Source organism: Streptomyces sp. NPDC008092 (assembly GCF_042957285.1).
Taxonomy (GTDB): domain Bacteria; phylum Actinomycetota; class Actinomycetes; order Streptomycetales; family Streptomycetaceae; genus Streptomyces.
In genome coordinates this window covers 140971-198641 of record NZ_JBIBHY010000010.1, presented here as the reverse complement: position 1 = coordinate 198641, position 57671 = coordinate 140971, and the positions used below count along the sequence as shown (strand labels likewise).

Here is a 57671-nt window from a genome sequence, read left to right as displayed (position 1 = left end):
CGTGTACACCGGAGTGCAGGTCGTCAGGGTGATGTAGTGGCCCGGCTTGGTCTTGCCGGACTCCTTCGGGATCTGGGAGAGGACCTTGACGTTGTACTTCGAGGTCTCGGGGAGAATGTCGTAGACCTTGTAGACGTACCAGTTGTCACGGGTCTCGAAGACGACCGGATCGCCGACCTTCACCTTGTCGATGTTGTGGAACTTCGCACCGTGGCCGTCGCGGTGGGCGGCGAGGGTGAAGTTGCCGGTCTTGCCGGTGGTGGGGAGCACGGCCTTGGCCGGGTCGGTGTAGTAGCCGGCCACGCCGTTGTTCAGGACGTCCGTCGACGTGCCCTTCTCGACCAGCACCTCACCGTTCCTCATCGACGGCACGTGCAGGAACCCGATGCCGTTCTTCGTGTTCAGCGCACCGGGACCGGTGTCCTGCTGGGCCCAGGTCTCCCGGACCTTGTCGCCCGCCCGGTCGGCCTTGCGGTCCGCTATCACGTTCGTCCACCACAGCGAGTAGACGACGAACAGGCCGAGCACCAGGCCCGCCGTGATGAGGAGTTCACCGAAGACGCTGACCGCCATGGCGATCCGGCCGATCGGCCGCCGCCCCGGCACGGACGCCGCGTCCGGCGCGTCGGTCTTGTCTTCGGTGTCGTCGGCGGTCGCTGCCACTGTTCCTCTGCCCCTACTCGACGAGCGCGTCTGGCTTGCCCTTGCTGCGCGGGCGTTCCTCGACCATCTTGCCCCACACGATCAACCGGTACTTGCTGGTGAACTCCGGTGTGCAGGTGGTGAGAGTGATGTACCGGCCCGGCTTGGTGAAACCCGAACCCTTCGGCACCGGATCCAGCACGCTCACGTTGCTCGGCGCCGTCACCGGCAGCATCGACGTCACCTTGTACACGAAGTACTCGTCCTGCGTCTCGACGACCACCGCGTCACCGGCCACCAGCCTGTTGATGTACCGGAACGGCTCACCGTGCGTGTTGCGGTGCGCGGCCAGACCGAAGTTGCCGGTCTTGTCCTGCGGCATCGCCGTCTTCAGCGCGCCCTCGCCGTAGTGCCCGACCATCCCCTTGTCGAGGACCTTCTTGTTGCTGACGCCCTCGGCGATCGGCGCCACCACGTCCAGCTTGGGGATGTGCAGGATGGCGAACCCCTGACCGGGCGCGAAGACACCGGGAGCACGCTTGCCGCTCGCCCAGTCCTTCTGGAGGCTGCTCGCCTCACTGCCGGCCTGGGCGTGCGCACGGACGTTCGTCCACCACAGCTGGTACGTGACGAACAGCAGCATCAGCACACCGGTGGTGATGAACACCTCGCCTATCGCCCGGCTCGCCATGACGGCCGGGCTGGGCTTGCGCAACCGCTGCTGCCGACGGGCCTCGACCCGGGAGAGCGGCCGGCCGACCCCGGTGCCCGGCACGGCGTTCTCCTGCGGACCCGACTCCGGTACACCGCCGTGCCGCCCGCCACGCCGCTTGGCGGCCTTTCTGCGGGCCGCTCGGCCACCCCCTGGGGTTCCAGTGCCGGAAGGGGCCGCTGTGCCCGCAGAAGCCGATATGGGCGGCGGATCGGGGATCCGCAGCGCGACGGTCTCCTCGTCGATCGGCGGCAGAGGCGGAAGGAACGCCGTCTCCCCGAGCGCACCGGACCCCTCGTACGGCTGATCCCCGTACGAGGCACCGGTCTCGCGCTCGGGGCGCAGCGCGGTCACGCCGTGGCCCTGCCCACCACCGGGGCGAGCCCCGCCGACCTCGCCACGGCCCCCTGGTCACCGCACTCCACCAGCCAGTTGGCCAGCATCCGGTGCCCGTGCTCGGTCAGCACCGACTCGGGGTGGAACTGCACACCCTCCACCGGGAGTTCACGGTGCCTGAGCCCCATGATGATCCCGTCGTGGGTGCGGGCGGTCACCTCCAGCTCGGCCGGCACCGTCGCCGGCTCGGCCGCCAGCGAGTGGTAGCGGGTCGCGGTGAAGGGCGAGGGCAGCCCCGCGAAGACCCCCTTGCCGCCATGCTCGACCAGCGAGGTCTTGCCGTGCAGCAGCTCGGGCGCGCGGTCCACCACACCGCCGTACGCCACCTGCATCGACTGCATGCCGAGACAGACACCGAACACCGGGACACCGGTCGCGGCGCAGTGCCGGACCATGTCCACGCACACCCCCGCCTCCTCCGGCGTCCCGGGACCGGGCGAGAGCAGGACGCCGTCGAAGCCGTCCTGGACGTGCGCCGTCGACACCTCGTCGTTGCGCAGCACCTCGCACTCGGCGCCCAGCTGGTACAGGTACTGGACCAGGTTGAAGACGAAGCTGTCGTAGTTGTCGACGACGAGAATCCGCGCGCTCACTGGTTGTCCACCGTCACATCGTTGAAGGGCAGCAGCGGTTCGGCCCAGGGAAAGACGTACTGGAAGAGGACGTAGACCACGACCAGGACCAGCAGGAGTGAGATCAGCGCCCTCACCCACGCGTTGCCCGGCAGATGCCGCCAGATCCAGCCGTACATGCCGTCCCTTCCGTTCCACCACGGCACCAGAATCCCGCCGTACTGCACCAGACTAACGGCGCAGCGCCTTAGGTCTGCCTGACTCCACAGGCTGTGTGGAGTCCAAGTGCGCCCAGACGATCAGCCGATGACTGTGCCCCCATTCCGGATCGCACGTGGTCAGCGTGAGATAGCGCCCCGGACGCGTATACCCCGACTTACGTGGCACAGCGTCGATCACTTCAACGTCCGTCGGAACTGTTTTGTATGGGCCTTTGTCGATCCGATACGTGAACCAGGTCGTCCCGTCCGTCAGGACGATCGCATCGCCCTCGCGCAGCTTCGGGAAGTCCAGGAACGGATCACCGTAGGTGCGCCGGTGACCGGCGACCGCGAAGTTGCCCACCTGGCCGAGCCGCGCGGTCCGGGCGTAGTGCGCGAGGCCCTTCTGCAGGACATCGGTGCCCGTGCCCTCCAGGACCGGCTTGTTCCACGTGAAACCGAACCGGGGGATGTACATGATCGCGAAGGGCTTGCCGTAGTGGTACGCGGCGGGTTTCGCGGGCGCTGCGGTCGCCTTCGCCGTGGGACGCACCGCGGCCTTCGCCGACCACTGCCGCTGTAACTGGTCGATCTGGTCGTGCATCACACTGTCGGCCTTCACACCGGTCCAGAACATCACGTACGCGACGAAGAGCACGATGAGCGTGCCGACGGTGATGCAGAGCTCGCTGACGGTCCTGACGATCACGCGCACCGGCGGCTCCAGAAAGTGACGAGCTGCTTACTCCACGGGCTTCGCGTAGTGCAGATCCACTGTGCCCGAGTAGCCCGGCAGAGTCACCGTCCCGTCCTCGGTCACTTTCCACCCGAGGCCGTACACGTTCACGTACACCATGTAGTTCTGGATGGCCTCGGAGTCCGCGAGCGCCTTCTGCATCTTCCCCGGGTCCCCGATCGCCTGGATCTTGTACGGCGGCGAGTAGACCCGGCCCTGGAGGATCAGGGTGTTGCCGACACAGCGCACCGCGCTGGTGGAGATCAGCCGCTGGTCCATGACCTTGATGCCCTGGGCGCCGCCCTGCCACAGCGCGTTCACCACGGCCTGCAGGTCCTGCTGGTGGATGACCAGGTAGTCGGGCTGCGGCTCGGGATAGCCCGGGAGCTTGGCGGTGGCGTTCGGCGGGGCGTCGTTGAGCGTGACGGTGATCGCCTTGCCGGTCAGCTTCTGGGTGCCCGCGTCCTTCTCCAGGCCCGCGAGCTGGTCGTCCTGGGCCTTGGTGGAGCCGTCGTCACGCTTGGCGAGCTTCTCGTTCTGGTCGCGCGAGCTCGCGTTGGACTCGTCCAGCTCCTTGTTCTTGCGGCTGTGCTCCTGGATCAGGTCCGAGAGCTTGAGCAGGTTGTCGTCCGAGCGGATGTCGGTGCCCTTGGCCGTGTTGAAGCTGGTGAAGAAGAGCAGACCGGCCAGAGCGAAGACACCCACGGTGAGAATCCGGACGGGCCGGAGGCGCGGCCGGCGGCCGGCGGGGAAACCGCCCGCACCATCCGGGTCGGAACCCGTTGATCCGGTCGCGTTGGAGTCGGCAGAATTGCTCAACGTACCCTTATCTCCTTCAGCGCCACGGAAGCACTACGCTAACGGACGCCCGGGGGAGCGCTCAGTCTGCCCTTACTGTCCCCTTGTACGCTGCCCCGAGCCCGACCCAGTTACCTGCGCGGCCACGCAGCGCATCGACAGGAGAGACCCTCGTGCCGAAGTCACGTATCCGCAAGAAGGCCGACTACACGCCGCCCCCGGCGAAGCAGGCGACCGCCATCAAGCTCAACAGTCGCGCCTGGGTCGCGCCGGTGATGCTGGCCATGTTCCTCATCGGACTGGCCTGGATCGTCGTCTTCTACGTGACCGACGGTTCGCTGCCGATCGACAGCCTCGACAACTGGAACATCGTCGTGGGCTTCGGCTTCATCGCGGCCGGCTTCGGCGTCTCCACGCAGTGGAAGTAACCCGGCCGACAGCTCTACCCAGGGCTGTTCGCTGAGTTATCCACAGGCCTGACCTGCTGTCCACACCCCCCTGGGGAAAAGACGACGATCTGTGGATAACCCGTCGAGTGTTGACGCCGGTACGACTACCACAACACTCGCCGCAAAACCGCTCGCCCCCTCCCTGACCTGCAACAACGCAGGTGAGTCGGAGGGGGCGCAGTTGTGCGCGCACGTTGTGCACAAGATCGGCCACCGACTGTGGACAACGGTTCGGTATCGGTACGGTGCGCCGCCGTGATCGGCCGCGGGCGTGGGCTCAGGTGAGCTGTGCGGTCCGCACGACCGTGATGACCAGGGCCGCGACCAGCACCAGCGCACACGTGCCGTACTGGATCAGGTTCCGCCGCTCGCGCGGGGCGTGCACCATCGCGTAGCCGGTGACGACACCGGCGACCAGGCCGCCGATGTGGGCCTGCCAGGCGATGCCGCCGCTGAACGTGAAGATGAGGTTGATCACCAGCAGGGCGATGATCGGCCGCATGTCGTAGTTGAGCCGGCGGATGAGCACCGCGGTCGCGCCGAAGAGGCCGAAGATCGCGCCGGAGGCGCCGAGCGACGGGCTGGCGGGATCGGCGAGCAGGTAGGTGAGCGCGCTGCCGGCCAGGCCGGAGACGAAGTACAGCGTCAGGTAGCGGGCGCGGCCGAGTGCGGCTTCCAGGGGGCCGCCGATCCACCACAGGCTCAGCATGTTGAACACGATGTGCATGTAGTTCGAGGGGTCGTGCAGGAACATCGCGGTCAGCAGCCGGTAGTACTGGCCCTGTGCGACGCCTTCGACCCCGCCGTTCTGCGTGACCCAGGCCTGGCCGAACAGTTCGAAACGGCTGGTGAAGTCGTCCCCGGCGGACAGCTGGGCCAGGAAGACGGCGATGTTGACGCCGATCAGGATCTTGGTGAGCAGTCGCGGGTCGGCGGTGACCGTGCCGCCGGCGAGGGTGCGGGGCTGGGAGGCGGCCGCGGGCGGGCCGCTCTGGCCGGCGGTGGTGCCGCGGACGCAGTCGGGGCACTGGAAGCCCACGGAGGCGCTGACCATGCACTCGGGGCAGATGGGGCGCTCGCAGCGGGTGCAGCGCACGCCGGTCTCCCGGTCCGGGTGCCGGTAGCACTTGGGCAGGCTGTGGGCGTCGCGCGCGCTGCCTGTCGCCTGGTCCTCCATGGGGTCCCCTCGCTCGTCGTGGGCAGTGTTCCGCCCCGCCCATCCTTACGGACGAGCGGGGCGTTTGGTTCCCTTCGGGTGCTTCCCTTTCGGGCGCGGTCAGCCGGTGCGCTTCGTGACGACGACCGTTTCGATGACGACGTCGTTGACCGGCCGTTTGTTGGGTCCGCTGACGGGGACGACCGCGATGCTGTCCACGACCTTCTGGCCGGCCGGGTCGACGACCTCGCCGAAGATGGTGTGCTTGCGGTTGAGGTGGGGAGCGGGGTTGACCGTGATGAAGAACTGGGAGCCGTTGGTGCGGGGGCCGGCGTTGGCCATGGCGAGCAGGTAGGGGCGGTCGAAGCGCAGGTCGGGGTGGAACTCGTCCTCGAACTTGTAGCCGGGGCCGCCGATGCCGGTGCCGAGGGGGTCGCCGCCCTGGATCATGAAGCCGCTGATCACCCGGTGGAAGACGGTGCCGTCGTAGAGCGGGTCGGTGGTGACGGCGCCGGTGGCGGGGTGGGTCCACTCACGCTCACCCTGCGCCAGTTCGACGAAGTTCCTGACCGTCTTGGGCGCGTGGTTCGGGAAGAGCCGGACCTCGATGTCGCCGAGGCTGGTCTTCAGGGTGGCGTAGAGGTGCTCGGCCACGGTCCGCCTTCCGTTTGTGCTCGGATTCAGTGCCCACGATCCTCGCACGGTACGGCGGGTCCGGTGCCCGGCCGGAGCCGCCGGGCCTGGATCCTCACGAATCACTTGCGGAACCCCTTCTGTCATGCGGGGGCGCGCGGCGCCGATCCGTGGCATTGTCGTCGACAAGCCCCTCTTAGCTCTGGTTGCACCCGTATGCCCGTCCTCGCGCGCCGCCCGGCCTGCGGGCAGGCATGATCCGTAAAAGGGTGGAAAGTCGAAATACCGTACGCCACCGAGGAGGAGGAAACCCGTGACCCGCAAAGACAGCGTGCGCGCCGCGACCAGTTCGGCGAAGGACAGCGTGCGGCACGCCGCGGAAGCGGTGGCGCCCTACGCCGACACGGCCAAGGAGCGTGCCGCGTACTACGCACAGGAGGCACGCGTACGGCTCGCGCCCGTGGTGTCGCAGGCCGCTGAGCAGGCCCGCGTCCAGTACGACGCCCGTCTCGTGCCGCGCCTGGAGCAGGCCCGTACCCATGTGCCGCCGAAGATGGACCAGGCCGCGCACGACGCCGCCGATCTGACGCGCAAGGCGGCCCGGCAGGCCGCCGACTACTCGCGTCCGAGGATCGAGCAGGCGGTGGCGGCGGCCGGTCCGGTCCGTGAGGAGGCGACCGCACGGGGTGCCGCGGCGCTGGCCGCGCTGCGCGGCAATGTGTCGGCCGAGGAGATCGAGAGGCTGGCCCGCCGGAACCAGCGGCGCTCGTCGTGCGGCCGTGCGTTCAAGGCGTTCGCGGTGTTCGGCGTGCTGGCCGGTGCGGCCTTCGCCGCCTGGAAGTGGTGGGACAAGCAGGCCAACCCCGACTGGCTGGTCGAGCCTCCGGCCGCCACGGAGGTCCCGGATGCGGGCCGCCTGGGCTCGGTGGACGGCAGTTCTCCCCTTGACCCGGAGGTCCAGGCGAAGGAGGCGGAGGAGCACGGTTCCCGGTCCCGGGACGACAGGAACCGCTGAGTCCGGCAGGTCGCCGGTCTGCCGTGTGCCGTCCCACGGTGCCGTTTCACGTGAAACCAAATGCTTGACCGCGAGGGCGGACAAAGAACCCCTCTGACCGTGTTTACACAGGTCAGAGGGGTTTGTTGTGGAGCCTAGGGGAGTCGAACCCCTGACATCCGCCATGCAAAGACGGCGCTCTACCAACTGAGCTAAGGCCCCGTACGGGAAGCAGCCGGCCAAGCGGAAGGTCCGCAGGGTCGGTGCCGCAGACCAGAGTACCGGGTCACCCCCCGTACCTCGCAAAAAGATTGGGGGTCCCCGCAGATGACCACTCTCCGTAAGATGCTCGACGGGGTTCGCTGTAGCGAACCGTGGTTTTTTTGGGGAAGCGATGGGGAGACGCAATGGACGCCGCACAGCAGGAAGCCACCGCCAGAGCGCGGGAGCTGCAGCGGAACTGGTACGGAGAGCCGCTGGGGGCGCTCTTCCGTAAGCTCATCGACGACCTGGGGCTCAACCAGGCACGTCTCGCGGCGGTCCTCGGACTGTCCGCGCCCATGCTGTCGCAGCTGATGAGCGGGCAGCGGGCGAAGATCGGTAACCCGGCCGTGGTCCAGCGGGTGCAGCTGCTCCAGGACCTCTCGGCTCAGGTCGCGGACGGCAGCGTGAGCGCGGCCGAGGCCACCGAGCGCATGGACGAGATCAAGAAGTCCCAGGGGGGCTCGGTGCTCAGCAACACCACGCAGACGACCAGCGGTTCGGGGGCGCCGACGGTCAAGCGGGTGGTCCGTGAGATCCAGTCGCTGCTGCGGTCGGTGGCCGCCGCCGGCGACATCATCGACGCGGCCGACACGCTTGCTCCGACCCACCCGGAGCTGGCGGAGTTCCTCCGGGTCTACGGTGCCGGCCGTACTTCGGACGCGGTCACGCACTACCAGTCGCACCAGAGCTGAGCCACGGCCCGGCGCGCCGGAGGGGGTCCGGTGAACCGGGCGGGGCCAGGCCCTGGCAGAGGGGGTCACGCGAGAGGGGTCGTATCGCTCATCCGGGGGAAGCAAGGGGGGTAACAGGCAAGGGGGGTGGCAGGGGATCCCGAGGGGGAGGGGTACGGGCAGTCATGGGTGAGGTCTTCGCGGGCCGGTACGAACTGGCCGACCCGATCGGTCATGGCGGAGTGGGCGCCGTCTGGCGCGCCTGGGACCACCGGCGCAGGCGCTATGTGGCGGCCAAGGTGCTCCAGCAGAGCGACGCCCACGCGCTCCTGCGCTTCGTGCGGGAGCAGGCGCTGCGCATCGATCATCCCCATGTCCTGGCGCCGGCCAGCTGGGCCGCCGACGACGACAAGGTCCTTTTCACGATGGACCTGGTCGCCGGCGGCTCGCTGGTGCACCTCGTCGGGGACTACGGTCCCCTGCCCCCGCTGTTCGTCTGCACCCTCCTCGACCAGCTCCTCGCCGGCCTTGCCGCGGTGCACGGCGAGGGTGTGGTCCACCGGGACATCAAGCCCGCGAACATCCTGCTGGAGGCGACCGGCACGGCCCGTCCCCGGCTGCGCCTGTCCGACTTCGGCATCGCCATGCGGTTCGGCGAGGCCCGGCTGACCGAGACCAACCTCGTGGTCGGTACGCCGGGTTACATCGCTCCCGAGCAACTCCTGGGCGCCGAGCCCGACTTCACGGCCGACCTGTTCGCCGTCGGCCTGGTCGCCCTGTACCTCCTGGAGGGTGCCAAGCCTGACGCCAAGGCGCTCGTCCAGTATTTCGCCGAACACGGCACTCCGGGAGCGCCCAAGGGCATTCCGGACCCGCTCTGGCAGGTCGTCGGCAGTCTCCTCCAGCCGGACCCACGTGCCCGTTTCCGCACGGCCACGGGAGCCCGCAGGGCCCTCGCCGAGGCCCGGGAACTCCTTCCGGAGACGGACGCGGACGACGAGTCGATCGAGATCTTCGACCAACTGGGCCCGCTTCCGGCGGGGTTCGGGCCGACAGGTCCGGTGCGGGTGGCTTCGGGGGTCGACACGACGCGTGGCGTGCCGGGGACTTCGACAGGGTCCGGTGGGACGGGGACAGGGCCGGGGACGGCAGGGGGTGCGGTGGTACCGAGTTCGGCGGTACCGAGTTCGGCGGTACCGGGTCCGGACACGGCGACCGCGACGGGAGCGCGGGTGTCCGGAGCGGCCCCTGGCCTGCGCCCGCTTGGAGGATCGCCCGCTGGGGAATCGCCCGCTGCGGCAGGCACGGGTGCGGGCCCGGATGCCGGGTCGGGTACGGGCTCGGGGGCGGGTACGGGCTCGGGGGCGGGCCCGGCTGTGGCGGCACCCGGGGCCGGGGCGGGGACGGGGGCCCGGGCGGCGGCGAGGAGCGCCGAAGGGGCGCTCCCGGCAGTCGGTGCCGACAGCGGCGCGACCCCCTCGGCTCCCGTCTCCATGTCCGACACCGGCAGCTTCCGGCTTCCCCCGCCCGAGGCACCGGTCCCCCCGGCCCCCGCCGCCGTGCGGCCCGGGCCGGCATCGTCCTACCCGCCGTACGTCCAGCCGCAGGCCGCCCCGGTCGCGCAGCCCCACACGCCCTGGCCGCCCGCGCAGCCGCTCCCCCCGGTCCAGCCGCCGCACGCGGACACCCCCACCCCCACTGCCACCCCCACCGCCACGTACACCGCGCGGGACCGGCAGACTCCGCCGCCGTCGGTCCGTACCCACGGCAGGCGTCGGCGGCGGGCGCCTCGGCCCGGTCCGCCCGCCCGGGCTGCCGTGCCCATCTTCCTGCTCGCGCTGGCCTGTTACGCCGTCGGTTTCTGGGCGCTGGCCCGGCTCTGAGAGCGCCGCGCGGTCAGGGTCCACACGCCGAGGACGAGCAGCAGGGCGGTGCCCGTGCCGATGCCGCCGGCCGCGAGGGCCCGCATCGCCGTGTCGTCGTCGCCGGGCGGGGTCAGGAGGCCGCCCCGGTCCCAGGACACGCCGAAGATGCCCTTCGGGACCGGTGAACCGGCGTATGAGGGGCCGGAGTTCGGGGTGCCGTCGACCCGGACCCGGAGCGTGACGCCGTACGGCCCCTTCCCGAAGGTGTCCGCGGTCTGCCCGCTGAGGTGGACGACGAGGTAGTAGGCGCCGGCGAAGCGGACGGCGTTCTGGGTGCCGGAGGCGGCGTACCGGTTGGCGTAGGCGACGGGTGGCAGGGGATCGAGGGAGGACGACTTCTGGGTGCCGTCGTAGCCGAGGGAGACGTCGTCGACGTGGCCGCGGACGGGGTTGTAGAGGGAGAGGTTGAGCGCGGCGCTGACATAGCCGTGGGCGTCGCCGCTGCTGCTGCCGAGGTCGACGGTGGCGTGGAGCTGCCGGCCCCAGTCGACCGGGACGGCGTAGTAGAGGGTCTGGCCGGGCGTGATGTCGGTCTGCCAGACGCCCTGGTCCAGGGTGCGGGCCGTGGTGAAGCCGGCGCCCGCGGTGCGGCGGCGGGGGTCCGAGGTGAGCGGCTCGGGTGACGCGGAGTTCCAGGCCTCGGGGGCGGTGGTGGCGCCGGTCCTGGCCAGGGCGGGTTCGGTGACCGGGGCGATCTCCAGGTCCCAGCTGCCCGGGGTGGTGGTCCGTGAGCCGGACACGACCCGCTCGACGACCACGTAGTAGGTGCCGGCGTCCTGGCACAGCGCCTTGCCCGCGTCCCGCCGTCCCACCGCCGTGACCGGCCGGGGGCTGAGCCCGGCGCCGAAGCGGGCGCTGTCGTAGTCGCAGGCGGTGCCGTTGGCGTCCTCGATCGAGACCTCGATGCCGTCGCTGGCCGAGACGGTGGCGGCGGCGGGCGGAACGGCGGTGACGGGGACGTAGGCCGTGGCGGCGGCGGTGAGTTCCAGGCGGAAGTAGCGCTCGCCCTTGTCGGGGAGGGTGCTGCGGTAGGTCGTGCCTGGCTCCAGCGGTACGGCGTCCGTGGTGCTCGCCGCCGCGGTGACGGTACGGGCGCCGGGGGCGAAGGCGTAGCCGGTGCTGCCGTCGGCAGAGGCGGCAGAGGCGGCAGCAGCGGCGGAGGCCGGCAGCAGTGCCGTCAGTGCGAGGGCGGCCGTCACGCAGATGCCCCGCCATGCCGCCGTACGCCACCGCCGTGTCACGCGCGCCCCCAGTCGTCGTCCGCCGACCGGCGAAGTCACGGCCCGGCCGGGCCCCATACTGCCCCGCGCGCCTCCGCGCCACCCGGCGATCGGCACGACCGTCCGAAACGCTCCGGACGAAACGCCCCGAACGCAACGCCGGGCCTGGAACACGCCGACCGCGACACCACCCGCATCGCGCCCGCCGCCACCCCGGCAACGCAAAACCCCGACCGCTCCGGCGGCCGGGGTCTCAGTGTCGTCTGTTGTCGGTACTCACGAACCCGTGGGCACGGAGTCAGTCGCCTCCGTCCACAGATCCTGCTCGGCGCGATCCGCCTGGATCTGGCGGTACACGAGGAGCCCGCCGATGGCGGCCAGTGCGACCAGGAGAAGCTTCTTCACCGCGCGACCTCGTCTCTTCCTTGACGTAGGGGACCTCTGGCGCCCGACTATACACACCGACCGATATCGATCGGTGACCTGGCGTCCGACCCCCAACTCCGGTCCGCCGCAAGGCGTTGCATGAGGTCGGACCGCTCCGATCGGAGGGTGATCACACCCCCACGGACGGTTACTTTGCTCCTTCTCGACGCCCTTCATGGGCCTTTCTTCAGATTTTTCCCACGCCATGCACCCATCCGTGTGGTGTTCATCGGAACATCGACGCGCCACAGGCCGGCGTCCCCCACTTCGCGATCCCCATACACATCATGAGGAAAGTACGCAAATCGCCCAACCCGAAAGTGAGGGGCCATGGCCCGGAACTCCAAGGTCATGAAGCTGTGGACCGCCATCGTCACCGCCTTCCTCGCGCTGTGCACGGCGCTCGGATTCGTCTCCGCCACCACCGCCGCCGCGGTACCGCAGACCGAGACCCCGCGCAACAGCACCGGCGACGACGTCAGCACGGACCGGGTGACGATCCCGGCACAGACCCACTGGCTCTGGTCCCAGGCAAGGTCCCTCCCGCCCACGATGAAGCAGCGGATCCGGGCCGAGGCCCACGGCAAGACCCCCAGCTGCCGGACCCGCCCCCTGGACACCACCGAGTCGGAGACCACGGCCGAACCCCCCGCGGCACCGCTCGACTGCTGACCCCCCAGGTACAGACGGCTCGGACGCAACGGCGCAAGGGCGACTTGCGTACGTACCAGCGCCAACTGCGACACAGACCCGCGACCGGGACCGATCCGGCCGCGGGCCTCCGCATGTCCGGAAACCACCTCGTCCACGGATGGAACGGCTCGACTCCTCAGCTCCTCTTGAGGAGTCGTAGGCTGATCATGTGCCCAAGGCATACGAGGAGATCGCCGACGACCTCCGCCGCTCCATCAGGACCGGCGAGCGCGAGCCCGGCGCCCGGCTGCCCTCCGAGGCGGAGCTGGCCCGGCACTACGGGCGGAGCGTCCCGACGATCCAGAACGCGCTGCGGCTGCTGAGCGCGGAGGGCCTGATCGACAAGCGGCACGGCAGCGGCACCTTCGTGCGCCGCCCGCGCACCCGCGCGGTCCGCGACAACGAACGGCACCAGTGGGAGAAGGACCGCGCCCTGATGCCGGAGGCCACCCGGGCCGAGACCGGCGCGACCGAGCGCGAGACCGGCCTGGTCCTCGACGACCTGGTCTTCTTCGCCCGCTACCGCGAGCTGACCGCGCCCGGCGACCTCGCCGGCGCGTTCGGGGTGCCGGAGGGCACCGTGCTCCTGGAGCGCACCTACCGGACCAGGCATGCCGCCGAGACCGCCCCCTTCAGCCTGGTGACCTCCTACCTCGTCCGCGACCTGATCGCCGCCAATCCGGATCTCCTGGACGAGGCCAACGAACCCTGGCCGGGCGGCACCCAGAACCAGCTGCACACCGTCGGCATCGAGGTCGACCGCGTCGAGGAGCGCTTCACCGCCCGGCCGCCGACGCCGGAGGAGGCCCGGGAGCTGGACCTGCCGGCCGGTACCTCGGTGATCCTGCTGCGCAAGACGTCGTACGACATCCGTGACCGCATCGTGGACATCACCGCCGTCACGCTCCCCGGCGACCGCACCGAGCTGCTCTTCACCACACATCTGGAAAGGTGGTGAGCGCTGCCGTGACCCGGCGCATCACCGTCGTCACCGCGGTCCACGCGCCGTCGGCCCGTTTCCTGCCCGAGGCCTACCGGTCGCTGTGCGAGCAGCGGCTGCCGGACGGGTGGGAGTGGGAGTGGCTGGTCCAGCAGGACGGGCACGGCGACGAGGTGGGCTCCTACGTCCCCGACGACGCGCGGGTGTCGTTCCGGCAGGGCCGCGCCGGCGGTCCCGGGGTCGCGCGCACCATGGCGCTGGCCCGGGCCCAGGGGCCGTACGTCAAGGTCCTCGACGCCGACGACCAGCTGCTGCCGGGTGCGCTGGGCCGTGACCTGGCCGCGCTGGCGGCCCGCCCGGACCTCGGCTGGGCCACCTCACGGGCCCTGGACCTGCTGCCGGACGGTTCCACGGCCGGTTTCCCCGGTGATCCGGAGGAGGGCCCGATCGAGCGCGGGACGGTGCTCGGCCACTGGTCGGCGAACGGCTTCCGCGCCCAGGTCCACCCGGCCACCCTCTTCGTCCGCCGCGAGCTGCTGCTGGCCCTCGGCGGCTGGATGGCGCTGCCCGCCTCGGAGGACACCGGGCTGCTGCTCGCCCTCGACGCCGTCAGCCGGGGCTGGTTCACGGCGCAGGCCGGGCTGCTCTACCGCAAGTGGGAGGGCCAGGTCACCGGCCGCCCCGCACACACCGACCCGGTGGAGCGGGAGGCCCGCATGGCGGTCGTGGCGGCACGGGCGCGGGCCCTGGCGGAGTTCGGCTGGCGGTACGGGTGACCTGTCCGGCGGGACCCGGGACCCGGCCGGCGCGGCCCGGGACCTACCCGGCGGGGCCCAGCGTCGCCGCGTCCACGCGCGAGAACACCAGGTCGCTCTCCTCGGTCACCGGGCGGTCCCAGCGGACCGGGACCACCGGTTCGCCGTACAGGGCCCGGGGGTAGCTGTCGGCCGCGTAGCTGTTGGCGAGCCGGTAGACGTGGTAGCCGGCGTCGGTCATGGTGCGCAGCAGGTCGTCCGCCGAGTCGCCCAGCTGGGCCATCCGGTCGGGGGTGACCTCGACGGTGATCTCGGCGTCCGGGCGGAGCCTGTCCAGCAGCGGGGCGAGCCCGCGCACCACCGCGCCCTCGGCGCCCTCCACGTCGATCTTGACGACCCGCGCGGTCTCGATCTCCTCGGGCCGGAGCAGTTCGGGCAGCGGTACGGCCTCGATGTCGAAGCTGGACTCGGCCGGGCCGTCCCACGGGACGATGCTGTTGGCGCCCATGTTGCGGGAGCTGGCGAGCACGAAGGTCAGGGTGCGGTGGGCGTCGGAGACGGCGGCGTTGACCGCGCGGATGTTCCGGCAGCCGTTGAGCGCGCTCTGCTGTTCGAGGCGGCGGTGGAAGGCGGGGGAGGCCTCGACGGCCACGACCCGGCCCTGCTCCCCGACCAGCCGGGAGGCGAGGACGCTGAAGACGCCGATGTTGGCCCCGACGTCGACGAAGCAGTCCCCCGGTGCCAGCCGGCCGCGCAGCCAGCGCGTCATGTGCGGTTCCCACACCCCGAAGAGGTAGAGGTAACGCTGGATGAGGTCCTGGGTGTCGACCGCGAACCGGGCGCCGGAGAGCGTCTCGACGACGCGCTGCCGGGGGTGGTCGCGCAGGTAGGGGTTGAGCGCGCGGGCCGCGAGGGCCTTGCCCCAGGGGCCCGGGAAGTCGCGGACGTAGCGGCGGCCGAGGGTGGCCAGGAGTTCGGTGGGGCTGGTGAGGCTGGTGGTGCGGCTGGTGGTGCGGCTGGTGCTCATCCGCTAGTCGGTGACCCTTCGGCCGTCGATCCGGATCGCCTGCGACGGGCAGCGTTCGGCGATGTCCCGGATCAGTTCGTCGTCGTCCCCGGGCTCCCCGTACTCCTCGCGTACGGGCAGGACGAAACCGTACCCGTCCTCGAAGCCGAACACAGCGGGTGCCCGGAAGGCACACTCACCCGACCCGTAGCAGACGTCGGCATCGACGGAGACCTTCATGGAAGGTCCCCTGCCCAGCAGGGCACCCGCCGAACCGGCCGCGCACCGGCTATGTGAACGGCAGCTCCAGCATCCGGATCGCGTTGCCGCGCAGCAGCTTGTAGGCGACCTCGGGGTCCAGTCCGCCGACGTGTTCCTGGGCCACCCGCTTGGTCTCCGGCCAGGTCGAGTCGACGTGCGGGTAGTCCGTCTCGAACGTCGCGTTGTCCACGCCGATCGTCTCGATCGCCTCGATGCCGTGCCGGTCCCGGAAGAAGCAGCAGAAGATCTGCCGGTAGTAGTACGTCGAAGGCGGTTCGGGGATCAGGTCCTTCACCCCGCCCCACGCCCGGTGCTCCTCCCAGACGTCGTCGGCGCGCTCCAGGGCGTACGGGATCCAGCCCATCTGGCCCTCGCTGTACGCGAGTTTCAGCCGGGGGAACTTCACCAGGACCCCGGAGAAGAGGAAGTCCATCATCGAGGCCATGGCGTTGTTGAAGCTGAGCGAGGCCTGGACGGCGGGCGGTGCGTCGGGTGAGGCGGCCGGCATCTGCGAGCTGCTGCCGATGTGCATGTTGACGACCGTCCCGGTCTCCTCGCAGGCCGCGAAGAACGGGTCCCAGTAGCCGGAGTGGATGGACGGCAGGCCCAGATAGGTCGGGATCTCGCTGAAGGTGACCGCCCGGACGCCCCGCTCGGCGTTGCGCCGGATCTCGGCGACGGCCAGGTCGACGTCCCACAGCGGGATCAGGCAGAGCGGGATCAGACGGCCGCCGCTGTCCCCGCACCACTCCTCGACCATCCAGTCGTTGTAGGCGCGGACGCAGGCCAGCGCGACCTCCTTGTCGTCGGCCTCGGCGAAGGTCTGCCCGCAGAAGCGGGGGAAGGTGGGGAAGCAGAGGGAGGCCTCGACATGGTTCATGTCCATGTCCTCCAGGCGGGCCTTGGGGTCCCAGCAGCCACGCCGCATCTGCTCCCGGGTGATGCCGTCGAGCGTCATCTCGTCCCGGGAGAAGCCGACGGCCGCGATGATGCGCTTGTACGGGAAGAGCAGGCCCTCGTACTCCCACCAGTCGGTGGTCTGGCCCGCGGGGTCGGTGGTGAAGCGGTACTTGCCGCCGACGTAGGCGAGCTCGCCGATGCCTGCGGTGAAGGGCTTGGGCCCCTTGTCGCGGTACTTGCCCGGAAGCCACCGCTCGAAGAGGTGGGCGGGCTCGATCACGTGGTCGTCCACGCTGATCACCCTGGGCAGATCCTGGGTGCCGGTCGCGTTCTCTGCCATGCCTACCCCCTGCTGCCTGCGGAGTTCCGAAATTATCTGACGGTCCATCAGATTACCCGTCGGCATTCAGGCTAGGCCCCGCGGCCCGCACCAGCAAGGCCCACCGCGCCCCCGCAGCCCCCGCTCCCGGAACCTCCCGGAGTTCGTCCCGCCCTCCCCCTTGCGAGGCACGCCGCCTTCCGCTGAACTGACGAACCGTCAGATAGATGCCGTGGGGATCCGGGGAGGGTGCGGGATGCGATCAGCCTTGCTGAACGGTGCCGAATGGTTCGCGGTGCTCCGCATCGGGCTCGGTCTGTGGTGGCTGGAGAGCTGGCGGCACAAGGACAAGAAGCAGTGGTTCGGCGGCGGAGGCATCCGGTGGGCGGCCGGTGTCGCGGAAAAGCACCGCTGGCCGGTGGTCCGGCGGGGCTTCGACACCATCGTCGCCCCGCGCCCCCGGCTGATGGCCTACGTCGTGGCCTACGCGGAACTCGCCCTGGGCCTCGGACTGGTCACCGGCTTCCTCACACCGATCGCGCTGGTGGCCGGGTTCCTGCTCAACCTGATCTACCTGGTCCTCATGATCCACGACTGGGCGGAACAGGGGCAGAACCTGATGATGGCCCTGATCTCCGTGGTCGGCCTCTTCGCCATCAGCTGGCAGAGCTGGTCGGTGGACTCGGCGCTGGGGCTGTTCGGCTGACGGAAACGGCCTGCGCGAGACGGCCTTCGGGGCGCCCCTTAGGGGCTGAGCCCTTTCGTTCGGGGCTGGGCCCTCTCTTTCGGGGCTGGGCCCTCTCTTTCAGGGCTGGGCCCTTTCCTTCGGGGCCGGCCCCTTTGAGGAGCGCCCGCGATGAGGCGCCCCAAAGGGGCGCGGGGAACTGCGCGCCCAGCCCCCACGCACCCGCACCAGTGCCCCTCCGGCCCCAGCCCATCACGGCACTCCCAGCGAGGAGCTACGGATGACGACCGACCCCGCGAAGTCCCCACCCGATCCCCCTCCCTATCCCCTCTCCGGTCCCCCTCCCTATCCCCTCTCCGGTCCCCCTCCCCACCCCCTCTCCGGCTCCCCCTCCTCCGACTCCCCTTCGGCGGACACCCTGAGAAAGCTGCACGCGGCACGCGCCCGCAGCGCGTACGACCGTGCGGTGGCCGCCTGCCGCCACGCGGGAATCGCCCCCGACGCCGCGCAGACCGTCCCCACGAGTCCGGTGGGCCGGGCCGCGAACGCGCTGCGGCTGTCGGCCCAGTCGCTCACCACGCTGGCCGATACCGCGCCCAACCCGGCGGCGGACGCCCGCTGCGCCCGCAACGCCGCCGCCACCGCGGCACTGGCCGCGCAGGTGGCCGCCTCCCAGGACGACCGCACCGAGACGGTTGCGGCCCTGCGCACGGCTCTCACCGCATCCCGGGCGGCGGCGACGGCGGCCGGCGGAACGGCCGCCGGACAGGACACTGCTCTGACCGCGGAGGCCGACGCCACGGAGGAGCGCGCGGTCGAGGCGGCACGTAAGGCGGGCTGGATGTGATCCCGTGCCGTTCGGCACCGGTCCCTCCCCACGTGGGGACCGGTGCCGAACGGCGCGGGAGGTGAAGGACCGCCGCCTGGGCCGGGGTCGGCTCAGTGGGCGGGAGCAGCTCGCGTCGTACGGCCACTCCGGCGGACGGCCGCCGGCCGAAGGTGACCGAGAACGTGCGGTGCCGTGAGCTGTCACTGCGGATGCTGAGCTGGTCGGCCGGTCGGGGCGACCCCCGATCACCGCGTTGCTGCGGTGAAATCCTGCCAGCCGAGGGGCCCGTATGAGGAGGGCAGGACGTCCGGTCCAGGGCTTCGCCGCAGGTCAGCCGTATAAAGTGGGTTTTCCGGTCCGGATGGCCAGCAGCGGGGGAAGTAAGGGGTGGAGAGCCTTGGGTCCCGACGCAGGGGCACGCACAGCCTTCGCGGAACGACTCGCGTTGCTGTACAGGGAGGCCGGTAATCCTCCGCTCAAGCGCGTCGCCGAGGCGGTCGACCGGCTGCATCGCGTCGACGAGCGGGGCCGGCCGGTGCGGGTCTCCGCCCAGCGGATCAGCGACTGGCGGCGGGCGAAGAACGTGCCCGCACAGTTCGTCGCGCTCTCCGCCGTCCTGCAGGTCCTGATCCCGCAGGCCCGGCGCGCCCAGCCGACGCCGGTGTCCGCCGGACTCTACGACATGGTCCAGTGGCAGAAGCTCTGGGAGCGGGCCGTGGCCGATCCGGTCGGCGAACTGCCCGTACCGGAGGCCGAGGAGACGGAACAGCCGCCGCCGGTCGACAGCGTCTGCCCGTACCGGGGTCTGGCCTCCTACCGCCGTGAGGACGCCCGCTGGTTCTTCGGGCGGGAGCGCAGCACCGACGCACTGGTCGCCCAGCTCCGTTCCGCGCAGTCGGGCGGCGGCCTGGTGATGCTGGTCGGCGCCTCGGGCGCGGGGAAGTCCTCGCTACTGAACGCCGGCCTGGTCACCGCGCTCCAGAGCGGCGCCCTGTCCGACGACGAGGACCGCGACCGCCCGCGCCGCATACTTCAACTCATCCCGGGCGCGGACCCCGTGAAGGAGCTGATCCGCCGCATACCCGAGCTCGCCGAGCCGGCGGACCTGGACGATCCGGACGCCGCACGAAAGGCGTTCACAGCCTGGTCCCTCCGGTCGACAGCGACCGGGCGGACCACGACCGGACAGCAGGCGGCCGGACGGACCACGACCCAGCAGACGTCGACCGGATCGACCGTCGATGTTTCACGTGAAACACGACCACCCTCGCGACCCCTTCCGGCCCTTCCGGCCCATCCGGTCCATCCGGCCCATCCGGCCCGTCCGGTCCTGATCGTCGACCAGTTCGAGGAGACCTTCACCCTCTGCACCGACGAGGCGGACCGGCGCTCCTTCGTCCAGCTCCTGCACGCGGCCAGCACCCCCGCCACCACCGGCGAACCGGCCCCCGCCCTGGTCGTCCTCGGTATCCGTGCCGACTTCTACGAGCAGTGCCTCGGCTACCCGGAACTGGCCGACGCGCTCCAGCACCGGCACATGGTGCTCGGCCCGCTCACCACCGCCGAACTGCGCGAGGCCGTGAGCGCACCCGCCAAGGCCGTGGGCCTGGAGCTGGAACCCGGTCTCGCCGAGCTGATCGTCCGCGAGGTGAGCGCGGACGGCCCGCGCGGCGCCCATGACGCCGGCGTCCTCCCCCTCCTCTCCCACGCCCTGCTCGCCACCTGGCAGCGCCGCAAGGCGGGCCGGCTGACGCTGGCCGGTTACCGGGCGGCCGGCGGTATCCAGGGTGCCGTCGCGGCGACCGCGGAACGCGCCTGGTCGAGCCTCGACCCGGCCGCCCGCACCGCCGCCCGGCTGCTCCTGCTCCGGCTGGTGCGGCTCGGCGAGGACACCCAGGCGACCCGCAGACGCGGTACCCGACGCCAGCTGGCCGCGGAATCCACCGACCCGAACAAGACGGAGGAGTCACTCGAAGCCCTGGTCCGGGCCCGGCTGGTGACCCTCGACGCGGACACCGTGGAGATCACCCACGAGGCGTTGCTGCACGCCTGGCCCCGGCTGCGCGAGTGGCTCGACGAGGACCGCAACGGCAATCTGCTGCGCCAGCGCCTGGAGGAGGACGGCCGGGCCTGGGAGGAGTCGTCCCAGGACTCCGCGCTGCTCTACCGGGGCTCACGCCTGGAGCAGGCCCACACCTGGGCGAAGTCGGCCGGAGACACCTTCCTGACCCGCAGCGCGGTGGAGTTCCTGGCGGCCTCGGTACGGCTGCGCCGGCGCACGGTGTGGATCAGCCGGGCCGCCGTGTCGGCGCTGGTCGTACTCGCGGTACTGGCGGCCGGCTCCGCGGTGGTCGCCCGGCAGCAGCGGGACGACGCGGTGTTCGAGCAGGTGGTGGCGGAGGCCGACCGGTTCCAGTACTCGGACCCGTCCCTCTCCGCCCAGCTCGACCTGGTGGCCCACGACCTGCGCCAGGACGACGAGGGCGCCAACAACCGCCTGATCTCCATCGTCAACGCCCCGCTGGCCACCCCGCTGCTCGGCCACACCGGCGCCGTCTACCTCACCACCTTCAGCCCCGACGGCAAGGTCCTGGCCACCGCCGCCTACGACCGCACGGTCCGGCTGTGGGACGTCAGCGACCCGACCCGGCCGAAGGCCCTGGGCAAGCCGCTGCTCGGCCACACCAGCTGGGTCTCCAGCGCGGTCTTCAGCCCGGACGGCAGGACCCTGGCCAGCGCCGGCGACGACGGCACCGTACGCCTGTGGAACGTCTCCGACCCGCGCCACCCCACCTCCCTGGGCGCGCCGCTGGCCGGCCACGACGGCACCGTCTACCTGGTCGCCTTCAGCCCGGACGGCAGGACCCTGGCCGCCGCCGACGAGGACCACACCGTCCGCCTGTGGGACGTGCACGACCCGCGCCGCCCCACCTCGCTGGGCACTCTCACCGGCCACACCGAGGCCGTGCGCTCGATCGCGTTCAGCCCCGACGGCCGCACCCTCGCGGCCGGCAGCGACGACAACTCGATCCTCCTGTACGACGTCTCCGACCCCCGCCGCCCCGAGCGGGTCGGCGCTCCGCTCACCGGACACACCGCGACCGTGCACTCGGTGGCCTTCAGCCCGGACGGCCGCACTCTCGCCAGCGGCAGCAAGGACGACACCGTACGGCTGTGGGACGTCTCGGACCGGACGCACGCCCAGGCCCTCGGCGCACCGCTCACCGGCCACACCGGCCCCGTCTGGTCGGTGGCCTTCAGCCCCGACGGCTCCATGCTCGCCGCGGGCAGCGCGGACTCCACGGCCAGCCTGTGGAACGTCGGCAACCCGGCCTTCCCGTCCCAGGTGGGCGAGCCGCTCGCGGGCAGCAGCGGCGAGATGTACGCCGTCGGCTGGAGCCCGAACGGACACACCCTGGCCACCGGCAGCGGTGACGGCAAGGTGCGGCTGTGGTCGATCCCGGGCTCGGACATGATCGGCGCGGCGGGGGCGTTCAGCCCGGACGGCCGGGTCCTGGCCACCGGCGGCGGCGACAGCCGCATGCGGCTGTGGAACATCACGGATCCGGCCCGGCCCACCGCACTCGGCAAGCCGTTCACGACGGGGTCGCGGGACCTGCGCTCGATGGTGTTCACCCGGGACGGCCGCACCCTGATCATCCTGACCAGCGAGGACAACCTCAGCTGGGTGCAGCTGTGGAACGTCTCCGACCCCGCGCGCCCCGCCCAGTACGGTGCGCCGGTCCGGCTGAACACCCGGTACGCGGGCTCCGAGGCGCTCACGCTGAGCCCCGACGGGCGGACCGTGGCCGCCGACTACGACGACCGCACCGTCCAGCTCCTGGACATCAGCGACCCGGGCCACCCCAAGCGCCTCGGGGAGCCCCTCAGGGGCCACACCGGCTACGTCAACGCGCTCGTCTTCAGCCCGGACGGCAGGACCCTGGCGAGCGGCAGCGCGGACGGCACCGTACGCCTCTGGAACGTCTCCGACCGGACCCGTGCCAGGCCGCTCGGCAGCCCCCTGAGGGGCCACCTGGGCCCCGTGAACACCCTCGCCTACAGCCCCGACGGCCACACGCTGGCGAGCGGCAGCGACGACGACACGGTCCGCCTCTGGAACGTCTCCGACCCGGCCCACGCGACCGGGCTGGGCGCGGCCCTCACCGGGCACACCGAGGCGGTCGTCTCCCTGACCTTCAGCCGTGACGGCAGGACCCTGGCCAGTGGCGGCAACGACAACACGGTCCGCCTGTGGAACGTGTCGTCCCCGTCCTCGGCCCACCCCATCGGCCAGTCCATGAGCCCCAACGCCAAGACGGGCAACTTCCTCTCCTTCAGCCCTCGGAGCAACATGCTGGGCGTCTCCAGCGGCGCCGACACGGTCCGGCTGTGGAGCCTCGACGTCGACCGGGCGGTCAGCCGCATCTGCTCGGTCACCCGCAACGTCCTGACGCCCGCCAAGTGGCGCGAATACCTCCCCCGCCTCGCCTACGACCCGCCGTGCGACGCCTGATCCACCCCACCCATGACCGCCTTTGAGTGATCCCGATCACAACTGCTCACGACGGCTGAGAAGTTGACTCCCACCGCACAGGCCACCTTGTTAGGCTGGCCACAACCCGGTCGCTGGTGCATCCCCCGTCGCCAGCGATCGGGCCTTTTCATGCCCGCTCCCGGCCGAGCGGCAGCACGACCGGCCCAGGGCTCCGACCCACCCGTACCGGTGAGTTGCCGATGTCAGAGCCGCGGCTCCCGGTCTCCGTCGCCGGCGTGACGGACCCTGGCGAACACTCCACCCCTGATCTGAAGCACCGCACCGAACACGATGAGCCCCAGGGCAACGGCGGAAACGACCAACACCACTCCGGACGAGAGGCCGAGCAGTCTGGCTCCGCCGTCCAGGACGAAGCCGCCCCCCATCGCCGTCCGACCCCAGCCGGACCTCCGCGACTGCGCGTGCGGTGCGACTCCCCGGCCGATCAGGGCCAACACACCCACGACTACGACAAAGCAGCCGGCTCCCAAAGTGACCCACGCAGACATGGCACCCCTCCGCGGGAAGGCTACTCCCGCGGCCCGGCGGCCCGGTCGTGCCTCGTCAGCTCCTGGGGGCTGCGACGCCGGCGTCCGGGCGTCCCTTCACCAGGTGGAACAAGGTGCCCGCGAAGAAGCCTGCGACGACCAGAAGAAGGATCGCGAGGACTCGCACCACCAGGTTGGCGGCAGTCGCGGCCTCGACCATCACGTTGATCGCTGCAACGACGCCGGCCACCACGAACAACCACCGCGGCACGCGTGTCCGCCCTCTGCCCGTCGCAGAAGTCGACGCCCCGCCGACCCGATCCACCCTCGCCATCGCGCCCCCCTGCGCTCCCGTCGACGCCAAAAGACCCCCAGCCGGATCGGCTGGGGGTCTTCGTGCTGGTGGGGCTAACAGGATTTGAACCTGTGGCCTCATCCTTATCAGGGATGCGCTCTAACCAACTGAGCTATAGCCCCGCCGCGCTCTGCGGTGTATGTCCCGCGCGCTGACTCCTGAAGATTAGCGCACGACCGGGGCAGTCCCAAAATCGGTTGTCGGGGGACCGTCAGGGGAGGTTTGAAGCCGGGTTACTCGTCCTCGGCCAAGGTCAGCTCGATGCCGCCGACGAAGCCCGCGGAGAGGTTGTAGATGAACGCGCCGAGGGTCGCCAGCGCCGTCGCGAGGACGACGTCGATGACCGCGATGATCGCCGTGAACGTCAGGACGTGCGGAAGGGAGAGGAACGCCTGGAGATCGAAGCCGTTCGACTCGTTCGAACCGGTCGCCTCCGAGATCGTGCCGCCGACCGTCGAGAACACGCCCATCGCGTCCAGGACCATCCACAGCACCGCCGCCGCCACGATCGAGCAGATGCCCAGCGCGATGGAGAGCAGGAAACTGACCTTCATGACCGACCAGGGGTCGGCCTTGGCGACCCGCAGCCGGGCCTTGCGGGTGCGCGGCGCGGTGCGCGCCCCCGCGGCGCCCGTACGCGGCCGTCGTACGCCCCCCGCGGGCGCCTGCGCGGCCTGCGCCGCCGGGTAGGCCTGCGGCGGGTGGTAGGGCCCGGCGGGCTGCTCGGCACGCCGTTCCCCGGGCAGCGGGGAAGCCCCCTGCTGCGGCGGCTGCGCGGGCGCCGGTCGGTCGCCCGGCGCGGCCGGCCCTCGGGTGTCGGTCACGGTTCCCCCCTGCGATCCCGGTGCGTCCGGCGCGGGCGCCTTCGCGGGCGCCTTGATCGCCTTCAGCTGGGTCGTGTGCGTGTCCGCCTGCTGCGGCGCACCGCCCCCGTCGGACGCGGCGGAGCCACGGCCGCCGCCGTCCGCGTCCGTACCCGTCGAGGTACCGGCCGATCCGGCGCCCGTGGCTCCGCTCACGATGACTCACTCCTCGTGCCTACTCGGCCGAGGGCGCCTCACCCTCGTCCGTGCCGCTGGTCGCGACACCCTCGGCGGTCTCGTCCACGGCGTCCTCGCCGTCGACTTCCTCCGCCTCGCTGCCGGCCTCGGCGTTACGTGCGATACCCACGACGGCATCGCGCTTGCCCAGGTTGATCAGTTGGACGCCCATGGTGTCACGGCCCGTCTCCCTGACCCCGCTGACTCGCGTGCGAATCACACCGCCGGACAGGGTGATGGCGAGGATCTCGTCGTTCTCCTCGACGATCAGCGCGCCGACCAGCGATCCGCGGTCCTCCACGATCTTGGCGGCCTTGATACCGAGGCCGCCGCGGCCCTGGACGCGGTACTCGTCGACACGGGTCCGCTTCGCGTACCCCCCGTCGGTGGCAGTGAACACGAACGTACCGGGTCGAACAACATTCATCGACAGAAGTTCATCCCCCTCACGGAAACTCATGCCCTTGACACCGGAGGTGGCCCGGCCCATGGGTCGCAGAGTGTCGTCGGAGGCGGTGAACCTGATCGACTGTGCCTTCTTGCTGATCAGAAGCAGATCGTCGTCCGCCGAAACCAGCTCGGCACCGATCAGTTCGTCGTCGGAACCGTCCTCGCGCTCCCGCAGGTTGATCGCGATGACACCGCCGGAGCGGGGCGAATCGTAATCCTTCAGAGGCGTCTTCTTGACCAGACCGGCCTTGGTGGCGAGCACCAGGTAGTCCGCCGCGTCGTAGTCGCGGATCGCGAGGATCTCCGCGATCGCCTCGTCCGGCTGGAAGGCCAGCAGGTTCGCCACGTGCTGACCGCGCGCGTCCCGGCCGGCGTCCGGCAGCTCGTAGGCCTTCGCCCGGTACACCCGGCCCTTGTTCGTGAAGAACAGCAGCCAGTGGTGCGTGGTGGAGACGAAGAAGTGGTCGACGATGTCGTCTTCCTTCAGCTTCGTACCGCGCACGCCCTTGCCGCCGCGCTTCTGCGCCCGGTAGTCGTCCGTCTTGGTCCGCTTCACATAGCCACCGCGCGACACGGTGACCACGATGTCCTCCTCGGCGATCAGGTCCTCGATGGACATGTCACCGTCGTAGGGCACCAGCATGGTCTTGCGGTCGTCGCCGTACTTCTCGACGATCGCGGCCAGCTCCTCGCTGACGATGCCGCGCTGCCGGACCGGGGAGGCGAGGATCGCGTTGTACTCGGTGATCTTCGCCTGGAGTTCGTCGTGCTCCTGGATGATCTTCTGGCGCTCCAGGGCGGCCAGCCGCCGCAGCTGCATCTCGAGGATGGCGTTGGCCTGGATCTCGTCGATCTCCAGGAGCTCCATCAGGCCCGTGCGCGCGATCTCGACCGTGTCACTGGCCCGGATCAGCGCGATGACCTCGTCGATCGCGTCCAGCGCCTTCAGCAGACCGCGCAGGATGTGCGCCCGCTCCTCGGCCTTGCGCAGCCGGAAGCGCGTCCGGCGGACGATGACCTCGATCTGGTGCGTCACCCAGTGCCGGATGAACGCGTCCAGCGACAGGGTGCGCGGCACGCCGTCGACCAGGGCCAGCATGTTGGCACCGAAGTTGGACTGCAGATCGGTGTGCTTGTACAGGTTGTTCAGGACGACCTTGGCGACCGCGTCCCGCTTGAGCACGATGACCAGCCGCTGGCCGGTGCGGGAGGAGGTCTCGTCGCGGACGTCGGCGATGCCGCCGACCTTGCCGTCCTTCACCAGGTCGGCGATCTTCTGCGCGAGGTTGTCGGGGTTGGTCTGGTACGGCAGCTCCGTGACCACCAGGCACTGGCGGTTCTGGATCTCCTCGACCTCGACGACCGCGCGCATGGTGATCGAGCCGCGGCCCGTGCGGTAGGCCTCCTCGATGCCCTTGCGGCCGACGACGAGGGCGCCGGTCGGGAAGTCGGGGCCCTTGATGCGCTCGATCAGCGCGTCCAGGAGCTCCTCGTGCGAGGCGTCCGGGTTCTCCAGGTACCACTGGGCACCGGAGGCGACCTCGCGCAGGTTGTGCGGCGGGATGTTGGTCGCCATACCGACCGCGATACCCGCGGAGCCGTTGATCAGCAGGTTCGGGAAGCGGGCCGGCAGGACGGTCGGCTCCTGGGAGCGGCCGTCGTAGTTGTCCGTGAAGTCGACGGTCTCCTCGTCGATGTCGCGGACCATCTCCATCGACAGCGGCGCGAGCTTGCACTCGGTGTACCGCATGGCGGCCGCCGGGTCGTTGCCCGGGGAGCCGAAGTTGCCGTTGGAGTCGACGAGCGGCATGCGCATCGACCAGGGCTGGGCGAGGCGCACCAGCGCGTCGTAGATCGAACTGTCACCGTGCGGGTGGTAGTTGCCCATGACGTCGCCGACCACGCGCGCGCACTTGTAGAAGCCGCGCTCGGGGCGGTACCCGCCGTCGTACATCGCGTACAGGACGCGGCGGTGGACGGGCTTGAGACCGTCCCGGACGTCCGGCAGCGCACGGGACACGATGACGGACATCGCGTAGTCCAGGTACGAGCGCTGCATCTCCGTCTCGAGCCCGACGGGCTCGACACGCATCGCGAGTTCGCCGCCCTCTTCAGGGGTGGCGGGAGTGTTCTCGTCGGCCATTGCTGGTGAAGATCCTTCCCTGTGCGGTCAGCTGAGACCGACTCAGATGTCGAGGAAGCGGACGTCCTTGGCGTTGCGCTGGATGAACGCGCGACGGGCCTCGACGTCCTCGCCCATCAGGACCGAGAACAGGTCGTCGGCCTGGGCCGCGTCGTCCAGGGTGACCTGGCCGAGGACCCGGTGCTCCTGGTCCATCGTGGTGATGCGCAGTTCCTCGGCGTTCATCTCGCCGAGACCCTTGAAGCGCTGGATCGAGTCCTCGCGGACCCGCTTGCCGCGCTGCCGGCCCATCTCGATGAGCGCGTCGCGCTCGCGGTCCGAGTACGCGTACTCCGTGTCGTCCCGGCCCCACTTGATCTTGTAGAGCGGCGGGCGGGAGAGGTACACGTGCCCGGCCTCGACCAGCGGCCGCATGAAGCGGAACAGGAAGGTCAGCAGCAGGGTGGAGATGTGCTGGCCGTCGACGTCGGCGTCCGCCATCAGGATGATCTTGTGATAGCGGAGCTTCTCGATGTCGAAGTCCTCGTGCACACCGGTGCCGAAGGCGGAGATCAGCGCCTGGATCTCCTGGTTCTGCAGGATCTTGTCGATCCGCGCCTTCTCCACGTTGAGGATCTTGCCGCGGATCGGGAGGATCGCCTGGTACTGCGGGTTGCGGCCGGACTTGGCCGAGCCGCCGGCGGAGTCACCCTCGACGATGAAGATCTCGCACTTGGTGGGGTCGTTCGACTGGCAGTCGGAGAGCTTGCCCGGCAGCGAGGCGCTCTCCAGGAGGCCCTTGCGGCGGGTGAGGTCGCGGGCCTTGCGGGCCGCCACGCGCGCGGTGGCCGCCTGGATGCCCTTGCGGATGATGTCCGCGGCCTCGACCGGGTTGCGGTCCAGCCAGTCGTTCAGGTGCTCGTAGACCGCCTTCTGCACGAAGGTCTTGGCCTCCGTGTTGCCCAGCTTGGTCTTCGTCTGGCCCTCGAACTGCGGCTCGCTCAGCTTGACCGAGATGATCGCGGTCAGACCCTCGCGGATGTCGTCACCGGTGAGGTTGTCGTCCTTCTCGCGGAGCAGCTTCTTGTCGCGCGCGTACTTGTTGATCAGCGAGGTGAGCGCCGCGCGGAAACCCTCCTCGTGGGTGCCGCCCTCGTGCGTGTGGATGATGTTGGCGAACGAGTACACACCCTCGCTGTAGCCGCTGTTCCACTGCATGGCGACCTCGAGGGACAGGCTCTTGTCCTTGTCCTCGGCCTCCAGGTCGATGATCGTGGGGTGCACCACGTCTCCCTTGCGGGAGTTGAGGTACTTCACGTAGTCGACGATGCCGCCCTCGTAGTGGTACGTGACGGTCTTGTCCTCGGCCTTTTCGTCGGCACCCGCCTCGTCGGCCCCGGCCACCGCCTTCGCCTGCTCGCGCTCGTCGGTGAGCCGGATCGTCAGGCCCTTGTTGAGGAACGCCATCTCCTGGAAGCGCCGCGACAGCGTCTCGAAGGAGTACTCGGTGGTCTCGAAGATGTCCGGGTCGGCCCAGAACGTGACAGAGGTACCGGTCTCGCCGGTCTCCTCGTGCTGGGCCAGCGGAGCCGTCGGAACGCCCAGCTTGTAGTCCTGCGTCCAGCGGTGGCCGTCGGTCTTGACCTCCACGGACACCTTGGTCGACAGGGCGTTCACGACCGAGACGCCGACGCCGTGCAGACCGCCGGAGACCGCGTAGCCGCCGCCGCCGAACTTGCCGCCCGCGTGCAGCACGGTGAGCACGACCTCGACGGCCGGCTTGCCCTCGGAGGGCACGATGCCGACCGGGATGCCACGGCCGTTGTCGACGACGCGCACGCCGCCGTCGGCCAGGATCGTCACGTCGATCGTGTCCGCGTGGCCCGCCAGAGCCTCGTCGACGGAGTTGTCCACAACCTCCTGCACCAGGTGGTGCAGGCCGCGCTCACCGGTCGAGCCGATGTACATACCGGGTCGCTTGCGGACCGCGTCCAGCCCTTCGAGCACGGTGATGGCACTCGCGTCGTACGAAGCAGAGGCGGTGACCTCACCGTTCGCGCCGGCGTCGGTGGACGGGATGTTCTCGTTGGGGTTGCCGGAATCGGCCACGAAGCGCCCTTTCTGGCACAGCACGAGCCAGGCTCGTCGGCGGGTTGCCGGAGCGGCTGCGGCATGTTGCGTTGGTAAGCCTTGATCAGCGTTGCTCAGCTTTTCCCGGACGGTCCCCACGTTCGGGGCGGGATTGGCTTCCAGTCTACCGGTAGCGCCGACAGTGATGGGGGTTTGCCGGTACCTGAGTCCGCATGTGCCGCCCTGAACCCGCCTCCGCCGACTCCCGATATGTGGATGGGGGCTCCAAGAGGCTCACGGAGGCACTCAGCGCTTCCGGCTGTCAACCCTTGGCTACTCCGGGGTCAGGTCGCGATTCGCAACCGCGTGGGGTGGTACGCAGACCGGCCGGGGCGGCCGTACGACGGCTCCGCACCCGGCTCATGGCGTGACGTAAGTCACCCGTAGGTATCGCCGGGGCCGGTGCTCCCGGGGGCGCGCAGCGGGCCGTAGCGCCGGGCCGGACCGCCCGGATTGAGCACCTTGATCAGGCGCACGGTGCCGTGCCCCAGGTCCTCGTTCAGGCGGGCGACCAGTGCGGGCGCGAGATGGCGCAGCTGGGTCGCCCAGGCCGTGGAGTCGCACTGGACGACCAGCACCCGCTCGTCCTCGTCGTACCGCTGCGGCACGCAGTGCTTGGCCAGATCCTCGCCGACGATCTCCGGCCAGCGGCCCATCACGCCGCCCACCGCGGCCGGCGTCTCCCAGCCGCGCTCGGTGATCAGCCGGTTGATCGCGGAACCCAGCGCCATGGGGTCGCGGCCGTCGGCGCGCGCGCCGGAGCGCAGGCCACCGCGCCGCGCCTGCTTCTTCTGCTGCGCCGCGTCGCCACGCGCGCGTGCCGCCTCCTTCGCCGCCCTGAGCGCCACGCGCGCGAGGTCGACGCCGGAGGGTTCGTCCTTGGGTGCGGGGGGTCCTTCGGCGCTCATGCCCGCTCCACCGTCCCGTCGGCCACCGCGTACCGCGTACCGGCGAGGACATGCGGTACGTCGTCGTCCACGGCGGCGGTGACCAGCACCTGCTCCCCGGGGGCGACCAGCTCCGCGAGCCGCTCCCGGCGCCGGGCGTCCAGCTCGGCGAACACGTCGTCGAGCACCAGAACCGGCTCGTTCCCCTCGGCACGCAGCAGGTCGTACGACGCGAGGCGCAGCGCCAGCGCGTACGACCAGGACTCGCCATGCGAGGCGTACCCCTTGGCGGGCAGCTGCCCCAGCTTGAGGACCAGGTCGTCGCGGTGCGGGCCGACCAGGGTCACACCCCGCTCGATCTCCTGCTTGCGGGCGTCCGCCAGGGCCGCCATCAGCTGGCCGTACAGATCCTCACGCGTGTGCGCCTCGCCGGGCGCCGACGGCTTGTACTCCAGCGCCACGGGACCGCCGCCCGGCGCCAGCTGCTCGTACGCCTTGTCCGCGAGGGGCTGGATCGCGGCGACCAGGTCGAGCCGCTGGGCGAGCAGCTCGGCGCCCACGCGCGCGAGGTGCTGGTCCCACACGTCGAGCGTGGACAGGTCCATGGAGCGGCCGCCGTGCCGCCGGGCCAGGGCCGCGGTCTTCAGCAGGGTGTTCCGCTGCTTCAGCACCCGCTCGTAGTCGGACCGCACGCCGGCCATCCGCGGCGCCCGTGCGGTGATCAGCTCGTCCAGGAAACGGCGCCGCTCGCCGGGATCGCCCTTCACCAGCGCGAGGTCCTCGGGCGCGAACAGCACGGTCCGCACGATCCCCAGCAGGTCACGCGGCCTGACCTGCGAGGACCTGTTGATGCGGGCACGGTTGGCCTTGCCGGGGTTCAGTTCCAGCTCGACCAGCTGCTGCCGCTCGCCCTGCCGCACCTGCGCCCGGATGATCGCCCGGTCGGCGCCCATGCGGACCAGGGGAGCGTCGGAGGCGACCCGGTGGCTGCCGAGGGTGGCCAGATAGCCGACGGCCTCGACGAGGTTGGTCTTGCCCTGGCCGTTGGGGCCGACGAAGGCGGTGACGCCTGGGTCGAGCGGGACCTCGACCCGGACGTAGGAGCGGAAGTCGGCCAGCGACAGATGCGTGACGTGCATAGGTGTTTCGCCGACCTCCCCGTGACCTGCTACTTCGTCTCTACGGCATGGCCGCCGAACTGGTTGCGCAGCGCGGCGATCATCTTCATCTGCGGCGAGTCGTCCTGCCGGGAGGCGAACCGCGCGAACAGCGAGGCGGTGATCGCGGGCAGCGGCACCGCGTTGTCTATGGCGGCTTCCACAGTCCACCGGCCCTCGCCGGAGTCCTGTGCATAACCCTTCAGCTTGTCCAGGTGCTCGTCCCCGTCGAGGGCGTTCACCGCGAGGTCGAGCAGCCAGGAACGGATGACCGTCCCTTCCTGCCAGGAGCGGAAGACCTCGCGCACGTCCGTGACGGAGTCGACCTTCTCCAGCAGCTCCCAGCCCTCGGCGTAGGCCTGCATCATCGCGTACTCGATGCCGTTGTGGACCATCTTCGCGAAGTGGCCCGCGCCGACCTTGCCGGCGTGCACCGAACCGAAGTCGCCCTCGGGCTTGAGCGCGTCGAACACCGGCCGGGCCTTCTCGACGTGCTCGGCGTCGCCGCCGTACATCAGGGCGTAGCCGTTCTCCAGGCCCCAGACGCCGCCGGAGACCCCGCAGTCGACGAAACCGATGCCCTTGGCGGCCAGCTCCTCGGCGTGCCTCTCGTCGTCCGTCCAGCGGGAGTTGCCGCCGTCGACGACCACGTCACCGGGCTCCAGGAGCTCGGCCAGCTCGTCGATCGTGGACTGGGTCGGCGCGCCGGCCGGCACCATCACCCACACCACACGGGGCCCGCTGAGCTTGCCCACAAGCTCTTCCAGGCTGTGGACATCGGCGAGGTCCGGGTTGCGGTCGTATCCGACGACGGTGTGGCCCGCGCGGCGGATCCGCTCGCGCATGTTGCCGCCCATCTTGCCGAGGCCGACGAGACCGAGCTCCATCAGTTGGTTCCTTAGGTTGCGGTGTGGCAGGAGAGGCACGTTCGTACCCACGTCCGAGCCTAATCCCGGCCCTTTGCGCACAGTTGTGGGCATAGGCGCTCACCTGGGGAAACCCACCCCGCGAGGGTGCCGGGTACCCACAGGGGGAGCACCGGCACCGTGCACAGCTGTGGACAACTCAGCCGCTGAGGCGCACCGGCATGATCAGGTACTTGTAGGCCTCGTCCGACTCCGCGTCCAGCGCCGGCTTTCCGCTCAGTAGCGCCGGCTTCGTGGACGTCGTGAACGACAGCTGGGCCACCGGCGAGTCGATCGCGCTCAGTCCGTCGAGCAGGAAGGTCGGGTTGAAGGCGATGGAGACGTCGTCGCCCTCCAGCTGCGCGTCGACCCGCTCCACAGCCTGTGCGTCGTCGCTGGAACCGGCCTCCAGGATCAGCACGCCCTGCTCGAAGCTGAGCCGCACCGGGGTGTTCCGCTCGGCGACCAGGGCGACACGCTTGACGGCCTCCACGAAGGGGGCGGTCTCGATCACGGCCACGGAGTTGAACTCGGTCGGGAACAGCGACCGGTACTTCGGCAGGTCGCCTTCGAGCAGCCGCGTGGTGGTACGACGGCCCGCGCCCTCGAAACCGATGAGCCCCTCGCCCGCGCCGGAGCCGGAGAGCGCCAGGATGACGCTGTCGCCGCTCGTGAGGGCCTTGGCGGTGTCCAGGAGCGTCTTGGCGGGCACCAGGGCTACCGCGGAGGCCTCCGGGTTCTCCGGCTTCCACAGGAACTCGCGGACCGCGAAGCGGTAGCGGTCGGTGGAGGCCAGGGTGACCGTGTCGCCCTCGATCTCGATCCGCACGCCGGTGAGCACCGGCAGCGTGTCGTCACGCCCGGCGGCGATGGCCACCTGGGAGACGGCGGAGGCGAAGACCTCGCCGGGGACCGTGCCGGTCGCGTTCGGCATCTGCGGCAGGGACGGGTACTCCTCCACCGGCAGGGTGTGCAGCGTGAACCGGGACGATCCACAGACCACCGTGGCCCGTACACCGTCTGTGGAAATCTCCACCGGCCGGTTGGGGAGCGCCCGGCAGATGTCGGCGAGCAGCCGGCCGGAGACCAGGACCGTGCCCTCCTCCTCGACCTCGGTCTCGACGCTGACCCGCGCGGAGACCTCGTAGTCGAAGCTGGACAGGCTCAGCTGGCCGTCCTCGGCCTTCAGGAGCAGGCCGGCGAGGACCGGCGCCGGCGGACGGGCCGGGAGGCTGCGTGCCGCCCAGGCCACTGCCTCCGCGAGTACGTCGCGTTCCACCCGGATCTTCACCGTAAGCCCGCCTCCTGCTGTTGCCGGGGCTTCTCGCCCTGCTGCGTCTTCTTCGTCGTCTGTCTCGGTGTCGTCGGCCCCGGGGAGGGGAAGAACACCGGGGACCAGTCTGACGCACCGCACTGACAGCTGGTGCCTCTCGGGGTCAAGTCGTGACGAGGCGCGGTCAGGGGCCGGAGAGCGAGTTGTGCACAGGGCCCTCTTCGAAACGGATTCCCAGCTCTCTCTAGTTGTCAGTAGTAGTAGGGGCTGTGGATACCGTGGATAACCTCGTTTGCCCAGCTCAGGGCGGAGATTTTGTCCACTGCCCCTGTGGGTGACACCGGTGGACAACTGGCCGTCGCTGTGGAGAACAGAAAGTTCTGCACACGCCGTGCACAGCCCGAGGGGAGTTCTCCCCAACACCGTCCCCAGCTTTACCCACCTTTCCCACAGCCCAACCCGGCACCTTTGTGTGACGCCTTTCACTCGACACGGTGAGCGGGCGCGCCATGTTGCCGAACAGTGGACAGCCGTGTGGAGAAGCTGGGGATCGCTGGGGACAACTGCCCCTCAGCCTGTGGGCTACCGGTGGACAACTTCATCCACAGTCTGTGGATCCCTTCGTCGTCCACAGTCTGTGGAGATCCGTCGTCCACGATTCCACAGCCACCTGAGCTGCCCTGATGCCGTTTCAACCCCCAGCCTGTGGACGAAGTTCGGGACAACTTCACAGTCCCCAGGGTGTGGACGCAAGAAAGTCGGCAAATCTGTGGAGGACGCCCGTAACCAGGCAGGTAATCGAACAGCGGGGGGCGTTTGCTCGCAGCCCCGTCCAGGGAACGCGCCCCGTCAGGGGCGCTGGGGGTCCCCCGGCCGAAGGCCGGGGGAGGAACTTCGCGATCAGCCCCCACCGGGCCCGCACCGGACCACTCCCCGAACCGACCCTGGATGCCAGAAGGCGCCCCCGGGATCTCTCCCAGGGGCGCCCTGAACGCCGTGGAACCGCCGGCCGAACCCCCGCCGCTACCCGTTCTTGATGCGGTTGGTCAGCTCCGTCACCTGGTTGTAGATCGACCGCCGCTCCGCCATCAGCGCCCGGATCTTCCGGTCGGCGTGCATCACGGTCGTGTGGTCCCGGTTCCCGAACTGCGCCCCGATCTTCGGCAGCGACAGGTCCGTCAGCTCCCGGCACAGGTACATGGCGATCTGCCGCGCCGTGACCAGCTGCCGGCCGCGTGAACTCCCGCACAGGTCCTCGACGGTGAGCCCGAAGTAGTCCGCGGTCGCCGCCATGATCGCCGTCGCGCTGATCTCCGGCGTGGAGTCCTGCCCCCCGGGGATCAGATCCTTCAGCACGATCTCGGTCAGCCCGAGATCGACCGGCTGCCGGTTGAGCGACGCGAACGCCGTCACCCGGATCAGCGCGCCCTCCAGCTCACGGATGTTGCGCGAGATGCGGGAGGCGATGAACTCCAGGACCTCCGGCGGCGCGTTCAGCTGCTCCTGCACCGCCTTCTTGCGGAGGATCGCGATCCGCGTCTCCAGTTCCGGCGGCTGGACGTCGGTGATCAGACCCCACTCGAACCGGTTCCGCAGCCGGTCCTCCAGCGTGACCAGCTGCTTGGGCGGCCGGTCGCTGGAGAGCACGATCTGCTTGTTCGCGTTGTGGAGCGTGTTGAACGTGTGGAAGAACTCCTCCTGCGTCGACTCCTTGTCCGCGAGGAACTGGATGTCGTCGACGAGCAGGATGTCCATCTCGCGGTAGCGCTTGCGGAAACTGTCGCCCTTGCCGTCGCGGATGGAGTTGATGAACTCGTTGGTGAACTCCTCCGAGCTCACGTACCGCACGCGCGTGCCCGGGTAGAGGCTCCGCGCGTAGTGCCCGATCGCGTGCAGCAGGTGCGTCTTGCCGAGTCCCGACTCCCCGTAGATGAAGAGGGGGTTGTAGGCCTTGGCGGGCGCCTCGGCGACGGCGACCGCGGCCGCGTGCGCGAAGCGGTTGGACGCGCCGATGACGAACGTGTCGAAGAGGTACTTCGGGTTCAGGCGGGCGGTCGGCTCACCGGGGCCGCCGGCCGGCGCGGGCTTCGCGCCCAGCGACCCGGGGCCGCCGGCGTTCGGCATGCTCGGCAGGTCCGGCCGTCCGGGACCGCCCCGGTGCGCCTGGCCCGGCCCGCCCGGGGGCTCGGGCAGCTCACGGCGCCCGGAGTCCCGGTCGTAGTCGGGCCGGTCATGTCCGGACCGGTCATGGGTGGGCCGCTCGTAGTCGGAGCGGTCGTAGTCGGGCCGGTCGTAGTCGGGGCGCGGCGGTTCGTACTCCGCGCGCTGCTGCTCGTACGGCGGCCGGTCCATCGGCTGCTGCGGGCGGTACTCCTGGGAGTACGGGTCCTGGCCGCCGTAGCCGTCCGAGCGGTAGGCGTCCTGGGACGGCGAGGCGTAGGGGTCGCGCTCGGGGAAGCCCAGCCGCGGCTGCTGCCAGCTGTACTCGTCCTGGCCGGGGCGCGGCCAGGCGCCGGGCTCGGGGCGCTGGTACTCGGAGGGGTAGGCGGGGCGCGCGATGGGCAGCTGGTCGCGGCCGCTCTGGTCCGGCAGCTGCTCGGCGCGGTGCCGGCCGTAGCCACCGTCGTACTGCGGCGACGCCGGCTCGGGCTCGTCGTAACGCTGCTTCTGCACGGGGGGCGCCGGCGGGGCCGGGGGCTCGCCCGCGGACTCGTCCACGGTGATCGCGATCCGGATCGGGCGCCCGCACTCGCGGCTCAGGGTCTCGCTGACGATGGGGGCGAGACGGCCCTCCAGTACGTTCTTCGCGAATTCGTTCGGTACGGCCAGAAGGGCGGTGTCCGCGACCAGCGCGAGCGGCTGGCAGCGCCTGATCCAGTGTTCGTCCTTCGCCTCCACACCCTGACCGCGGCCCTCACCGAGGAGCTGCTCCAGTACTCGTGGCCACACTGCGGCAAGATCGGCAGGTACGTCAGCCACAGGGCACGCTCTCTCACAGGTCCCACGAACGTGTGGTTCGAGGACGGGTCGGGATGAATATCGGGTCGGGCGGGGATAAAGGAACGAATCGGAGTTCAGCCACGGTAGTCAGCGTGGCGGGTGCGGTTCAAGTTGTTGTCCCCAGCCTGTGGATAGTGTCTCTCCGTCACTGCTGGTTTGACCGAATGGCGTAGCCCCGCGTACCGTAACCAGGTCGAGTTGTCGATGGCTGCTGCCGCCTGCCTCCGATGGGCACAGATCGCTGAAGGTGATCGGGAAGCGGTGCACTCGGGCGTGATGCGAGCTACTCGTGGGCGCACGGTGACAGCCAGGACGGCACCCGCCACACCCGATTTGATCTCTGGAGCCCCCGAGTGAGCAAGCGCACCTTCCAGCCGAACAACCGTCGTCGCGCGAAGACCCACGGCTTCCGCCTGCGGATGCGCACCCGTGCCGGCCGCGCGATTCTCGCGAACCGTCGTGCCAAGGGTCGCGCCAGCCTGTCCGCCTGATCCCGATCAGGTCATGACGTCGTGCTGCCCACCGAGAACCGGCTGAGGCGGCGCGAGGACTTCGCGACCGCGGTACGGCGAGGGCGCCGGGCAGGCCGCCCGTCCCTCGTCGTCCACCTTCGAAGCGGTGCCACGGACCCGCACGCGCCTGGGGAGAGCGCTCCCCCGACGCGTGCGGGTTTCGTCGTGAGCAAGGCCGTGGGTGGTGCGGTTGTGCGCAACACAGTGAAGCGCAGACTGCGCCATCTGATGCGTGAGCGAGTCGCCCTGTTCCCCCCCGGTAGCCTGGTAGTCGTACGAGCGCTGCCCGGAGCGGGCGACGCCGACCATGCACAGCTGGCCCGAGACCTGGATGCCGCCATCGAGCGGCTGCTGGGAGGGGGCGCGCGATGAAGTACCCGCTGCTGGCTCTGATCAAGCTGTACCAGTGGACGATCAGTCCGCTGCTGGGCCCGGTATGCAAGTACTACCCGTCGTGCTCCCACTACGGCTACACGGCCATCGACCGGCACGGTGCGATCAAGGGCACGGCACTCACGGCCTGGCGCATCCTGCGGTGCAATCCGTGGTCGCTCGGTGGTGTGGACCATGTTCCGCCGCGCAAGCGCCCGCGGTGGCACGAAATGCTGCGTGACGCCTGGCGTGCACGCAGGGGCGGGCCCTCCGCCGCCGAACCGGCCACCGAGGAGAAGCCTCCCTCCGAGCTTCCTTCGAGCCCGGCCGCAGAGACTTCGTCCCATGCCCAAGGAGCATGATTAGTGGACACGATTGCCAGCCTCTTCAGCTTCATCACGACACCCGTCTCATGGGTCATCGTCCAGTTCCACTCGGTGTACGGGAAGATCTTCGGTCCCGACACGGGCTGGGCCTGGGGCTTGTCCATCGTGTCCCTGGTGATCCTGATCCGCATCTGCCTGATCCCGCTCTTCGTGAAGCAGATCAAGGCGACCCGGGCCATGCAGACGCTGCAGCCCGAGATGAAGAAGATCCAGGAGCGCTACAAGAACGACAAGCAGCGCCAGTCCGAAGAGATGATGAAGCTGTACAAGGAGTCGGGTACCAACCCGCTCTCCTCGTGCCTTCCCATCCTGGCGCAGTCCCCGTTCTTCTTCGCCCTGTACCACGTGCTCAACGGCATCGCGACGGGCTCGACGATCGGTGTCATCAACGAGTCGCTGCTCGCCAGCGCCCGTAAGGCCCACATCTTCGGGGCACCGCTCGCCGCGAAGTTCACGGACGGCTCCTCGAAGGTGGAGGCGCTCGGCGCCTCCCTCACGGACGTCCGGGTCGTCACCGCGGTCATGATCGTCCTGATGTCGGCGTCGCAGTTCTACACGCAGCGCCAGCTGATGACGAAGAACGTCGACACCACGGTGAAGACGCCGTTCATGCAGCAGCAGAAGATGCTGATGTACGTCTTCCCGGTCATGTTCGCCGTCTTCGGCATCAACTTCCCGGTCGGTGTCCTCGTCTACTGGCTGACCACCAACGTGTGGACCATGGGCCAGCAGATGTACGTCATCCGCAACAACCCGACCCCGGGTTCCAAGGCTCAGGCCGCCTACCTGGAGCGCCTCACCAAGCACGTCACGCACCACGGCAAGACCCGTCGGCGCAGCGAGAAGACCATCGTCAAGGCGATCGTCGCCAAGGGCCGGGACCGCAACGAGTTCGAGCGCTCGTTCATCAACGCGCTGACCAAGGCCGGCCTCATGGCCCAGGCCGACGGCACGGTGGTGAAGGGCGAGGCCCAGGCCGTCGCACAGACCGAGGACGGCGTCACGGTCACCGGTGCCGCCAAGCGGCAGCAGCCCAAGCGGCAGAGCAAGGCCCAGCGGCAGTCCGGCGCAACGAAGGCGGCCGGCGACTCCACGTCGGTTTCCTCGGACTCGTCGGCTTCTGCGGACTCGTCGGCTTCGGAGGAGAAGACGACCTCGCTGGAGAAGTCCGACGAGCCGCAGGACGCCAAGCCGGCCGCCCAGCAGGCCCCGAAGGGCGGCTCCAACGGCCGCAGCAGGGCCCAGTCCGGGCAGCGCAAGGGCGGTCCGCAGCGCCCCAAGTCCCCGTCCAAGAAGTAAGAAGGAGCCCATCCCGTGACGGAAGGCACCACCTCCGCCGCTGCCGAGGGTGCAGACACCCTGACCCGCCTGGAGCAGGAGGGCGAGATCGCGGCGGACTATCTCGAAGGTCTGCTGGACATCGCCGACCTCGACGGCGACATCGACATGGATGTCGAGGCAGACCGCGCGTCCGTGTCGATCATCAGCGACTCGGGCGGCCGCGACCTGCAGAAGCTGGTCGGCCGCGACGGCGAGGTGCTGGAGGCGCTCCAGGAGCTGACCCGCCTGGCCGTGCACCGGGAGACCGGTGACCGCAGCCGGCTGATGCTCGACATCGCGGGCTACCGCGCCAAGAAGCGCGCCGAGCTCTCCGAGCTCGGCGCCAAGGCCGCCGCCGAGGTAAAAAACACCGGCGAGCCCGTGAAGCTCAAGCCGATGACCCCGTTCGAGCGCAAGGTCGTGCACGACGCGGTCAAGACCGCCGGTCTGCGCAGCGAGTCGGAGGGCGAGGAGCCGCAGCGCTTCGTCGTCGTGCTGCCTGCCTGAGCGGTTCCCCTGTTGTACCGGCCCCGTCTGTTGAGCAGGCGGGGCCGATCTTTGTCAGCCTGGTAGTTCTGGTGGCCGGTGCGCGGAGCGCCGGCGCGGTACGGAAGGACGGTCCCCGTGACGGAGGCTGCGGAGCTCCCCCCGGCGCCCGAACAGGCGCGGGAAGTGTTCGGCGAGCGCTTCGCCGATGCGGTCCGCTACGCGGAGCTGCTCGCCGAGGCAGGCGTGCAGCGTGGTCTGATCGGCCCACGGGAAGTGCCCCGCCTGTGGGAGCGGCACCTGCTGAACTGCGCGGTGCTCTCTGAGGCCGTGCCCGAGGGGGTGACGGTCTGCGATGTGGGTTCCGGAGCCGGTCTGCCGGGCATTCCGCTGGCGCTGGTCCGGGAGGACCTCAACATCACCCTGCTGGAGCCGCTGCTTCGGCGCACCAACTTCCTGACCGAGGTCGTCGAGCTGCTGGGCCTGGACCACGTGACCGTGGTGCGTGGCCGCGCCGAGGAGGTCATGGGCAAGCTGCCTCCGGTCCATGTGGTGACGGCCCGTGCGGTGGCCCCGCTGGACCGGCTGGCCACCTGGGGCGTCCCGCTGCTGCGTCCCTACGGCGAGATGCTCGCCCTCAAGGGGGACACGGCGGAGGAGGAGCTGAAGGCCGCGGCCACCGCGCTGACCAAGCTCGGTGCGGTGTCCACGTCGATCCTGCATGTGGGTGAGGGCGTGGTGGATCCGCTGTCGACCGTGGTGCGTGTGGAGGTCGGGGAGAGCCCGGGTGGTGTGCGCTTCGCGGCCAAGCGGGCTAAGGCGGCTCGCACGGGGAGGGCACGTAGGCGCCGCTGATCCGTCCTGACGACCAGACGTACTCCACACAAGCTGCCAAACCTACGCATGACGGAGTGTCGCGGCTTTTCGGTACTGCTCGCTGTGCATCGTGTTTCACGTGAAACGTCGCTCACTGCTACACGGCATCATCGGCCGGGGCCGCGCCGCGGCCGAACCGCGCGACCGAAAGCCCCTCGGATCCCTGAGAGAGGGGGCCTCTGGTGACACTCCGTCCTTCCTGCGGGGCACGGAGTTGTCCACAGAGGTGGATTTCTCCACAGAACACCAGGCCTCACTGGTTCACGACCCCGAAGGCATGGGAGGCTCTGTTCATTGCGAGCCTGAAGTCGAGGAGAGTGAATCCTTGCGGTCCGACGCCAACATCGCGGGACCGATGACCGATCCGGTCCCCGGTCCCCGTACCGAGTCGATGGGGGCGGATGTTTCACGTGAAACACCGCCTCCGATGGACGACACTCCCATCGGTCGTGCTGCCCAACTGGCGGTGGAGGCTCTGGGCCGCGCCGGCGAAGGACTGCCACGTCCGGAGCAGACCAGAGTCATCGTGGTCGCCAACCAGAAGGGCGGCGTGGGCAAGACGACGACCACCGTCAACCTTGCCGCGTCCCTGGCCCTGCATGGCGGCCGCGTCCTGGTGATCGACCTCGACCCACAGGGCAATGCATCCACTGCGCTGGGCATTGACCATCACGCCGAAGTTCCTTCCATCTACGACGTGTTGGTCGAGAGCAAGCCGCTGGCCGAGGTCGTCCAGCCGGTAGTGGACGTCGAAGGCCTCTTCTGCGCCCCCGCCACGATCGATCTCGCCGGTGCGGAGATCGAGCTGGTGTCCCTGGTGGCGCGGGAGAGCCGGCTGGAGCGGGCGATCCAGGCGTACGAGCAGCCGCTGGACTACATCCTCATCGACTGCCCGCCCTCGCTCGGCCTGCTGACGGTCAACGCGCTCGTCGCGGGCGCCGAGGTGCTCATCCCGATCCAGTGCGAGTATTACGCGCTGGAGGGCCTGGGGCAGCTGCTGCGCAACGTCGACCTGGTGCGGGGGCACCTCAACCCCAACCTGCATGTGTCGACCATCCTGCTCACCATGTACGACGGCCGGACGCGCCTTGCGTCCCAGGTCGCGGACGAGGTGCGCAGCCACTTCGGCGACGAGGTGCTGCGGACGAGCATTCCCCGCTCGGTCCGTATCTCCGAGGCGCCGAGCTACGGGCAGACGGTACTGACCTACGATCCTGGATCGAGCGGTGCCCTCTCCTACCTTGAGGCGGCCCGAGAAATCGCGTTGAAGGGCATCGGGGTCAGCTACGACCCGACGCAGGCCCATATCGGCGCTCAGACCAACCCGAACATGGTGGAGGGGATCCAGTGAGCGAGCGACGGAGGGGGCTGGGTCGTGGGCTCGGTGCACTGATCCCAGCTGCCCCGACCGAGATGAACCCGGCCCAGACGGCGGTGGGGGGAGCGGTAGCGCCGTCTCCCGCCGCGGTTCCGGTGCTGACGACCGACCGTGGGGTCGCCGCGGCCAAGGTGACGACGCTGCCGGCTGTTTCGCATGAGACCGAGGAACCGTCGGTGTTCGGAGTCGGCGTGGAGACGCCTGCTGCTCCGATGGGCGCCCACTTCGCCGAGATCCCCCTCGACGACATCACGCCGAACCCTCGCCAGCCTCGTGAGGTCTTCGACGAGGACGCTCTGCAGGAGCTGGTCACCTCCATCCAGGAGGTCGGCCTCCTCCAGCCCGTCGTCGTGAGGCAGCTGGGCCCCTCCCGCTACGAGCTCATCATGGGCGAGCGGCGCTGGAGGGCCTGCCGTGAGGCCGGCCTGGAGGCGATCCCGGCGATCGTCCGGGCGACGGACGACGAGAAGCTTCTCCTGGACGCGTTGCTGGAGAACCTGCACCGCGCGCAGCTGAACCCGCTGGAAGAGGCCGCCGCCTACGACCAGCTGCTGAAGGACTTCAACTGCACGCACGACCAGCTGGCCGACCGCATCGGGCGCTCCCGCCCGCAGGTCTCCAACACCCTGCGGCTGCTGAAGCTCTCCCCGGCGGTCCAGCGCCGGGTGGCCGCCGGAGTCCTGTCGGCCGGGCACGCCCGGGCGCTGCTCTCCGTCGACGACTCGGAGGAGCAGGACCGGCTGGCCCACCGGATCGTCGCCGAGGGACTGTCGGTACGGGCCGTCGAGGAGATCGTGACCCTCATGGGCTCGCGGCCCCAGACGCCGGCACGTGCCAAGGGGCCGCGGGCTGGAGCCCGGGTTTCCCCGGCGCTGAGTGACCTCGCGACCCGGCTCTCGGACCGTTTCGAGACGCGGGTGAAGGTCGACCTGGGGCAGAAGAAGGGCAAGATCACCGTCGAGTTCGCCTCGATGGAAGACCTTGAGCGGATCCTCGGCACCCTCGCCCCGGGTGAGGGACCGGTTCTGCACCAGGGCCTCCACGACGGCGACTCCTTGGCCTCGGAGGGGTCTGAGGAGCCCGAGGACTGACCGTCCCGGGTGTCCCGGGTGTTTCCCGCCCGGTCGGCGTTCTGTCGCCCAGAGAGCGGACCGTGTCCGGTGTGTACCGGAACACGGTCCGCTCTTTGCTTTGAGGCGGTATCCGACGGAAACGCTGTGTGGATACGATGCGTTCGGTATGGCGCATCCACCTGGAAGCTGGCAGCACCTCTGAGAGAGGCGGGGGCCATGCGATCGATGAGCCGCACCGGACTGGTGAGCGCGGGTCTGGGACTGGGCGCGACCGTCGGATTCTTCGGCAGTCTGCTCAGGGAACGCAGCGCTCTGACAGCCGCTCGCGACGCTGCGGGCGAAGGAAGCGAGGAACAGCCTTCATGGGGCGTCGGCTCGTACCGCTCACGCTGGACAACCTTCAGGACCTTCCCCAGCGCTGTCGCTCGTGTGTCTTCTGGGAACTGGATCCCGTCAGCAGCGAAGCAGCGGTGAGAGCGGGCACTGCCGCCCTGGAGAAGGAATCGTGGATCTCCGCCGTCCTGCTCGACTGGGGATCGTGCGGCCGGGTGGTCTATGTCGACGACGTACCGGTGGGCTTTGTGCTCTACGCACCGCCGGCTTATGTCCCGCGTTCCACGGCGTTCCCCACGAGCCCGGTGTCACCGGACGCCGTGCAGCTCATGACCGCCTTCATCATGCCCGGCTACCAGGGGCAGGGGCTCGGACGCGTGATGGTGCAGACGGTCGCCAAGGATCTGCTCCGGCGCAACTTCAAGGCGATCGAGGCGTTCGGCGACGCCCGGTACAAGGACGCGGCCTGTCTGCTCCCTGCCGAGCACCTGCTGGCGGTGGGCTTCAAGACGGTCCGGCAGCACCCCTCGCACCCCCGGCTGCGCCTGGAGCTGCGGACGACGCTCTCCTGGAAGGAAGACGTGGAGCTGGCGCTCGACCGGCTTCTGGGGGCCGTACAGAAGGAACCGGCGCTGCGGCCGCTGTGAGTGCCTCAAAGCGAATGGGCCAACCCCTCGGGGTTGGCCCATTCGTGTTTCACGTGAAACATCACTCGGCGATGAAGTCCTCAAGGTCGCGGACGAGCGCGGCCTTGGGCTTGGCGCCGACGATGGTCTTGGCGACCTCGCCACCCTGGTAGACGTTCAGGGTCGGGATCGACATCACGCCGTACTTGGCCGCCGTGCTCGGGTTCTCGTCGATGTTCAGCTTGACGATCTCGATCTTCTCGCCGTGTTCGGCGGCGATCGCCTCAAGCGACGGAGCGATCTGGCGGCACGGGCCGCACCACTCGGCCCAGAAGTCCACCAGGACGGGCTTGTCGCTCTTGAGGACGACCTCTTCGAAGTCGTCATCGGTCACATGCTTCAGGGTGCCGGCCACGGCGGGCTCCTTTACTTGATCGTGCGGTGGTGGGGCGGAAGGGGAAAGTCAGACGGAGGTCTTCTCGCGCTCGGCCTTCTCCTCGTCCGCGAGGGCGGAGAGGAAGCGCTCGGCGTCGAGGGCGGCGGAGCAGCCGGTACCGGCCGCGGTGATCGCCTGGCGGTAGGTGTGGTCCACCACGTCGCCGGCGGCGAACACGCCGGTCACGTTGGTGTGCGTCGAGGGCGAGGCGACCTTGAGGTAGCCCTCCTCGTCGAGGTCCAGCTGGCCCTTGAAGAGCTCGGTGCGCGGGTCGTGGCCGATCGCGATGAACAGACCGGTCACCGGCAGGTCGGAGAGCTCGCCGGTCTTGACGTTGCGCAGCTTCAGACCGGCCAGCTTCTGCTCGCCCTGAACCTCGGCGATCTCGCTGTCCCAGGCGAACTTGATCTTCGGGTCGGCGAAGGCGCGCTCCTGCATCGCCTTGGAGGCGCGCAGGGTGTCCCGGCGGTGGACGATCGTCACGGACTTGGCGAACCGGGAGAGGAAGGTGGCCTCCTCCATCGCGGTGTCACCACCACCGATCACGGCGATGTCCTGGTCCTTGAAGAAGAACCCGTCACAGGTGGCGCACCAGGAGACGCCGCGTCCGGAGAGGGCGTCCTCGTTCGGCAGACCGAGCTTGCGGTGCTGGGAGCCGGTGGTGACGATGACGGCCTTCGCCTTGTGGACGGTGCCGGCGGTGTCGGTGACGGTCTTGATCTCACCGCTCAGATCGACGGAGACGATGTCGTCCGGAATCAGTTCGGCACCGAAGCGCTCGGCCTGGGCGCGCATGTTGTCCATGAGCTCCGGGCCCATGATGCCGTCGCGGAAGCCCGGGAAGTTCTCCACGTCGGTGGTGTTCATGAGGGCACCGCCCGCGGTGACGGCCCCCTCGAACACCAGGGGCTTCAGCGACGCGCGCGCGGTGTAGAGCGCCGCCGTGTAGCCGGCGGGCCCGGAGCCGATGATGATCACGTTACGGACGTCGCTCACGGCTTGATTCCTCGTCTCTGGTCTACGTCATTCGACCGGTGAGAGCTCCCGTCAGAAGCTCTCATCCCACCCAACGGATCCTAAGGGGCGCGCATTCCCGGTGTGTCCGGGCACACGGGTATCCCCACACCGTACGGATTTCCATGCCGGGGCAAGAGATGCGTCTTCGACCGAGAGCGGCGCCGGAGGATGGTCAGATCCGGTCAGGGACGGGTCAGGGACTCCGTCAGCAGGATCTTGCCGGGAGACGCGGAGGCCTTGCCGGCACAGGTGGCATCGACGATGAAGGCCGTCACCCGCGAGGCGTCCGAGGCATCGGGGAGAACGACCAGGAAGGCGTCCTTCCCTTCGTATGTCCCCTCCTTGGCGCCGATCACATCGCCGGTCTGGCTGATGCCGGTGCGGACGCACGTCGGTACCGACACCGAGGGCGAGATCCGGGTGGTGTACGGGGTTTCCGTGGAGCCCGCTTCCGAGGGCTGTGACTCGATACCGAAGGGCTTCTGAGACCCACGCTGCGTGTTCTTCTTCGTACCGAGGAGGTCCTGCACCTGACTCTGAAGGGTGCTCTTGGAGAAGGTCCCGGCCGAGCTTGTCGGCTTGCTCTGCGCTGTCGTCGTTCCGTCGCCTCCAAGAGACTGGAGGAAGAACGAACCGGCTCCCAGGACTGCGGCAGTGAAGACAGTGCCCAGGACGACGGTCCGGCGGCGCCGGCCATGTCCACGGGCCTTGCGGTCCTTGTGTCCGGGACGGGTCGAGGCGCTCGGTCGTCCGGCGGGACGGCCTTCCTTGGCAGAGGCTTGGCGAGGTGATGTTTCACGTGAAACATGCGCCTCAGCTGCCGTGGCGGTCAGCAGGGCCTCGGCGGCGAGAGCCGCATCGATCCGGTCCGCGACATCGGCCGGCATACGTGCCGGGACCGGCACCGCGCCGAGCAGGCCCCGGATCTCCTCCAGCGAGGCGTGGACATCCGTACAGAGTTCGCACCCGTCCAGGTGCCGACGTACTTCCGTGCTCCGGGCATCCGAGAGGAGGCCTTCGGCGAGATCGGAGATCTCCGCGACGTCCGGGTGTCCGGTCGTGTCTGTCGTCGAAGTCATGCTCGCCCACCTCCGCCCTTCACTGCGGCTGAATCACTCGGCCCGGTGTCCTGTGAGCCCCGGTCCTGAGGCCCCGCTGCGGGTGGGACGGATGTCCCCTCCGCCCGGTTCCGTGCTGGGTCCGGGTCGTTTTCGTCACCGGTGCTTTCCGGCCGTAGATGGGTGAGCAGTGGGAGGAGTCTGGCTCTTCCGCGAGCGCAGCGGCTCTTCACCGTCCCGGTGGGGACTTCGAGGATCCGGGCCGCCTCGGCGACCGGATAGCCCTGCATGTCGACGAGGACGAGGGCGGCACGCTGGTCGTGCGGCAGGGTGCCGAGGGCTTCCAGGAGCTGGCGGTGCAGATCGTTCCGCTCGGCCGGAGCGGAGGCCGATTCGTGCGGCTCCAGCAGTTGCTCCAGCCGCTCGGTGTCGTCGACAGGGGCGGTCTTGCGGGAGGCCGCCTTGCGGGCGCGGTCGAGGCAGGCGTTGACCGTGATCCGATGCAGCCACGTTGTGACGGCCGACTGGCCCCGGAAGGTGTGGGCGGCCCTGTAGGCGGAGACCAGGGCGTCCTGGACGGCGTCAGCGGCCTCCTCGCGGTCCCCCAGGGTCCGCAGGGCGACCGCCCAGAGCCGGTCCCGGTGCCGGCGCACGATCTCACCGAAGGCATCGGGGTCGCCTTCCACATGGCGGGCGAGCAGATCCTGGTCGCTCACTCCGCCGTATCCGGCGCCCTCCGCCATCTGCCCCCTCCGCCTTCGGTGCCGCCGGTGAGACGTCAGCCGGTGAACTTCACCTCGGTGACGGCCTGCTTGTAGCCAGCCTGTGCGTACGCGTCGGGATCCGCACCCGAATTCGGCACAGCGGTGATCCACATGAGCACGTACTGGCTCTTCACCTTCTTGCTGACCTTCACCGTGGCGGTGTTCCCGGTGGTGGTGACGCTGCCGATCTCCGTCATCGAGCTGATCGACCCCGGGTTCAGCGAGTCGGCGGCGTACAGCGCGACCGTTGTGTGATCGCCAGAGTAGCGAAGGGAGATGGTTCCCGTGGCGACTTCCTTGGCGGAGCCAAGGTCGTAGACGATTCCCACGCCAGGCTTGTACGGAGCCAGCTCCGGGCCGCTCACGAAGGTGTTCGTCCTCCAGTACGTCGAGGTGCTGCCGTCGTAGGTCTTACCGACGTCGTTCGGATGCTGGGCATCGCCCTTGGCGACGTACTCCTGCGCGTCCTGGATCTTTATCGCAGCGGCGGGCGCCGGGCTGGCGCTGTTCTTGTCGCCGTCGTCCGTCGTCTGGGTGTTGGTGGTGTCTCCGCCGGACTTGTCGCCCTGGTCCATCAGGGCGTCCGCGAGCTGCCAGCTGCCCAGGCCCAGGGCGGCGATGAGAAGGGCCGAGACGGCCCACTTCAGCGCCTTGCCGGTACGGCTCTGCAGCGGTGGCGGCGGGGCCTGGAGCGGCTGTGTCACGCCGGGCGGCGTGGGACGGCCGTAGGTGCCCTGCTGGTACGTGGTGCGCTGGTACTCGGGCGGTGCCGTGAACGCCGGCTCCGGCGGACGGATGCGGGGCATCTCGCCGATCGCCTTCACCAGCTCCTCCGGCGTGGTGCACGCGGACTCGTGGCGGGAGGCGGTGGCGCCGTCGTTGACCAGTGCCCGCATGGCGAGCTCGGACAGACCACGGTGGACGCCGGCACGCACCTGGTCGGGTGCGATCAGACCGACGTCCTTGGGCAGCCCGGCCAGACCGTAGGCATCGCTCTCGTACGGCCAGCGCTGGGTCAGCGCCGCGTACAGCAGGGCGCCGATCGCCTCGGTGTCGGCGCGCTGCGGGGTGTCGGAACTGATACCGCGCAGCGCCGCGTTCACCGCGAGGCCGCGGATGCGCCACTGCCCGGTGGAGGTGCGCAGCACGGCGTTCGGGTTGAGGCGGAGATGGGCCAGTCCCTCGCGGTGCGCGGCCGCCATGGCGGATGCGATCTGACTGACCATCTGGTAGGCGTCGTGCGGCTCCAGCGGTCCCGCCGCGAGCAGCGTGGTCAGTTCGGTGGCGTCCGGGAGCCACTCGTGGACGACGTAGACGAGGTCGTCCTCCTCGACGGCGTCCAGGACCTGCACGAACCGGGGATCGCCGAGCAGCGCGGCGGAGCGGGCGGCGGCCAGCACCGCACGGGTCCGCGGATGGTCCGCCGGCAGGATGTGGACGCCGACGGCGCGGCGAAGTTTCTCGTCGACCGCACGCCAACTACTGAATCCGTCCAGACGGGTGACGCATTCCTCAAGACGGTAGCGTCTGGCGAGCTTGTGCCCGCTGTGCAGTTCAGGGGGTGCGGCCTGCTGCTCAGCACCCGCGGCCATGCCGTTTCCCTGTGCCTTGTCGCTGTCCGTGTCCCGCTCCGGGTTCTTGGCCACCCCGTCGGCCGTGGACTGGTCCGCCTTGGCGGTCAGCGGCTTGTCACCGCTGTTGTCTGCCACGTCGACGGCAGCCGTGCTCCGTTCCGCCACCGTCGTTCCTGCCTCCCCATCCGTTGCACGCTGTCCGACGCCGAAACCAATTGTGCCCACAGTCCCCCGCTATGCACGACACGCGGCGGCGAACGATGGTTGTGCGCTTACCCCCGCCTCAGCGCCCCAGACGCCCCCGCACCATACCCACGAGGGAGTTGAGCTCCTCGATGCGCATGCGGCGCGCGGCGACGTAGAAGACCCCGAGCAGGACCACCCCGCCGACCAGCAGCGCGGCGAAGGAACCGATCACGCCCTGCCCCAGAGTGTGGCCGATCCCGTAGCAGGCCGCACCACTGAGCAGGGCGGCCGGTACGGAGGCGATGCAGAGCCTGGCATAGGTCCGGGTGACCCGGGAGCCGTCCAGGTCGCCACCGAGCCGCTTGCGCAGCCGTCGCCAGGCGACCCCGACACCGATCGCGTAGGCCAGGCCGTAGGAGGCGGCCATGCCGGCCACCGCCCAGCGGGCCGGGAGCAGCATGTAACAGGCGAGCGAGGCGCCCGCGTTGACCGCTGCGACGATGACCGTGTTGTAGAAGGGGGTGCGGGTGTCTTCGTAGGCGTAGAAGGCGCGCAGGACGACGTACTGCACCGAGTAGGGGATCAGGCCGAGGGCGAAGGCCATCAGCATGAACCCCATGTTGGTGGCCTCGCTGATGCCCGAGGAACCGAAGATCAGGGTGCACATCGGGATGCCGAGGGCCAGGAAGCCGAAGGAGATGGGGACGATCGCGACGGCGGTCGTCCTGAGGCCCTGGGAGATGTCGTCGCGGACGGCGCCCGTGTCGTTCTCGGCGGCCGAGCGGGAGATCCGCGGCAGCAGCGCGGCCATCAGGGAGACCGTGATGATGGCCTGCGGCAGGCCCCAGATCAGCTGGGCGTTGGCGTAGGCGGCGAAGCCGGTGCCGTCGACCGGGGAGCTCTTGCCGGCCGAGGTCGACAGCTGGGAGACGACCAGCGCGCCCGCCTGGTTGGCGAGGACGAACAGCACGGTCCACTTGGCGAGGGTCGCGGCCTTCCCGAGGCCGTGTCCCCGCCAGTCGAAGCGCAGCCGCAGCCGGAACCCGGTCTCGCGCAGGTAGGGGATCATCGCTAGGGCCTGGACCACGAGACCGAGCAGCACGCCGAAGCCGAGCAGCCGCTGGCCCTCCGGCGGAATGGTCGTGACCTTCATGCCGGAGTGCGCGGCAGTTCCGTACACCCAGATGAACAGGCCGAGGGTGACGATGATGACGATGTTGTTGAGGACCGGGGTCCACATCATCGCGCCGAACTTGCCGCGCGCGTTGAGGATCTGACCCATCACCACGTGGATGCCCATGAAGAAGATCGAGGGCAGGAAGTAGCGGACGAAGGTGACGCCGACCTGGTTGGCCGCCGGGTCGCTGGCGACCGAGTCGGACAGCAGACGGATCAGGAACGGTGCGGCCGCAATGGTGGCCGCGGTGAGCAGGCCCAGCGCCACCATCACCAGCGTCAGCAGACGGTTCGCGAAGGCCTCGCCGCCGTCCTCGTCCTCCTTCATCGCCCGCACCAGCTGTGGCACGAAGACGGAGTTGAGGCCGCCGCCGACGGTCAGGATGTAGATCATCGTCGGCAGCTGGTAGGCGACCTGGAAGGTGTCGCCGAGCAGTCCCACGCCCAGCGCGGAGACGATCAGCGCGGAGCGGACGAAGCCGGTCAGGCGCGAGACCATCGTGCCGGCCGCCATCACGGCGCTCGACTTGAGCAGGCCCGCGGCCTTTCCGCCCTTCTTCGCGGGGGCGGGTGCCGGGGCCGCGGCGGGTACGGCACCGAGGTTCAGGGTCTGGTCGACCGCGGCGGCCGGAGCAGCCGGAGCCGTCGGTGCCTGGTACGGCGGCACCTGTCCGGGCCCTCCCGGGGCGGCCGCGGGACCCGGCACCGCCGGGGGCTCCGCCGGCAGGTGGCCGCCGCCCTGCTGCGGATCCCGGTAGCCGCTCTGCTGCTGGTCGCGGAAGAGATGGGCGAAGGCGTCAGGCTCGTGACGCTCCTCGCCGGAGTGCGAGACCAGGTCGTCCACGCCCACGAACTGGGTCGTGCGCGGGTTGTCGCCGTACGGCAGGTACTGGCTCGGCCGGTCCGGCTCCGGCGCCGGGGTCTGGGCCCACACGTGCGGGTCGGGGGCGTACGGCGACTGGGCGGGCTGCCCGTACAGCGGCTGCTGCGGGTAGCTGCCCGGAGCCGGCGGGGGGTGTGCGGCACGGTCGTAGAGCGCCTCGGCGACCGGGTCCTGGGCGGAGAGGTCGCGTGCCCGGTAGGGGTCCTGGTCGTAGGCGTCCTGGAGGTACATGTCAGCCGCGTGCTGCGGCGGGACCTGGCCGGGCTCCGGCGGCGGCTCGGGGTAGCCCGAACCGGCCGCGCCCTGGCCGCTTTCACCGTCGTACGGCGCGTTCATGGTTACCCCTGCCTCATCGTCCCGGGCCCACCGGCCACGACATCGCTCAACGGTCCACTCTCTCACCCGTCTCGGACGGGTCGGCGCTTTCCGGTGCGGTGTCCGGTGTCGGGTCACTCGGCTGCTCCGGGTCGTCTTCCCGGGACCGGGCGACGGATTCCTCCTGGAGACGACGCCCACGGGCAGCGGGGTTCCCAGGCCCGTCGGCGTCCCCGGCGTCCTCAGGGCTGCTGGCCTCCGAGGCGTCGGGAGTCTCCGGGGCGGGGGCAGTCTCCAGGGCGTCGGGAGCCTCCGGGGCATCGGGAGCCTCCGGAGAGTCCTCGCCCGCCTCGTCGGGGCCGTCGCCCTCCTCGGCCCGGCGGGCGGCCGCCCGCTTGCGCTGGGTGTACATCCGGAAGCCCGCGAGCACCAGCAGCAGCACGCCGCCGCCGATGACCAGCATCACCGTCGGCGTGACCTCGGTGACCTTTACGTCGAACCTGACGGGCGCCCCGTACTCCTGGCCGTCCTCGGTGTAGAGCTGGGCGGTGACCTCGACCCGGCCGTTGGCATTGGCCGAGGTGGAGAACTTCACGGACTGGCTGTGGCCGCCGGAGACCTCGACAGGCTGCTCGTAGTAGGGCTTGCCACCGACCTCCAGTCGGGTCGGCATGGTCGAGGTGAGCCGCAGGACGAGGTGGTCGACACCCTGGACCAGGTTGTTCTGCACCGTCACCGGGATGGTGGCGCTGCGGCCGGAGAGCTTGGTCTCGGACTTGTCGATCAGCTTGACCTGGCCGATGAGGTCGTCCAGCCAGGACTCCACGCCCGTACGGAAGCTGTCCGCCTCACTGCCGCGGCCCCGCCACGACGTGGACATCTCGCGGTTTATGGCCCGCCCGAACGGGGTCACCACCCGGGACTCGTCGGTGAGGATCACCTGGAAGTTGTCGAGCTTGTCCTGGGTGCGCGCGATCTGCTCGAAGGCCGTCCGGGGCAGTTCCTGCTTACGCAGTGCGGACGGGTACGCGGACGACGAGGGGATCCTCGTGGTCGCGCCGGGATCGGGCTTGGCCTTGGCGGCCGCCTGGAGGTCCTGGGACTGCGACCAGTTGCTGTCCTGCAGCGCGGTGATCGCCGTCGCCATCGCCTGGGCCTGGCTCGCCGTCGGCATCCGCTCGGGGGCGACGACGATACTGCGCTGCTTGTCGGTCTGGGTGTTCAGCGCGAGGCTCTGGGCGAGGAACTGCTGCACCGCGAGCGTGGCCGAGTCGGCGTTCGTCAGATCGCCCTCGAACGCCGTGGACAGCCGCGCGTCGGCGACCACCGCCGTGGTGCCGCCGCCGATCGGGCGGGCCGCCGAGGGCGTGTAGGTCAGCCCGCCGGTCTCCTGGAGGCTGTCGCTGCGGGCGATCACCTTGTCGGCACCCGCCGAGGTGGCGACCTTGATGATCGAGGGGTCGACGGCGCCGTCCACGGGCCACGCGAAGTCGGTGCTCGGTGTGACATGAAGCACAGTCTTCACGGTGGTGGCGGCAACGTCGGTGGCGTCCTTGAGGTGGCTCAGCGAGCCGGTCACGCTGGTGCCGTTGTGGGCGAGGGAGGCCAGGTCCGGGTCGGCGAAGGGGAGGGCCACCACCTCCTTGTCCGTCACCGCGTCCTGCAGGTCGGCCAGGAACTGCTTGGCCACCGCCTGATGGGTGCCGGCCGTGGTGGTGTCGCCGGTGCCCTGGATCCGGTAGTTGCGCGTCATCGCGTCCACGGAGGCCAGCAGATCCGGGTCGATCACCCAGGTGACGTCGAGACTCTTGCCGAGCGCCAGCATCTGGGCCAGCCGCCCGCCGGGCGAGATCTCCTTGGCGAGGTCGTCGTTCTGGAAGACGGGCGTCTGCAGCTCGCCGGCGCCCGTCTTCGCCGTCACGTGGACGGTGGAGATCAGCGGCCAGAGATACGTCGTCTTCGTCTTCGTGTCGGCCTCGGAGGACTGCCAGGGGAGGAAGGTCCGCTGTATGCCGAGAACCTGGTCCCACTGCTGCGCGGCGGTCTTGCCGGACAGTGAGACACCGAACTGGTAGACGCCGTCCTGACCGAGGTCCAGCTTGTCGACCGGCACGGAGATGCTGAAGTGCTCGGCGACCCCCGGAGGGAGGGAATCGAAGTCCTCGGTGTACTTGCCGCCGACCTCGGTGCCCAGGCCCGACTGGAGGTCCTCGGAGTGCCGGGCGGCCGTGTCGATCTCGGAGCGCGTACCGAGCAGGGCGCCCATCCGCAGGTCCACGTGCGCGTCCGTGACGGCCTGCTTGCCGTTGTTGGTCACCGTGCCGGAGACCGTCAGTGTGTCCCCGTCGCTGGGGGCGCTGGGGCTCAGCGAGTCCAGGGCGACGGACACGGTGTCCGAGCCGGCCGCCTGGGCCGGCGCCGCCGCGGGCAGCTGCATCAGTCCGGCCAGCAGGGGTGCACCCGCGAGCAGTGCCCCGGTGCGCCGCAGCCAGCGGCGGGCAGGTGAGGGCGTCCCCTGGAAGTCTGCCGCCTCGGCCACGCGCTCGTCCGTCCCTCGTCGTCGTCAGTGGTCGTCGGAATGTGCGTCCACGCATGGTAACGAGGTGCGCTGAACGGAAGTGCCGCGGTCTGCTCTCCAAGATCGGGAAACGAGATCGGACTGTCCCCTGTATCCAGTATCGTCGGGAGACTCCGTTAAGCGGCTAAAGAAGTGCTTGTGTGCGTACGGAGTGAGATGTCCCACCCCCGCATAGGCCGGCTTTACATGGGGCGCTGCAGGAATATGGAGGCGCTTCGGACCGTCCGGGACACGTATTCTGTTCTGTTGTGCCGAACGCCAATGAAGACACTCCCACTGTCCTGAGCCAGGCGCAGCAGCGCGCGGTGAGCGAACTGCTGCGGGTCGCGCCCGTCGCCGACGACCTCGCCCGCCGATTCCAGGAGGCCGGGTTCTCCCTTGCCCTGGTCGGCGGTTCGGTTCGGGACGCGTTGCTGGGCCGGCTCGGCAACGACCTGGACTTCACGACCGACGCCCGCCCCGAGGACGTACTGAAGATCGTCCGGCCCTGGGCGGACGCCGTCTGGGAGGTCGGGATCGCCTTCGGTACGGTCGGCGCGCAGAAGCAGGGCTATCAGATCGAGGTCACGACCTACCGCTCCGAGGCCTACGACCGCACGTCGCGCAAACCCGAGGTGTCGTACGGGCACTCCATCGAGGAGGACCTCGTCCGTCGTGACTTCACCGTCAACGCGATGGCGGTGGCGCTGCCGGAGAAGGAGTTCATCGACCCCCACGGCGGTCTGGAAGACCTCGCACTGCGCGTGCTGCGCACCCCCGGGACGCCCGAGGACTCCTTCTCGGACGACCCTCTGCGGATGATGCGAGCTGCCCGCTTCGCCGCGCAGCTCGACTTCGAGGTGGCCCCCGAGGTCGTGGCGGCAATGAAGGACATGGCCGGCCGTCTGGAGATCGTCTCGGCCGAGCGGGTCCGGGACGAACTGAACAAGCTGATCCTCTCGGCTCACCCCCGCAAGGGGCTGACCCTGCTTGTCGACACCGGCCTCGCCGACCATGTCCTGCCCGAGCTGCCCGCCCTGCGGCTGGAGAGCGACGAGCACCACCGGCACAAGGACGTCTACGACCACACGCTGATCGTCCTGGAACAGGCCATGGCGCTGGAGGAGAACGGTCCCGACCTCACTCTCCGGCTCGCCGCGCTGCTGCACGACATCGGCAAGCCACGCACCCGCCGCTTCGAGAGTGACGGCAGGGTCTCGTTCCACCACCACGAGGTGGTCGGAGCGAAGATGACCAAGAAGCGCATGACGGCGTTGAAGTACTCCAACGAACTGGTGAAGGACGTCTCGCAGCTGGTCGAGCTCCATCTGCGCTTCCACGGCTACGGCACCGGGGAGTGGACGGATTCGGCGGTCCGGCGCTATGTCCGTGACGCCGGGCCGCTGCTGGACCGTCTGCACAGGCTCACCCGGTCCGACTGCACCACCCGTAACAAGCGGAGGGCCGCAGCGCTCTCCCGTGCTTACGACGGCTTGGAGCAGCGCATCGCCGAACTCCAGGAGAAGGAGGAGCTGGACGCGATCCGCCCGGATCTCGACGGCAACCAGATCATGGAGATCCTGGGTATCCGCCCCGGCCCGGAGGTCGGCAAGGCCTACAAGCACATGCTGGAGCTTCGGCTGGAGAACGGGCCGATGGGTCACGATGCGGCGGTGACCGCGCTCAAGGAGTGGTGGGCCGAGCAGGGCTGAAGGTGCACGGCGGGGTCATGTTTCACGTGAAACATGACCCCGCCGTGACGCAACGAGGGGCGATGTTTCACGTGAAACATCGCCTCTCTTCACTCTTCATCATGGCGCTGCGTGTTCTTGCTGCGCTCGAAGGCCGTACTCGAAACGGGCCATCACCGCAGCAACCGCTGCGTAGACGAGGGCGACCGTGATGACGAGGGTCGCGGAACGGCCGTCCGGCGGCAGCATGAGCGCGGCTACCGCAGCGGCCCCGACAAAGGCGACGTTGAAGAGCACGTCGTAGACGGAGAAGATCCGGCCGCGGAAGCCGTCATCCACGGACGACTGCACGAGGGTGTCCGTGGCGATCTTCGCCCCCTGGGTGATGAGGCCGAGGACGAAGGCGGCGACGAGCATGGGGACGGTCGTGAACGGGAGGCCCAGGGCGGGTTCCAGCACGGCGGCTGACGCGGCGCACACGACGATCCAGCGGCCGGGGCCGAGTCGCCCCGCGGTCCATGGCGTCACCACGGCTGCGGCGAAAAAGCCCGCGCCGGAGATGCCCAGGGCCAGCCCCAGCAACCCGAGTCCGTCGTCCGGGTCGGAGGAGAGGCCGTACCGGCACAGCATCAGTACCAGGACGAGCAGCGCGCCGTAGCAGAAGCGCATCGCAGTCATGCTGACCAGTGCCCAGGCCGCCATACGGCGACGCGGCGCGGTGAGATGCCGAATCGCCTCCAGGAGGTCGCGGGCTGTGGTGATCACGGCAGTTCCCAGGCTCGGCTGGGCTGGATGCCGGTCCGGGCCGAGGAGGTCGGGGGCCATGGTCAGGGAGGCGAGGGCCGCGCCCAGGTACAGCGTGGCGCCCAGCAACACCACAGCGGCGTCGGAATCCGAGGCAACCAGCCGTACGGCGAAGGCGAGGCCGCCGCCGGCGGTCGCGGCAAGGGTGCCGGCGGTCGGGGAGAGGGAGTTGGCGAGCACCAGCCGCTCGGTGGCGACCACCCGTGGCAGCGCGGCGGACAGACCGGAGAGGACGAATCGGTTGACTGCCGTGACACACAGGGCGGAGGCGTAGAAGAGCCAGTCCGGGACTTGGCTGACCATGAGGACGGCGGTGGCCGCGGCCAGCAGCGCGCGCAGCAGATTGCCGTAGAGGAAGATCTGGCGGCGGCGCCAGCGGTCCAGCAGGACGCCGGCGAAGGGGCCCACGAGGGAGTACGGGAGGAGCAGGACGGCCATGGCAGAGGCGATCGCGGCCGGTGAGGTCTGCTTCTCCGGCGAGAAGACGACGTAGGCGGCGAGGGCGACCTGGTAGACGCCGTCGGCTCCCTGGGAGAGCAGGCGTATGACAAGTAGACGGCGGAAGTTCCGCAGGCTCAGCAGGACACGCAGGTCGCGGACGACGGGCATGGGGCACAGCCTCACATATGGGGCTGTCCACAGGAGAAGGGTCCCCGGATCGGATGACCCGGAGACCCTTCTGAGCCCTGGCAGGAGCGATTTTTGCGTGCTTGAGCTGGTGAAGCTTCAGCGTCCGGCGATGTACCGGGTCAGCGCTCGACGTCGCCGCGGATGAACTTCTCGACGTTCTCGCGGGCCTCGTCGTCGAAGTACTGGACCGGCGGGGACTTCATGAAGTAGCTGGACGCCGAGAGGATCGGGCCGCCGATGCCGCGGTCCTTGGCGATCTTCGCGGCGCGCAGGGCGTCGATGATGACACCGGCGGAGTTCGGGGAGTCCCAGACCTCCAGCTTGTACTCCAGGTTCAGCGGGACGTCACCGAAGGCGCGGCCCTCCAGGCGGACGTACGCCCACTTGCGGTCGTCGAGCCAGGCGACGTAGTCGGACGGGCCGATGTGGACGTTCTTCTCGCCGAGGTCCCGGTCGGGGATCTGGGAGGTGACGGCCTGCGTCTTGGAGATCTTCTTGGACTCCAGGCGCTCACGCTCAAGCATGTTCTTGAAGTCCATGTTGCCGCCGACGTTCAGCTGCATCGTGCGGTCCAGGATGACGCCCCGGTCCTCGAACAGCTTCGCCATGACGCGGTGCGTGATGGTGGCGCCGACCTGCGACTTGATGTCGTCACCGACGATCGGCACACCGGCCTCGGTGAACTTGTCCGC

The 57671-nt window shown here is 69.6% G+C and carries 51 protein-coding genes and 2 tRNA genes (2 of these 53 only partly in view); 20 read left to right on the top strand and 33 right to left on the bottom strand.

Annotated features, from left to right (window positions below; translation table 11 throughout):
• The 6 genes in view from ACFZB3_RS30810 to ACFZB3_RS30785 are tightly spaced (at most 52 nt apart) and all read right to left on the bottom strand, a layout consistent with a single transcriptional unit that may run on beyond the window.
• Positions 1-663: the 5' portion of a class E sortase gene (locus ACFZB3_RS30810; protein WP_391381011.1), read on the bottom strand. Its footprint begins 87 nt before the window's first position; the window shows 663 of its 750 coding nt (coding positions 1-663); its start codon is at positions 661-663; its stop codon lies off the left edge, out of view.
• Positions 664-676: 13 nt separating this feature from the next.
• Entirely contained in the window at positions 677-1708 is a 1032-nt protein-coding gene (locus ACFZB3_RS30805) for a class E sortase (protein ID WP_391381009.1), read from the bottom strand.
• Positions 1705-2343: an aminodeoxychorismate/anthranilate synthase component II gene (locus tag ACFZB3_RS30800; protein WP_391381007.1), complete on the bottom strand. Its 639-nt coding sequence runs from the start codon at positions 2341-2343 to the stop codon at positions 1705-1707. Before ACFZB3_RS30800 ends, ACFZB3_RS30805 begins: the two co-directional genes overlap by 4 nt.
• Entirely contained in the window at positions 2340-2501 is a 162-nt protein-coding gene (locus ACFZB3_RS30795) for a hypothetical protein (RefSeq protein WP_391381005.1), read from the bottom strand. The genes ACFZB3_RS30800 and ACFZB3_RS30795 overlap by 4 nt, the downstream gene beginning before the upstream one ends.
• 52 nt (positions 2502-2553) lie before the next feature.
• Positions 2554-3237, bottom strand: coding sequence for a class E sortase (locus ACFZB3_RS30790; RefSeq protein ID WP_391381003.1), 684 nt, complete (start codon positions 3235-3237; stop codon positions 2554-2556).
• 27 nt (positions 3238-3264) lie between these two features.
• The gene (locus ACFZB3_RS30785; protein WP_391381001.1) at positions 3265-4077 is read right to left on the bottom strand and encodes a DUF881 domain-containing protein; all 813 of its coding nucleotides are present in this window, start codon (positions 4075-4077) and stop codon (positions 3265-3267) included.
• 152 nt (positions 4078-4229) lie between these two features.
• Between ACFZB3_RS30785 and crgA the strand changes: the two genes are divergently transcribed.
• A complete protein-coding gene (gene crgA / locus ACFZB3_RS30780) occupies positions 4230-4484 on the top strand; it encodes a cell division protein CrgA (protein WP_046727637.1) in 255 nt (84 codons plus the stop codon).
• A 298-nt stretch (positions 4485-4782) separates the two neighbouring features.
• Here crgA and ACFZB3_RS30775 read toward each other — a convergent pair whose 3' ends face one another.
• Both ACFZB3_RS30775 and ACFZB3_RS30770 read right to left on the bottom strand, forming a co-directional pair.
• Positions 4783-5682: a rhomboid family intramembrane serine protease gene (locus ACFZB3_RS30775; protein ID WP_391380999.1), complete on the bottom strand. Its 900-nt coding sequence runs from the start codon at positions 5680-5682 to the stop codon at positions 4783-4785.
• Positions 5683-5781: 99 nt separating this feature from the next.
• Complete coding sequence (locus ACFZB3_RS30770) at positions 5782-6315, bottom strand: peptidylprolyl isomerase (protein ID WP_391380996.1); 534 nt, start codon at positions 6313-6315, stop codon at positions 5782-5784.
• A 292-nt stretch (positions 6316-6607) separates the two neighbouring features.
• On the opposite strand from ACFZB3_RS30770, the gene ACFZB3_RS30765 reads away from it, so the two are divergent.
• Complete coding sequence (locus ACFZB3_RS30765; protein ID WP_391380994.1) at positions 6608-7309, top strand: DUF5324 family protein; 702 nt, start codon at positions 6608-6610, stop codon at positions 7307-7309.
• Between the two features lie 128 nt (positions 7310-7437).
• Here ACFZB3_RS30765 and ACFZB3_RS30760 read toward each other — a convergent pair.
• A tRNA-Ala gene (locus tag ACFZB3_RS30760) sits at positions 7438-7510 on the bottom strand.
• Between the two features lie 185 nt (positions 7511-7695).
• Between ACFZB3_RS30760 and ACFZB3_RS30755 the strand changes: the two genes are divergently transcribed.
• Together ACFZB3_RS30755 and ACFZB3_RS30750 are read left to right on the top strand one after the other, a co-directional pair.
• Positions 7696-8244 carry a DNA-binding protein gene (locus ACFZB3_RS30755; protein WP_089100435.1) on the top strand — a complete coding sequence of 183 codons (549 nt, stop codon included), beginning with the start codon at positions 7696-7698 and terminating at the stop codon, positions 8242-8244.
• A 164-nt stretch (positions 8245-8408) separates the two neighbouring features.
• On the top strand, positions 8409-10106 hold the full coding sequence (locus tag ACFZB3_RS30750; protein ID WP_391380991.1) for a protein kinase: 1698 nt from the start codon (positions 8409-8411) through the stop codon (positions 10104-10106).
• On the opposite strand, the gene ACFZB3_RS30745 is transcribed toward ACFZB3_RS30750, so the two are convergent.
• Together ACFZB3_RS30745 and ACFZB3_RS30740 are read right to left on the bottom strand one after the other, a co-directional pair.
• Positions 10070-11389 carry a hypothetical protein gene (locus ACFZB3_RS30745; protein ID WP_391380989.1) on the bottom strand — a complete coding sequence of 440 codons (1320 nt, stop codon included), beginning with the start codon at positions 11387-11389 and terminating at the stop codon, positions 10070-10072. The two genes, ACFZB3_RS30750 and ACFZB3_RS30745, sit on opposite strands and share 37 nt — an antisense overlap.
• 255 nt (positions 11390-11644) lie before the next feature.
• Positions 11645-11773, bottom strand: a complete 129-nt coding sequence (locus ACFZB3_RS30740) for a DLW-39 family protein (protein WP_003999697.1) — start codon at positions 11771-11773, stop codon at positions 11645-11647.
• 351 nt (positions 11774-12124) lie between these two features.
• On the opposite strand from ACFZB3_RS30740, the gene ACFZB3_RS30735 reads away from it, so the two are divergent.
• The 3 genes from ACFZB3_RS30735 (at position 12125) to ACFZB3_RS30725 (ending at position 14203) form a co-directional block, all read left to right on the top strand.
• The gene (locus ACFZB3_RS30735) at positions 12125-12466 is read left to right on the top strand and encodes a DUF6344 domain-containing protein (RefSeq protein ID WP_391380986.1); all 342 of its coding nucleotides are present in this window, start codon (positions 12125-12127) and stop codon (positions 12464-12466) included.
• Between the two features lie 190 nt (positions 12467-12656).
• Positions 12657-13445, top strand: coding sequence for a GntR family transcriptional regulator (locus ACFZB3_RS30730; RefSeq protein WP_391380982.1), 789 nt, complete (start codon positions 12657-12659; stop codon positions 13443-13445).
• Positions 13442-14203, top strand: a complete 762-nt coding sequence (locus ACFZB3_RS30725) for a glycosyltransferase (protein WP_391380980.1) — start codon at positions 13442-13444, stop codon at positions 14201-14203. The genes ACFZB3_RS30730 and ACFZB3_RS30725 overlap by 4 nt, the downstream gene beginning before the upstream one ends.
• 43 nt (positions 14204-14246) lie before the next feature.
• Here the strand turns inward: ACFZB3_RS30725 and ACFZB3_RS30720 are convergent, their stop codons facing one another.
• From ACFZB3_RS30720 to ACFZB3_RS30710, 3 genes are read right to left on the bottom strand one after another with little or no spacing between them, the layout of a single operon-like run.
• Complete coding sequence (locus ACFZB3_RS30720) at positions 14247-15209, bottom strand: FkbM family methyltransferase (protein ID WP_391380978.1); 963 nt, start codon at positions 15207-15209, stop codon at positions 14247-14249.
• Between the two features lie 3 nt (positions 15210-15212).
• On the bottom strand, positions 15213-15428 hold the full coding sequence (locus ACFZB3_RS30715; RefSeq protein ID WP_391380976.1) for a ferredoxin: 216 nt from the start codon (positions 15426-15428) through the stop codon (positions 15213-15215).
• A gap of 49 nt (positions 15429-15477) precedes the next feature.
• Entirely contained in the window at positions 15478-16689 is a 1212-nt protein-coding gene (locus tag ACFZB3_RS30710; RefSeq protein WP_391380974.1) for an amidohydrolase family protein, read from the bottom strand.
• Positions 16690-16924: 235 nt separating this feature from the next.
• Between ACFZB3_RS30710 and ACFZB3_RS30705 the strand changes: the two genes are divergently transcribed.
• The 3 genes from ACFZB3_RS30705 to ACFZB3_RS30695 all read left to right on the top strand — a co-directional run bounded on the left by ACFZB3_RS30705 (position 16925) and on the right by ACFZB3_RS30695 (position 22698).
• Positions 16925-17374 carry a DoxX family protein gene (locus ACFZB3_RS30705; protein WP_391380972.1) on the top strand — a complete coding sequence of 150 codons (450 nt, stop codon included), beginning with the start codon at positions 16925-16927 and terminating at the stop codon, positions 17372-17374.
• Positions 17375-17633: 259 nt separating this feature from the next.
• Positions 17634-18200 (top strand): hypothetical protein, encoded by a 567-nt coding sequence (locus ACFZB3_RS30700; protein ID WP_391380970.1) that lies wholly within the window; start codon positions 17634-17636, stop codon positions 18198-18200.
• Between the two features lie 343 nt (positions 18201-18543).
• On the top strand, positions 18544-22698 hold the full coding sequence (locus tag ACFZB3_RS30695) for an AAA family ATPase (protein WP_391380967.1): 4155 nt from the start codon (positions 18544-18546) through the stop codon (positions 22696-22698).
• 585 nt (positions 22699-23283) lie between these two features.
• Here ACFZB3_RS30695 and ACFZB3_RS30690 read toward each other — a convergent pair.
• From ACFZB3_RS30690 to dnaA, 10 genes are all read right to left on the bottom strand, one after another.
• Positions 23284-23460 (bottom strand): hypothetical protein, encoded by a 177-nt coding sequence (locus tag ACFZB3_RS30690; protein ID WP_391380964.1) that lies wholly within the window; start codon positions 23458-23460, stop codon positions 23284-23286.
• Between the two features lie 147 nt (positions 23461-23607).
• Positions 23608-23684, bottom strand: a tRNA-Ile gene (locus ACFZB3_RS30685).
• A gap of 111 nt (positions 23685-23795) precedes the next feature.
• On the bottom strand, positions 23796-24581 hold the full coding sequence (locus tag ACFZB3_RS30680) for a DUF3566 domain-containing protein (RefSeq protein ID WP_391380962.1): 786 nt from the start codon (positions 24579-24581) through the stop codon (positions 23796-23798).
• A gap of 19 nt (positions 24582-24600) precedes the next feature.
• The gene (gene gyrA / locus ACFZB3_RS30675) at positions 24601-27195 is read right to left on the bottom strand and encodes a DNA gyrase subunit A (RefSeq protein ID WP_391380959.1); all 2595 of its coding nucleotides are present in this window, start codon (positions 27193-27195) and stop codon (positions 24601-24603) included.
• Positions 27196-27237: 42 nt separating this feature from the next.
• Positions 27238-29307: a DNA topoisomerase (ATP-hydrolyzing) subunit B gene (gyrB, locus tag ACFZB3_RS30670; protein ID WP_391380957.1), complete on the bottom strand. Its 2070-nt coding sequence runs from the start codon at positions 29305-29307 to the stop codon at positions 27238-27240.
• 374 nt (positions 29308-29681) lie between these two features.
• On the bottom strand, positions 29682-30212 hold the full coding sequence (locus ACFZB3_RS30665; RefSeq protein WP_391380954.1) for a DciA family protein: 531 nt from the start codon (positions 30210-30212) through the stop codon (positions 29682-29684).
• Positions 30209-31330 carry a DNA replication/repair protein RecF gene (gene recF / locus ACFZB3_RS30660; RefSeq protein WP_391380952.1) on the bottom strand — a complete coding sequence of 374 codons (1122 nt, stop codon included), beginning with the start codon at positions 31328-31330 and terminating at the stop codon, positions 30209-30211. Before recF ends, ACFZB3_RS30665 begins: the two co-directional genes overlap by 4 nt.
• Positions 31331-31359: 29 nt before the next feature.
• A complete protein-coding gene (gene gnd / locus ACFZB3_RS30655) occupies positions 31360-32235 on the bottom strand; it encodes a phosphogluconate dehydrogenase (NAD(+)-dependent, decarboxylating) (RefSeq protein ID WP_391380950.1) in 876 nt (291 codons plus the stop codon).
• Between the two features lie 178 nt (positions 32236-32413).
• Positions 32414-33544 carry a DNA polymerase III subunit beta gene (dnaN, locus tag ACFZB3_RS30650; protein WP_355712474.1) on the bottom strand — a complete coding sequence of 377 codons (1131 nt, stop codon included), beginning with the start codon at positions 33542-33544 and terminating at the stop codon, positions 32414-32416.
• A 1005-nt stretch (positions 33545-34549) separates the two neighbouring features.
• On the bottom strand, positions 34550-36505 hold the full coding sequence (gene dnaA, locus ACFZB3_RS30645) for a chromosomal replication initiator protein DnaA (protein ID WP_391380947.1): 1956 nt from the start codon (positions 36503-36505) through the stop codon (positions 34550-34552).
• Positions 36506-36879: 374 nt separating this feature from the next.
• On the opposite strand from dnaA, the gene rpmH reads away from it, so the two are divergent.
• From rpmH to ACFZB3_RS30600, 9 genes are all read left to right on the top strand, one after another.
• Entirely contained in the window at positions 36880-37017 is a 138-nt protein-coding gene (gene rpmH, locus ACFZB3_RS30640; protein WP_015659252.1) for a 50S ribosomal protein L34, read from the top strand.
• Positions 37018-37038: 21 nt separating this feature from the next.
• Positions 37039-37410 carry a ribonuclease P protein component gene (rnpA, locus tag ACFZB3_RS30635; protein WP_365710404.1) on the top strand — a complete coding sequence of 124 codons (372 nt, stop codon included), beginning with the start codon at positions 37039-37041 and terminating at the stop codon, positions 37408-37410.
• On the top strand, positions 37407-37772 hold the full coding sequence (yidD, locus tag ACFZB3_RS30630; protein ID WP_093500828.1) for a membrane protein insertion efficiency factor YidD: 366 nt from the start codon (positions 37407-37409) through the stop codon (positions 37770-37772). The genes rnpA and yidD overlap by 4 nt, the downstream gene beginning before the upstream one ends.
• 3 nt (positions 37773-37775) lie before the next feature.
• Positions 37776-39095, top strand: a complete 1320-nt coding sequence (yidC, locus tag ACFZB3_RS30625; RefSeq protein ID WP_391380943.1) for a membrane protein insertase YidC — start codon at positions 37776-37778, stop codon at positions 39093-39095.
• 15 nt (positions 39096-39110) lie between these two features.
• On the top strand, positions 39111-39623 hold the full coding sequence (locus ACFZB3_RS30620; RefSeq protein WP_391380941.1) for a R3H domain-containing nucleic acid-binding protein: 513 nt from the start codon (positions 39111-39113) through the stop codon (positions 39621-39623).
• A gap of 117 nt (positions 39624-39740) precedes the next feature.
• Entirely contained in the window at positions 39741-40457 is a 717-nt protein-coding gene (rsmG, locus tag ACFZB3_RS30615) for a 16S rRNA (guanine(527)-N(7))-methyltransferase RsmG (protein WP_351956821.1), read from the top strand.
• 298 nt (positions 40458-40755) lie between these two features.
• Positions 40756-41829, top strand: coding sequence for an AAA family ATPase (locus ACFZB3_RS30610; RefSeq protein WP_391381446.1), 1074 nt, complete (start codon positions 40756-40758; stop codon positions 41827-41829).
• Entirely contained in the window at positions 41826-42947 is a 1122-nt protein-coding gene (locus ACFZB3_RS30605) for a ParB/RepB/Spo0J family partition protein (protein ID WP_391380938.1), read from the top strand. The genes ACFZB3_RS30610 and ACFZB3_RS30605 overlap by 4 nt, the downstream gene beginning before the upstream one ends.
• 344 nt (positions 42948-43291) lie before the next feature.
• Positions 43292-43909 carry a GNAT family N-acetyltransferase gene (locus ACFZB3_RS30600; protein ID WP_391380936.1) on the top strand — a complete coding sequence of 206 codons (618 nt, stop codon included), beginning with the start codon at positions 43292-43294 and terminating at the stop codon, positions 43907-43909.
• 61 nt (positions 43910-43970) lie between these two features.
• Here the strand turns inward: ACFZB3_RS30600 and trxA are convergent, their stop codons facing one another.
• From trxA to ACFZB3_RS30565, 7 genes are all read right to left on the bottom strand, one after another.
• Entirely contained in the window at positions 43971-44303 is a 333-nt protein-coding gene (trxA, locus tag ACFZB3_RS30595; RefSeq protein ID WP_391380934.1) for a thioredoxin, read from the bottom strand.
• 48 nt (positions 44304-44351) lie between these two features.
• Entirely contained in the window at positions 44352-45320 is a 969-nt protein-coding gene (gene trxB / locus ACFZB3_RS30590) for a thioredoxin-disulfide reductase (protein WP_391380931.1), read from the bottom strand.
• Positions 45321-45523: 203 nt separating this feature from the next.
• Complete coding sequence (locus ACFZB3_RS30585; protein ID WP_391380929.1) at positions 45524-46228, bottom strand: hypothetical protein; 705 nt, start codon at positions 46226-46228, stop codon at positions 45524-45526.
• Positions 46229-46416: 188 nt separating this feature from the next.
• Positions 46417-47142, bottom strand: a complete 726-nt coding sequence (sigM, locus tag ACFZB3_RS30580; protein ID WP_391380925.1) for an RNA polymerase sigma factor SigM — start codon at positions 47140-47142, stop codon at positions 46417-46419.
• Positions 47143-47177: 35 nt separating this feature from the next.
• Positions 47178-48902: a protein kinase family protein gene (locus ACFZB3_RS30575; protein WP_391380922.1), complete on the bottom strand. Its 1725-nt coding sequence runs from the start codon at positions 48900-48902 to the stop codon at positions 47178-47180.
• A gap of 118 nt (positions 48903-49020) precedes the next feature.
• Positions 49021-51318, bottom strand: a complete 2298-nt coding sequence (murJ, locus tag ACFZB3_RS30570; RefSeq protein ID WP_391380920.1) for a murein biosynthesis integral membrane protein MurJ — start codon at positions 51316-51318, stop codon at positions 49021-49023.
• Positions 51319-51364: 46 nt separating this feature from the next.
• Positions 51365-53836, bottom strand: a complete 2472-nt coding sequence (locus tag ACFZB3_RS30565; RefSeq protein ID WP_391380918.1) for a DUF6049 family protein — start codon at positions 53834-53836, stop codon at positions 51365-51367.
• 287 nt (positions 53837-54123) lie between these two features.
• On the opposite strand from ACFZB3_RS30565, the gene ACFZB3_RS30560 reads away from it, so the two are divergent.
• A complete protein-coding gene (locus tag ACFZB3_RS30560) occupies positions 54124-55566 on the top strand; it encodes a CCA tRNA nucleotidyltransferase (protein WP_391380916.1) in 1443 nt (480 codons plus the stop codon).
• A gap of 99 nt (positions 55567-55665) precedes the next feature.
• Here the strand turns inward: ACFZB3_RS30560 and ACFZB3_RS30555 are convergent, their stop codons facing one another.
• On the bottom strand, positions 55666-56958 hold the full coding sequence (locus ACFZB3_RS30555; protein ID WP_391380914.1) for an MFS transporter: 1293 nt from the start codon (positions 56956-56958) through the stop codon (positions 55666-55668).
• A 140-nt stretch (positions 56959-57098) separates the two neighbouring features.
• Positions 57099-57671: the 3' portion of an inositol-3-phosphate synthase gene (locus ACFZB3_RS30550; RefSeq protein WP_391380912.1), read on the bottom strand. Its footprint extends 510 nt past the window's final position; only the last 573 of its 1083 coding nucleotides appear in the window; the start codon falls outside the window, past its right edge — the gene reads right to left on this strand; the stop codon is at positions 57099-57101.

Excerpts from the sequence above, each read along its gene's own strand:
- yidD (WP_093500828.1), top strand. The coding sequence starts at position 37,407 with ATGAAGTACCCGCTGCTGGCTCTGATCAAGCTGTACCAGTGGACGATC.
- ACFZB3_RS30700 (WP_391380970.1), top strand. The coding sequence starts at position 17,634 with ATGACGACCGACCCCGCGAAGTCCCCACCCGATCCCCCTCCCTATCCC.
- ACFZB3_RS30715 (WP_391380976.1), bottom strand. The coding sequence starts at position 15,428 with ATGAAGGTCTCCGTCGATGCCGACGTCTGCTACGGGTCGGGTGAGTGT.
- gnd (WP_391380950.1), bottom strand. The coding sequence starts at position 32,235 with ATGGAGCTCGGTCTCGTCGGCCTCGGCAAGATGGGCGGCAACATGCGC.
- ACFZB3_RS30705 (WP_391380972.1), top strand. The coding sequence starts at position 16,925 with ATGCGATCAGCCTTGCTGAACGGTGCCGAATGGTTCGCGGTGCTCCGC.
- ACFZB3_RS30755 (WP_089100435.1), top strand. The coding sequence starts at position 7,696 with ATGGACGCCGCACAGCAGGAAGCCACCGCCAGAGCGCGGGAGCTGCAG.
- ACFZB3_RS30695 (WP_391380967.1), top strand. The coding sequence starts at position 18,544 with ATGGCCAGCAGCGGGGGAAGTAAGGGGTGGAGAGCCTTGGGTCCCGAC.
- ACFZB3_RS30775 (WP_391380999.1), bottom strand. The coding sequence starts at position 5,682 with ATGGAGGACCAGGCGACAGGCAGCGCGCGCGACGCCCACAGCCTGCCC.
- ACFZB3_RS30720 (WP_391380978.1), bottom strand. The coding sequence starts at position 15,209 with ATGAGCACCAGCCGCACCACCAGCCGCACCACCAGCCTCACCAGCCCC.
- ACFZB3_RS30710 (WP_391380974.1), bottom strand. The coding sequence starts at position 16,689 with ATGGCAGAGAACGCGACCGGCACCCAGGATCTGCCCAGGGTGATCAGC.
- ACFZB3_RS30750 (WP_391380991.1), top strand. The coding sequence starts at position 8,409 with ATGGGTGAGGTCTTCGCGGGCCGGTACGAACTGGCCGACCCGATCGGT.
- ACFZB3_RS30555 (WP_391380914.1), bottom strand. The coding sequence starts at position 56,958 with ATGCCCGTCGTCCGCGACCTGCGTGTCCTGCTGAGCCTGCGGAACTTC.
- ACFZB3_RS30665 (WP_391380954.1), bottom strand. The coding sequence starts at position 30,212 with ATGAGCGCCGAAGGACCCCCCGCACCCAAGGACGAACCCTCCGGCGTC.
- murJ (WP_391380920.1), bottom strand. The coding sequence starts at position 51,318 with ATGAACGCGCCGTACGACGGTGAAAGCGGCCAGGGCGCGGCCGGTTCG.
- ACFZB3_RS30610 (WP_391381446.1), top strand. The coding sequence starts at position 40,756 with ATGGGAGGCTCTGTTCATTGCGAGCCTGAAGTCGAGGAGAGTGAATCC.
- ACFZB3_RS30600 (WP_391380936.1), top strand. The coding sequence starts at position 43,292 with ATGGGGCGTCGGCTCGTACCGCTCACGCTGGACAACCTTCAGGACCTT.
- gyrA (WP_391380959.1), bottom strand. The coding sequence starts at position 27,195 with ATGGCCGACGAGAACACTCCCGCCACCCCTGAAGAGGGCGGCGAACTC.
- sigM (WP_391380925.1), bottom strand. The coding sequence starts at position 47,142 with ATGGCGGAGGGCGCCGGATACGGCGGAGTGAGCGACCAGGATCTGCTC.
- recF (WP_391380952.1), bottom strand. The coding sequence starts at position 31,330 with ATGCACGTCACGCATCTGTCGCTGGCCGACTTCCGCTCCTACGTCCGG.
- ACFZB3_RS30795 (WP_391381005.1), bottom strand. The coding sequence starts at position 2,501 with ATGTACGGCTGGATCTGGCGGCATCTGCCGGGCAACGCGTGGGTGAGG.
- ACFZB3_RS30585 (WP_391380929.1), bottom strand. The coding sequence starts at position 46,228 with ATGCCGGCCGATGTCGCGGACCGGATCGATGCGGCTCTCGCCGCCGAG.
- ACFZB3_RS30735 (WP_391380986.1), top strand. The coding sequence starts at position 12,125 with ATGGCCCGGAACTCCAAGGTCATGAAGCTGTGGACCGCCATCGTCACC.